The organism is Dactylosporangium thailandense (genome assembly GCF_059739745.1).
Genome location: NZ_AP029195.1, coordinates 684,204 through 740,197, shown reverse-complemented (window position 1 = coordinate 740,197; position 55,994 = coordinate 684,204). Strand labels below are relative to the sequence as shown.

Genomic DNA, 55,994 nt, shown 5'->3' with positions numbered 1-55,994 from the left:
GCGGCAACACCGACCCGATCCTCGACATGGCCACGAACTTCAACCCGAACCAGCTGACCACCTGGGGCCAGCGCATCTTCAACGGCGCGCACGGCATCAAGGCCACCGCCAAGCAGGCCTCGGTCTACGGCGGGACCACGAGCCCGTCGCCCAGCCGCTCGTCGGCCAGCCCGTCGGTGAGCCCGTCGGCGTCGCGCAGCGCCTCCACCAGCCCGTCGGCCTCGCGCAGCGCGTCGGCCAGCCCGTCGCAGTCGCAGGGCGGCACGAAGGCCTGCACCGCGGCGTACTCCGTCGTCGGCAGCTGGCCGGGCGGCTTCCAGGGCCAGGTGACGGTCACCGCGGGCGGCCAGTCCATCGCCGGCTGGACGGTCAAGTGGACGTACGCCAACGGTCAGGCCGTGACCAGCTTCTGGAGCGCGAACATCACCAGCAGCGGCGCGAACGTGACCGCGACGAACGTCGACTACAACGGCACCGTGGGCGCCGGGCAGAGCACGTCGTTCGGGTTCCTCGGTTCGTACGCGGGCACCAACTCGGTGCCGACGCTGACCTGCACCGCACGGTAAGACACGGATGATGGGGGCCGAAAACATTTCGGTCCCCATCACAATTTGTCACAACATTGACCTGCATGAGTTCGACAGGCGACCATCTCCGAAAGGGTTTTCGGTTACCACCCGAGGACGTGAGAGATGAGTCGATTCGCCCGTCCGCCACGGGCCGCCGCGGCCTTGCTCGCCGCCGTGCTGCTGCCCCTCGCCGCGCTCGAGGCCTCCCCGGCGTCCGCCGCGCCGGTGACGTTCACCAGCACCATCACGCTGCAGGCCGGCGGCGCCTGCGCCGAGGTGCCCGGCGGCGCCTCGACCGCCGCGCTGCAGCTGCAGGACGCGGCCTGCAACGGCTCGACGCGCCAGAACTACACGTTCACGCCGGTGGCGGGGACGACGGACCAGTACACCGTCGCCACGCTGACCGCCGGCTCGTGCGTCGACATCACCGGGCAGTCCACCGCGGACAACGCGGCCGTGATCCAGTACCCCTGCAACGGCCAGAACAACCAGCGCTTCCGGCTGCAGGCGGTCACGATCTCGGGCGCCACCAACACGTTCAACCTCGTCGGCGTGCAGTCCGGCAAGTGCGTCGCGCCGAGCGCCGACAGCAGCACGGCGGGCGCGAAGCTGGTGCAGCTGCCGTGCACGAGCGCCACCACGCGGGTGTGGCGCCTGGCGGGCTTCACTTCGGGCGGCACCACGACAAAAACCTTCGTGAACCCCCTGGATCCTCAGGGGCCGGACCCGTGGCTGCAGTACTACAACGGCTACTACTACCTCGCGGCGACGACCTGGAACCGCACCATCACCATGCGCAAGTCGGCGACGCTGGGCGGCCTGGCCACCGCGCCCGAGACCGTCATCTTCAACCTGACGCGCTCCAACGGCGCGGGCACCATGTGGGCGCCCGAGTTCCATCTGCTCAACGGCCCCAACGGGCAGCGGTGGTACCTGTACTACGTGGCCGGCGTCGAGCCCTACAACCTCGGCACGCAGCGCATCCACGTGCTGGAGAGCGCCGGGCTGGACCCGATGGGCCCGTACACGTTCAAGGCCGACATGCTCGACCCGACCCAGGACAACACCTGGGAGCTGGACCCGACGATCCTGCAGCTCAACGGCCAGCTGTACCTGCTGGGCACGTACTACAACGGCTCGCAGCCCATGTTCATCCGCCCGCTGTCGAACCCCTGGACCGCCAGCGGCACCCGGCGGCTGCTCTCCACGCCGACGTACAGCTGGGAGACGGTCGGCGGCGCGGTGAACGAGGCCCCGGAGGTCATCCAGCACGGCGGCAAGACCTACATCGTCTTCTCCGCCAGCCACTGCTCCACGCCCGACTACAAGCTGGGGATGCTCACCTGGAACGGCGGTGACCCGCTCAGCTCCTCGTCGTGGGTGAAGACCTCCACGCCGGTGTTCCAGCGCTCCAACGCGGGCGGCGTCTACGGACCCGGGCACAACGGGTTCTTCAAGTCGCCCGACGGCACCGAGGACTGGATGGTGTACCACGCCAACACCTCCGCCTCCGGCGGCTGCGACATGAACCGCAGCACCCGGGCGCAGAAGATCACCTGGAACAGCGACGGTACCCCGAACCTGGGCGTCCCGGCCGCGCTGAGCACGCCGCTGGCCGTGCCCGCCGGCGAATAGTCGTCACTCCCGTACCCCCGGAAACCGGCCCGGCATCCCCTCCCTTCCCTGGGGGTGCCGGGCCGGCCCGTCACGCGGGAACGGGGACCTGCACGCCGCTCGACTCGATGACGCCCGCGTGCACGAGCACGAAGGCCGGGAAGCCCTGCACGGCGAAGGCGCTCGCGACCGGGCCCTCCGGGTCCTCGACGACCACGGGGGTGTCCCCGAGCCCGGCCAGCATCGGCTCGACCGCGCCACCGTCGCGGACCACGACCGCGAAGGCCGCGCCGGCGTGGCGGGCGGCGGCGGCGCGGAAGTCGCCGAGGCGCTCGTGGCAGGCCGGGCAGGTGGTCGAGAAGAACCCGACCAGCGCCCGGCTCCCGAGGCCCCCGCGGGACACCTCGCGACCATCCACTGTGGACGACGTGAAGTCGCCGACGCGCGTGCCCGCGGACGCCGTGAGCATGGGCGGCCCGGCATCCGGACGGCCCTCGAAGGCGCGCAGACGGCGGATCACGCCCAGCACGAGCACGAGGTTGAACACGGTGAGCAGGGCGAGCAGCAGGACGGCGACGAGCAGGACGGTGGTCATGGCGGGCAGCCTGATCGATGCGTGTCGCGGCGTCAACATCCGCGAAATCCGCCGATAACGGGGCCGCCGTACCCTCGCCGCGGGAGGTGAGCCATGCCCGGTCCCCGCAGGCGCTCGGTCCTGGTCGCGCGGCTCGCCGGGCGGCCCGCCGGGCACGCACCCGGCGCGGTCCTCGAGGACCTGCGCAGCTGCATTCTCGACGGCGACGTCCCGCCCGGCTCGGCGATCCCGGTCGACGCGGTGGCGGCCGCGTTCGGGGTGTCGCGCATCCCGGTGCGGGAGGCCCTGATGACGCTCATCGGCGAGGGGCTGGTCGACCATCGGCCGAATCTCGGGTACCGGGTCGCGAAACTTACCGCCGCGGAATTCGCCGAGATCTATCTTGTCCGCGAGGCCCTCGAGACCGCGGCGCTGCGCGTGGCGGTGGCCTTCGCGCGCGGGGAGGACGACGAGCGGGCGGCCGCGGCGCACACGGCCCTCGGGGCGGCCGTGCGGGCCGGGGACGGGCGGGCGTACCACCGCGAGAGCCGCGGCTTCCACCTCGCCCTGATCCGCCCGTGCCGGATGCGGCGGCTGCTGCACATGCTGGGCACGGCCTGGAACATGACCGAGCCGCTGCAGCCCATGACGCACCTCGGCCCGGCCGACCGCGAGCTGCTGCACCGCGACCACGCCGCGATGCTGGCCGCGTTCACCGCCCGCGACGCCGACGCGCTCATCGCGGCCTGCGCCGGGCACCACGGGCGGCTGCAGTCCTACATCGCGCGGCTGCCCCGCGACACGGGGCTCTTCGCCGACCCGCTCTGAATGGTCATCCCGAAGCCGGCCAGCGCGCCGGTGTAGGGCTTGGGCAGTGGCGGGGCGTACTCGTTGCGAGCCGAGGTGCGCAGGCCCAGGGTCACCAGCGACTGCACGAGCAGCGTGGCGGCGCCGACCCCGTCCACGACCGGCACGCCCAGCCGCGCCGAGACGGCCTCGCACAGCCCGGCCATCCCCGCGCAGCCGAGCACGATCACGTCGGAGCCGTCCTCCTCCAGCGCCAGGCCGGCCAGCGCGGCGACCCGGTCGGCCAGGTGCGGGTCGGCGTCGAGCTCCAGCACCGGGATGTCGCACGCGTGCACCCCGCGGCAGGCGCCGGGGGCGGTGTACCGGTGGGCCAGCTCCCACGCCCGGCCCCGCGTGCGCTCCAGCGTGGTGACGACGCTGAAGCCGCGGCCGAGCAGGGCCGCGGCGTGCATGGCGGCCTCGGCGATCCCGACGACCGGGCCGCGGGCCAGCTCGCGGGCGGCGTCCAGGCCCGGGTCGCCGAAGCAGGCCACGACGTAACCGTCCACATCGGACGCCTCGCCGTCGGCGACCGCGGCGAGCAGGCCGGGCACGCTCAGCGCCTCGTCGTAGTGGCTCTCGATGGAGGCCGGGCCCGTCGCGGAGGTGACGGCCTCGACGAGCACGCCCGGGCCCGCCACGGCCCGGGCGCTCGCCCCGATCAGCGCGGTCATCGCCGCGGTGGTGTTCGGGTTGACCACCCGGATGCGCATCGCTACGCGGCCTTCCTCGCGAGTCCCAGGTAGACCAGCAGGCCCAGCGCCATGCCGATGAACCAGCTGTACTGCGCCGTCGTGTGCATCCCCGGCCCGCCCGACCACAGCACGGGCACGACCGCGACCACGGCCCCGGCCGCGGTGGCGATGAGCGCGGGCGGGTTGTAGCCCTTGCGGTACCAGTACTTCCCGTCCGGGCTCATGGTGAACATCGCGTCGACGTCCACCTTCTGCCGGCGCACGAGGTAGTAGTCGGCGATGAGGACCCCGAACAGCGGCCCGATCGCCGCGCCCAGGATCTCCAGCGTGTAGTGGATGACGTCCGGGTTGTTGTAGAGGTTCCACGGCGTGATGAGCACCGAGCCGACCGCGGCGATCATCCCGCCGGCGCGCCAGCTGATGCGCTGCGGGCTGACGTTGGAGAAGTCGAACGCGGGCGAGATGAAGTTCGCGACGATGTTGATGCCAATGGTGGCGATCGTGAACGTGAGCGCGCCGAGGACGATCGCGAACGTCGAGTCGATCCGCGCGACCGTCTGCACGGGGTCGGTGATGAGCTCGCCGAAGATGGGGATCGTCAGCGACGAGGTGACGACGACGAGGATCGAGAAGGCGAGGAAGTTGACCGGCAGTCCGAGCAGGTTGCCGGTCCGGACCGAGCCGAACGACTTGCCGTAGCGCGAGAAGTCGCCGAAGTTCAGCATGGGGCCGGAGAAGTACGACACCACGAGCGCGATCGCGCCGAGCATCACGGGCACCGCGTCGAGGCCGTGGTACTTCACCTCGCCGAGGCTCAGGTCGATGGCGCCCCAGCCGGCCTTGTAGATGAGGTAGCCCGCGAGCACCGCCATGACCACGTACACGGCCGGGCCGCAGAAGTCGATGAACCGGCGGATCGTCTCCATGCCGGTCCAGAACACCGCGGCCTGCAGCACCCACAGCAGCGCGTAGGAGCACCAGCCGAGCAGCGGCAGGCCGAACAGGCCCCACGTGTCGACGTCCGCGTACGGGGCCAGGCCCGGCCAGAGCTTGAGCACGACCACGTCGAGCGCGGCGGAGGCCAGGTAGGTCTGGATGCCGTACCACGCCACGGCGATCGAGCCGCGGATGATCGCGGGCACGTTGGCGCCGAGCACGCCGAACGCCACGCGGTTGATCACGGGGTACGGCACCCCGGTGGCCTGGCTCGGCTTGGCGACGAGGTTGCAGAAGAAGTACACGATCCCGATGCCGACCACGAGGGCCACCAGCACCTGCCAGCTGGACAGGCCCAGGGCGAAGAGGGAGCCCGCGGTGACGTAGCCGCCGACGCTGTGCACGTCGGACATCCAGAACGCGAAGATGTTGTACGCGCCCCACGTCTGCCTGCGCAGGGGCGCGAGGTCCTCGTTGGTGAGCCGCGGGTCGTACCCGGGCTTGATGTCGCCGCTGCCGACGGGCATGCCCGCGGCCTCGACGAGATCCTGATGCTGCGGGGTTTCCAGCGTGTCGGCCATGCACTCACGCTAGGAACGGCCTGTTTCCGCGACGTGTTCGCAGATATATATTGTTGTCGCTCCAGCGCCGGGCCCGCGGCGGGCCACTTGCGTCACCTTGCGGGCCGGGCTCGCACGGCGAACGATCGGGAACCATGTCGATCGTAGGTATGGACGCCGAGATCCCGGCCGGCAGGGTCACCGTCGTCATCGATGTCATTCGCGCCTTCACGACGGCCGGCGTCTGATCCAGGCGACGTCCAACGGCACGCTCGGCCTCGCCCGGTGCCCGGCCCCGGCGGCGCTGCTCGCGGTATCGGCGCTGAACGTCGGTGCCACCGCCAGATGGATCGCGCGCCACCACGCCGGCACTGCGTGGACGCTCCTCTGCACCGGGCAGACCGCCGAGGACCGGGCCTGTGCGAGGTACCTGGCCGGCCTGCTCGACGGGTCGGCGCCGGCACGGGCGGACCTGGTCGCGGGCATCATGGACGGCGCCGCGGAGCATGCCCGGGCCTACGCGCGGCTGCCCGCGTCCGAACGCGTGGACCTCTCCCGGGACCTTCGTTTCTGCCGCGACGTCGACCGGTCCGCCTTCGCCATGGTCGGCGAGGTCCGCGAGGACCACGTCGTCCTGGCCAAGGTGCCGTGCTGAGCCGGCGAGCCTATCGCTTCAGCGCCTGACGCACGGCGGTCACGACCTGCTCGGGGTCCCTCGTGTCGCGCAGGACGATCACCATCGACCCGTCGCCGGAGTCGCCGGCGAAGAGCTGGACCACCCGGGCCATCGCCGCCTCGAGCTCGGCCGCGGGATCGGCCGCCTCCCGCCGCAGCCAGCGGCGCAGCACGTGGTTGTGGGCGGAGACGACGGCGGCCGCCATGAGCTCGGCGCGCAGCGCGTCGGCCGGCGCCGGGCCCATCCAGCCCGCGATGAACTCGCGGAAGAGCCGCTGGTACCGCGCCACGCTCGCGATCTCCCGGTCGCGCAGGGCGGCCACGCGGCTCGTGATCGCATACCGCCGCCGCGCCCGGTCCGCCTCCTCGACGTAGCTGAGCAGCACCAGCCGCACCGCCTCGGTCACCGCGAGGATCGCCGTGTCGGCGCTGGACGTGGCCAGCCGCTCCCGCACGGCGGCGATGAGCCGGTCGTGGTCCGGGAAGATCACGTCCTCCTTGGACCGGTAGTGCCGGAACAGCGTCGTGCGCCCGACGCCCGCCCGGTCGGCGATGTCGTCCGCGGTCGTCTGCTCGTAGCCGCGCTCGTCGAACAGGTCGAGGGCCGCGTCCACGAGCCGCTGCTTCACGGGAGCTGCAGTTCCGGTCACCATGCCATCCTCGCGTATCTCCAGATCAGCCTGTTGCCCAGCCATGGTGGCATGCCGTACCGTCAGAACGGTACTCGGTACCGCCACCCGGGGAGGACGACATGAGCATCACGCTGACCGCGCCAAGTCCGCTTGCCACCGCACTGTTCGAGTCCCTCGACCCGGTGGCCGCCGAGGACCTGGTCGCCGAGTTCGAGACGGTGACCGCGGGCCGGCGCACGGTGCTGTTCCGCGAGTCCGAGAACGGCGACAGCCTGTACGTGCTGCTGTCGGGCAAGGTGAAGCTCTCCCGCCGCTCCTGCGACGGCCGCGAGGGCCTGCTCGCCCTGATCGGCCCCGGCCAGCCCTTCGGCGAGGTCGAGCTGCTGGACGGCGGCCCGCGCACGACGACCGCGACCGTGGTGGCCGACGCCCGGCTGGCGCGGCTGTCGAAGACGGCGCTGTACCGCTGGATGGCCCAGCACCCCGAGGTCGCCGAACAGCTCCTGCGCGTGGTCGCGCGGCGCATCCGCGGCAACCGGGCGACGGTCCACGACCGCCTCTTCAGCGACGTGCCGGGCCGCGTGGCGGGCCAGCTGATTCAGCTCGCGCACCAGTTCGGGGTCGCGGAGGGCGGCGCGACGCGGGTCGTGCACGATCTCACCCAGACGGAGCTGGCGCAGTTCGTGGGGGCGTCGCGGGAGTCGGTGAACAAGGTGCTGGCGCAGTACGCCTCGCGCGGCTGGGTCCGCCTGGAGAACAAGTGCATCGTGATCCTGGAGGACGCTCCGCTCGCCCTGCGGGCCCAGCACAAGCGCCGCCGCTGAGCCGGGCTCACGGCAGCCGCCACACCGCCAGCGCCCCGTCGACCAGGCACGCGATCATGCCGCGGTCCCACTGACACTCGGGCCGGCCGTCCCAGCTCGCCGACCGGCCGAACACGGTGACCCGCCCGCCGCGCGGGTCGGCCAGGCCGAGCACCGCCGCGTGGTCGCCGCTGGACTTCCACATCACGAGCCCGCCCCCGGGCGCGATCCCGGCGATCTGCCACCCCGGCAGGTCCCGGGCGGCCCGGCCGGTGCTGGCGTCGAGCGCCACGACGGGCGCCGCGGCGTCACCCGGCCGCCCCGGCCTGACGAGCAGGACGGCGCCGTCCCCGCCCAGCACTTCGTCGTAGCCGTCGGCGTGCCAGCGCCGTGCGCCGGTCCGCGCGTCGACGCCCGTGAGCCCGGAGTCGTCGCCGAGGCAGTAGAGGCCCGGGGCGCAGGCGAAGAGATCCCCTCCCCAGGGGCTCGGGCGCTCGGCCTGCCAGTGCCACAGCAGCCGGCCCGTGCCGAGGTCGTAGACGTCCGTGCCCCGCGCGCCGGCCTTGGCGATCTGCACCTGCCCGGGCACGGCCGGGCCGCCCGTCCGGAACCACGAGATCGCCCCGGAGAAGTCCAGCCGGTGCTCCGCGACGACCCCGCCGGTGCCGAGGTCGCGGATCTGCAGCACGCCCGCCGGGCTCAGCTGCGACATGTACGCCGGGCCGGCATGGCCACCGCCGGTCAGCCGGAAGTCGGCGATGGAGCCCGCCGGCACGCGGACCTCCCACACCGTTGCGCCCGTCCACTCGTCCAGCGCGAGGTAGCGCCGGCCGCGCTGCTCCGGCTCGGGGTTCGCCGGGTCCTCGCCGGCGGGACGGACCTCGACCGCCCCGGTCTCCCCGGCCACGCCGGCCACGTCCTCGGCGAGGATCCGCCCGCCGGCCTGCCCGAAATAGGCGATCTGCCCGCGCTGCCACAGCTGCGCGCCGGTGGCCGCGTCCAGCACGATGAGCGCGTCGGCCGAGCCGGAGCGCCCATCGGTCTGCAGCGCCATGACGTCGTCGGTGAGGAACGTCAGGTGCTGGTCGACGTCCAGCGTCCTCGACCAGAGCCGGGCGCCGTCGCGCAGGCTCCGGACCTCGACCTGGGTGCCCGCGCCGACGGGCTGGAACCGCCCGACGACGAGCCGGCCACCGCCGGTCTGGGCGTTGAGCACCCGGAAGCCGTCGATGGTGAAGAGGGGCTCGATGCCGGCGCGCGGCACCGCGGCCACGAGCATCCCCGCGGCGAGCAGCACGACCGCGGCGAACGCGGCCCACCGCCGCCGGGCCCGCACCGACGGCGGGGGCGGGGCCTCCGGAGGCTCCCACGGGATGCCCGGATCGAGCTCGATCACCGCGTCCGGCACGGAACTCTTCCCTCACAATCGGGCGGCAGCGGCCGAGGGCAGCGGGTCAGACGCGGGCTCGGCGGGCCAGGCGCTCCGGGTCGGCGATGACGACGCTCTTGCCCTCCAGGCGGATCCAGCCGCGGGAGCTGAAGTCCGCCAGGGCCTTGTTGACCGTCTCGCGGGAGGCGCCGACCAGCTGGGCCAGCTCCTCCTGGGTGAGGTCGTGGGTGACCCGCAGGACGCCGCCGTCGCGGACGCCGAAGGGGCCCGCCAGCTGCAGCAGCTTCTTCGCCACCCGGCCCGGCACGTCGGTGAAGATGAGGTCGGCGAGCGCGTCGTTGGTGCGGCGCAGGCGGCGGGCCAGCACGCGCAGCAGCTGCTCGGCGATCTCCGGGCGGCGGACCAGCCACGAGCGCAGGGAGGCCTTGGTCAGGCGGGAGGCGCGCGAGTCGACGACGGCCGTGGCGGTCGCGGTGCGCGGGCCGGGGTCGAACAGCGCCAGCTCGCCGACCATGTCGCCGGGGCCCATGATCGCGAGCAGGTTCTGCCGTCCGTCGTGGGCCCGGCGGCCGAGCTTGATCTTGCCCTGCAGCACGATGTACAGGCTGTCGCCGGGCTCACCCTCGTTGAACAGGACGTCGCCGCGGCGCACGTCGACGTGGTCGAGGCCGCGCGCCAGCTCCTCCGCGGCGTCCGCGTCGATGCCCTGCATGATCCCGCTGCGGGCGAGTGCCTCGTCCATCGACCGTCCTCCCCCACCGGCAATGCGCCCATTCTGGCACGCTTCACCACTCGCGACTTCCCTCGACGCGGCAGAATCCTCGGCAGGAAAGGAGCACTCATGATCTTCATCACCGCGAAGTTCCGCGTCCTGCCGGAGCACGCCGCGAGCTGGCCCGAGATCGCCGGGCCGTTCACGGCGGCGACCCGGGCCGAGCCGGGCTGCCTCTGGTTCGACTGGTCCCGCAGCCTCGACGACCCGAACGAGTACGTGCTGGTCGAGGCGTTCCGCGACGGCGAGGCCGGCGGCGCGCACGTGAGCTCGGAGCACTTCAAGGAGGCGCAGCGGACGCTGCCGCAGTACCTCCAGGAGACCCCGCGCATCGTGAGCACCACGGTCGACCAGGACGACTGGTCCGAGCTGGGCGAGCTCGCCGTGCGGCGCTGAGCGCGCCTCAGCCCGGCTGCGCGATGGACCGGTCGATGAGCTCGATGAGCTCGGCCCAGTCCTCGAGCAGCCGGGCCCGGTCGACGCGGGCCAGCTTGCGCCGGGCGGCCCGGGCCGTCGGCTCGTCGCGGTGCCGGCGCAGGATGTCGTCGACCTGGTCGATGGTGGTGTGCTCGCCGACGAGGTCGTCCACGTCCGGCAGGTCGAGGAAGATCCCCAGCTGGGCGGCCAGGTCGCGGCAGCGGCACACGTAGGCGGGCAGCCAGCCCTCCGGCGGCCCGCTGAGGTGCTCGGGCAGCAGGTCGAGGTCGAAGCTCAGCTCGTCGGCGCCGTCGTTGCGCACGCGCGAGCCGGGAGTGGCCAGCAGCGCGTCCTCGCCGGCATGCGTGACGGCGTACCGGGCCAGGGCGTTGCCGTCGGAGAACACCAGCAGCCGGCCGTCGGCGTCGGCCGGGAAGACGTGCTCCATGACCCCGTAGTCGGCGTGGAGCTGACCCCGCAGCGTGACGCCGGTGTACGAGGGCGTGCTGAGCGTGATCAGCTCCACGATCGTGATGACGGCGCCCGGCATCGGCGCGGGGGCGGGATAGGCCGGCCGGGTCCAGGCGGGTGGCGGCGGGGGTGAGACCGCCGACCAGGCAGGCATGGCCCTCGGTGCCGGGGCGCCGATGAGCAGCGGGTCGATGCTCCCCGCCGCCACCACGAGCTCGGGCTGGTCGGTGATCGTCGGCGGGACCCGCAGCGCCCGGTGCAGCATCGTCGCCACCAGCGGCATCCGGCTCGCGCCGCCGACCAGGACCACGCCGGCCAGCGGGCGCAGCGGGACCGGGCATTCGGCCAGGGTCGCGGTGATCGCGTTCAGGGTGCGCTGGACGAGCGGCGCCGCGAGCGCCTCGACCTCCGCGCGGGTGAGGATCTGGTCGGTCTCCACCAGGGGCAGGAACAGCGTCGTCGCCGCGACCCGCGACAGCATCTCCTTCGCGGTGCGCACGTCGTCCCAGAGCTGCCGCCGCGCGGCCCGGTCGGCGACGGAGACCGGGTTGTCCAGCCGCGCCCACAGCTGCGGCGTCCCGCACCGCGAGCGCAGCAGCTCCACGATCGCGGCGTCGACGTCCTGGCCGCCGGTGTCGTCGAGGCCGCCGGCGCAGAGGACCTCCAGGGGCGCGCCGGGGGCGTACCGCACCACGGCCACGTCGAACGTGCCCGCGCCGAGGTCGTAGACGAGCAGGTCGGCCGGGCCGGTCGCGTGCCGCCGGAGATGGAAGGCGGCCGCGGCGACCGGCTCGGGCACCAGCCGCACCGGCGACAGCCCGGTCGTGGCCGCGGCCCGCTGCAGCACCGCCCGGCGGTTGGGGCCCCACGACGCCGGGTGGCACACGGTCAGCCCCGCGAGCGGCGCCCCGGCGATCCGGTGCGCCTCGGCCGCCGCCCGCCGCAGCAGCGCGCCGAGCAGCGCCTCGACCGGCACCTCGGCGCCGAGGAAGACCGCCCCCTCGTCGATGCGGCGCTTCGGGTTGCCCTCGAAGCGCTCGGGCCGCGCGCGGGCGGAGTGGATCGCGTCGCGCCCGACGAGCAGCGATCCGGCCTCGTCGGCGAAGACCGCGGACGGCAGCAGCGGCGCCCCGTCGAAGAGCACCGGCTCCGTCGCGCCGTCGTCCCGCCGCAGGAACGCCACCGTGCTCGACGTTCCGAGATCGACCCCGAGCTCCATCGCGTCCCCCTCGCCCTGGCTGTCTGCTCATCGAAGTTATCGGTCTCGGGCAAGAGTGCATTGATACAGCGAAATACTTCATTCGGAATGGCACCGGCCGTTTTCCGGACGCACCCGCCGATCCGGTTTCCGGGCGACCTGAACGGCGAATGCGGGCCGCCTGGCCCCTGGCCTACGGTGAAACGAGCCCGGTGATCGCGCATGCGTTTGCCGGGCACCATCGTCGTCGCGGTTGCCGCACCCTCGCCGGAGGCCAACGTGGGCGGGACCGAGCCGGGTCGGAACTTTTCCGGGGCTGTCCTCGATTCGATCGTACTGCTCGCCCTCGAGCGATCGCTCGGCGCCTATTGTGCCGAGGCCCGCAACCACCGGGACGCGCACACCCTGCTCATCCGGGCCGTGGTCGTCACCATGCGGCCGCCCGCCGAGCCGGGCCTGTTGCAGAGACTGGCCGGGCGGATCGTGCGCGAGAACCTGCCCGGCGCCCGGGTCCGGGTGCACATCGACCGCCAGGACAACGTGGCCGCGCCCGGCTACCGCATCACGCTGCACCCGCCGCTGCCCGAGCCGGGCACCGGCCCGCCCGGCACCGCGACGATGCCCGAGTCGAGCGGCCCGGACACGGCCCCCTGCCGACCGCAGCCGGCGCCGGTCGTGACCGCGGCGGCCGCGCTCACCCTCGTGTACGGCGACTGGCGCTGGCGGTACCTGCTGCCCGAAACCGACCAGTGGCTGCCGTTCGGCCGGGGACTGGGTGTCACCACGGGCACGATCGTGCGCATTCCCGACTTCGCCGCGGTGGTGCCGCGCGGACGCCTGCTCCTGATCCGCCACCACGCGGGCGTCACCCGGTTGCATCGCTGCAACGAGCGGCGCAACTACCTGGTGCGTGTCGACGGTCGCGCCCTGCCGCCCGGGCACTCCCTGCCGTTCGGCGCCAGCGGCCGGATCACCTACGGCCTGCCGGCCGCCCGCACCGGAGCCGGGCAGAGCGAAGTCGGCTACAAGCTGTCCACCACGGAGGTTCGATGACGTCGCAGGAGCCGGATCTCGTCGTCAGGCTCAAGGGCTCCGGCTGGCACGCCGAACTGGTGGTGGACCCGCCGGTCTCCGCCGAGTCGCGCACGGTGCAGTTCAACGTGCCCGACCCCGGCTCGCCGGACGGGGTGCGCCTGATCAGCACCGGGGTGCGCTACACGGAGGCGCACAGCCGCCAGGCCTCGCACTGGCAGCGCTGGCACGTCAAGATCTACCGCTGCGCCGACCGCACCGACACCGAGGCGCTGCGCTACTACCTGCGCCAGCAGGCCTCGGACGTGCAGGGTGCCAACGCCGACCTGCCGGGCGAGGAGGACCGCGCCCCGATCGAGCCGCCGTGGGCGGTCGTGCCCGTGCACATCGTCAACACCGACGGCAGCACGGAGATCCTCGACGGGACGGTCCAGACCGAGCTGGAGCTGGCGCCCGAGGACCTCCTGCGGCAGGTGCGGGGGGTGTACCCGAGCTGGTTCGGCGACGACGTGCCGAGCCCGGACCTGTACCTGCTCGCCGTGTCCCCGTGGATGAAGCAGCTGAACTGGGCGCCGTTCCTGGCGCGGCCGGCCGTCCAGCAGCTCAGCGACTTCATCGGCATGGGCTCCGGCCTCGACGCGCTGCACCGGCGCGGGATGGTGCACTGCGACATCAAGCCGGACAACGTGTGCCGGTACAGCACCGCGAACTCCTCCGGGTTCGTGCTCATCGACATCGACGCGGCCACCCGGCTGAACCCGCCGCCGGCCCAGCTGCGGCTCACCCCGGTCTGGGCGTACGGCCGCGTGCGACACGGCCAGCGCAGCGCCCAGGTGCTGCGTGCCCACGACCGGTTCGGCTTCGCCCTGGTGGTGCTGTGCACGCTGGCCGGCCGCGAATGGGTCGAGAAGACGCTGCTCACCGATCTCGGCGGTGGCCGGCGGGCGGCCGACGACCGCGACGAGGTCCGCTCGGCGCTGCGCCGCCGCTGGCAGAACAACGCCGAGCTGCGCTGGGACCCGCTCATCGAGGCGGCGGTGGAGCCCTTCGGCCGCGAGATCGAGCATCCGGACTGGTCGGCGTTGCAGTGGGTGAACCGGCTCATCGACGCCGAGCGCGCCTGCGTCGTGCGCAGGACCGGGCCGCCCGAGCAGCCGAGGACGCAGCGCTCGGAGGCGATGCGGCGGGAGCTGGACGGCATCCGCCACAGCGCGCTGGCGCTGCCCGGCCCGCTGCCCGCCCGGGTCCGCCACGGCTACGAGACCGTGCGCAGACGGGCCTGGGAGCTGGCGGTGCTCAGGGCGCTGCTGGCCGCCGTGGCCTGCGGGGCCGCGGTCTTCGGCGTCGTGCTGGTGTTGGTCGTGATCGTATTCGGAATGGGCGGCTGATGGAGCTGGCAGGATTGCGTTTCCCGGGACGAGAGCACCTGCGTCGCCGGGTCGAGCAGGCGGTCGGACCGGATTCGGAGCTGACGAGCCTCGGCCACAAGTTCGGCGACTGGCTGCACGCCGGCCCCGCCGCGCCGCCGGCCACGGTGGAGGCCGTCGAGGCGCGTCTCGCCGGCTACCTGGAGGCGGCCGCGACGGCCGGCCGGGAATGGGGCACCCGGGCCGGCCTGCTGGCCGGGCTGGCCCTGCTCGGCCTGTTCTTCGTGCTGGCGCTGCTGTCCTGGGCGGTGTTCGGATGATCGCCCGCCTGCAGGACCTGTACGCGCGCGTGTGGCCGCCACGGCCGCGCCGGCCCGTGCCGCCCTCGAACGGCGGCTCGGGCTCCGGCTCGGGCGGCAACGGCGCCGGGACCGGTCGCGGCGGTGGCGGCGACCATCAGCTGCTGCGCCGCTTCGGCCGCACCTGCCCGGCGTGCGGGGCGGCGCTCGGCGCGGCCCCGGTCATGACCGACAACGGCCGGTTCGCGTTCCCGCCCTGCTTCCGGCTCGAGGTCGGACCCATGGCCACCCAGTCGCGGCGCTTCCCCTGGCGGCTGTCGGTCGTCGGCCACGACTTCCCGATGCCCTGCTCCACCGATCCGCGCTTCAACGACCTGGACATCGACTACGTGTACCTGCTGTGCGGTGGCGGGCACATCTTCCCCGACTCGGCGCCGGTGCTCGACCGGCCGGGCGTGAACGCCACGGAGCACCACGTCGACGAGTACAACATGATCGCCGCGATCGGGGCGCCCGCCAGCGGCAAGACCTACCTGCTCCTGCGCACGATGCACCAGAACCTCGACAACCCGCACAACTTCCTGCCGGCCCAGGACGACGGGCGCATCCGCGAGTACCAGCTCAGCCCGCTGGAGCAGATCCCGATGCGCAGCCGCTCCTCGATGTACGCCCAGACCCTGGCCGTCGGCGACGCCATCGAGCCGACGATGATGGACCGCTGGGGCCGGCCCGAGGGCATCCTCAAGGAGCAGCTGCCGGAGGTGCTCGACGCCATCCAGGACGTGATCCGCCGGACCGTCGTGGACGGTCAGCGGCGGGCCGCCGAGTGGGGCAAGGGCTTCCGCCAGCCGCTGGTCATGCGCACCCAGTGCCGCACCCGGCGCACCTGGACCGGCCTGGCCGACCTGCCCGGCGAGATGTTCGACCCGGACGACGGCTCGCCCCGGGAGCGGGTGAAGCTGCGCGACTACGACGCGCTGGTCTGGGTGATCGACCCGCTCGTCTCGGCCTCCATGGACCGTTTCGCGGAGGACAGCCTGGCCGAGGAGAGCGCGTACACCGACGTCCTCGACGGCAGCCTGCGCCCCGGCACCACGCACGCCGTGGGGCAGGCGGTGGTCAGGAGCCGCCGCGACCACGTGCAGACCGAGATCGGCCGCCGCCTCACCCTGCTCGACGGAGAGGTCGTCGCCGACCCCGGCGCCGGCGTCCAGCTGCTCGTCGCCATCACGAAGAGCGACCTGCTGCACGCGGTCCTGCGCAAGAAGGACCTCGACCACCTCGGCCAGCCCGGCGAGGTGCTGCGCGGCGTCGCCGGCTACCTCGCCGTGCTGACCCGCTCCCATCTCGACGGGGCCGTGCACGTCGACCAGGCGGCCGGGTCGCTGTTGCAGTACCTGCAGGCCGGGGTCGCCGTCGACGAACGGGTCCGCGAGGCCCGCTGCCGGCAGGTCGCCGAGGGCCTGATCCGCTACTACTCCGAGCCCGGCAACTTCTGGAACCTCGCCCACGAGGGCCGCGAGGACCACATCGACATCCCCGACGGCGACGACCCGGCCTGCAACCCGTACACCATCCTCGTCCCCTCCATCGGCGGGCATCTCGACCGCGCCCAGCGCCGCGACGCCATCGGCCACATCCAGCTGCGCGACGTCGTCATGTCGGCCCTCGGCTGCGGCATCACCTACGGCCTCGGCCACGAGTGGACCTTCTACAAACTCCTCCGCGAGCCCTGGCTGCGCCTCCGGTTCTTCCTCTGCTCACCCCTCGGCACCGTTCCCCGCGCCTTCGACGACGCCGGCAACCCCCGCCTGCGCCCACTCGAGTCCACCGCCACCTTCCCCCGGCTCCAGGACCGCTCGGCGGCGCTGAGCCAGCTGTTGCTGGCCACCCTCGGAAAGGCACAGGCATGACAGCGAACCTCATCGCGTGGGCCGACGTCGAGGGCCGGGGCTTCGCCCCGATACGGGCCTCGGACACGGCCTCGTCCGCGGCCCCGGAGTTCTGGGCGGTCGCCGGGCGACTGATCGACGACGCGGTCGTCCAGCCGGCGGTCCGTTCCACGCTGGAGCATCCGGTGTACAGCCTCCGGGCCGTCACCGTCCCCCGCCACGGGCGGTACTGGTGCTTCGCCGAGCAGGGCCGCGGCGGCCACTTCGGGGTGGCCGGCACCTGCCGGTTCAAGTTCGAGCCGTTCGCCGTCGGCGCGCAGCAGGCATGGTCGGAGGGCATCGCCGCGGTCGGCGGCAAGGAGCCGCTCGCGGCCGGGCATGCCGACGAGCCGGGCGTCCGCCACGCGCTGAACGGCCTGCTCTTCGGCCAGCCGCTGCTGCGCCTCCCCGGCACCCCGGCCGAGGCCGCGATCACGATCTACGCGGTCCTGGGCGTCCTGCCCAGGGCGGTCGCGGCCGAGTACACCTGGTCGACCTGCCCGCTGCAGGAGCCGCGCCCGAACCTGGTCACGGCGGACCTGCCCGCCGACTTCCGGACCGGATCACCGCTGGACCGGGTCATCGACCGGACTCGCTGGTCGGTCCCGCCCGGCGCCGACGCCGTCGCGCGCCGGCTCGGCACGCAGGCCCATCGCTCGGCGTTCGAGCTGCTCGTGAGCCGGGCGGTCCGCCTGCACCACGACCCCGACCTACTCGAGGCCCCGGCGGAGACCGTCGAGGAGCTGGTCGAGCACACCGTCACCAACATCGCCTTCCCGACCCCCGAGACCGTGCCGGACCTGCTGCGCGACCGCGAGGGTCGCCGGCGCCTGGCCGACTTCCCGCACGAGGTCACCAAGTGGGCCGAGGGCAGCCCGGAGGCGGCTCGCCGCGCCCTGGTCAAGCTCGAGGAGCCCGGCCTGCGCCAGGCGATCCTGCTGCCGCTCTTCGACGCGCTGCTCGAGCGGCCCGGGGACGCCGGCGCCGCGAGCCTGGTCCACGAGGCCGAGCCCGACCCCGAGCACCTGGCCGACACCATCCGGGAGCGCAAGCGCACCGGGCTGTGGACGGCACCGGACTCCTGGCTGGACACGCTGGGTGTCTCGCCCTGGAAGCACCACGACCTCTTCACCGATCCCTCGCCGCACCTCGTGGCCGAGCTCACCGGCCCGGGTTTCACCCCGCGGGCCCGGGAGGTGCTCCTGGCCCGCGGCCCGGGGTTCGCCCGGCACGTGCTCACGCAGATGCCGAAGGTCGGCCCGGCCGCCGCCGCCGGCCTGGTCGCCGCGGCCGCCGAACGACCGGCCGAGGGCGCCGCGCTCGACCCCGGCGACCTGTTACGGCTCGGATCCGTGCTCATCGCCCGCGCCGACAGCAAGCCGGCGGAGCGGTGGCTGCTGGACTTCGACGCCGCCCTCGGCGCCCACCAGCCGCCGCGACCGGCCGTCCGGCAGGTGCTCTACGGCGCGGTCAACGACATGCTGAAGCGTGGCGGGCTGCGCGACCCGCACCTGGCGGAACTGATCCACCGATCCGCGATGCAATCCGCCCACAACAACGAACCGATGCCCGTGATGGTGAAACGGCTGCTCGAGCCGCCGCGGACGACGGTTCCCGCGCACCGGGAGCCCGACCCGCAGACCGGCGCGGGGAACCCGGAAACGGGCCCTCGGCGCGGGGGTCGCGTGGCGCTGGATCGGCGTGAGAAGGTCCGGTGGGGCATCACGGCCGGCGTGGCGGCGGTCCTGGCCGGCGTGGCGATCTGGGCGGGCACGCAGAGCGGCGAGCAGCCGGGCGGGCAGTCCGCGACCGGGGCGCCGGTCGTGACCGGCACGAGCCCGTCGAACCGTTTCAGGCCCGGCGAGCCCGCGGCCGCCGACACGATCAAGGTCTCGTGGGACGGCACGCAGAAGGCCACCGACAAGGTGCTCGGCGAGCTGCACACGCTGCTGGAGAAGCTGCCGCAGCGGCGGGTCGTCTACGTGATGCTCGGCCCCGCCGGACCCGACCCGCAGGCCGCCGCCCAGAGCGCCCTCGCGCTGCAGGCCGTGCTGCAGCAGGCCCAGCTGGCGGAGTTCGCCGACGCGCGGTACGTCGTCGCCGCGCCCACCACGGCGGCCGACCAGAAGAGCTCGATCGAGCTGACGCTCATCACCGAGGCGCAGTGAGCGCAGGGCACGAAAGATCGGCCCCCGTCCGGCAGGGCGGGGGCCGATCTCGTCCGGGGGCGGGTCAGCGGGGCTGGTACGCCCAGCCGCGCGTCGTGCCGTCGTCGCCCGTGGTGTCGGGGTCGTCGTCGCCGTCGGGGTCGGTGAAGCCGTGCTCCGGGGCCGGCCACGGCGACGTGGAGACCGGCGCGGTGCGCTGGCGGACCCGGCCGTTGCGCGACGGTTTGCCGTCCGCGCCGACGTGCATGGTGTCGTGCAGGGTCGTGCGCAGGTGCTCCCGCGCCTCGCGGGCCGCCTCGCGCCGGAGTCTTCGCTCGTCGGCGGCGCCGCGGATGCTGTCGGTGACGATCTCCGAGGCGACCTCCCCGTAGGCGTCCTCCGCCTTCTGGACCGTCTCGACACGGCGCTTGTGCCGCACGCGCGACATCAGCTCCTGCTCGCGCGACTGGCGCGCCTCGGCGCGCTCGTAGGCGTTGCCGTGCGAGACCAGCTTCAGCCCGATCGCCGCGCAGTCCAGCGCGATGAGCAGCAGCGCGGTGCCGAGGTAGAACACGCCGACGCCGAGGAAGTCCGAGACGATGAGGTGCCACATCGCGGCCGTGCGCGCGCCGAAGCCCGAGTTGGCCTTGATCACCTGCAGGTTCTCGTCCTGGGCCTTGGCGATCAAGCCGTCCAGCTCGCGCTTGCGAGCGGCCCGGGAGTCGCGGCCGGCCTGCTGTTGCTGGCGCAGCGCGGCCGCCTCGTCGTCGAGCTGCTTGGCCTCGTCGCGCAGCTGGTTGGAACGCTTCACGAGCGAGTCGCAGTACCCGCCCGCCGGGCAGCCGCTCTTGTGGGTGACGCCGTCGCCCTCGGAGTCGGCCAGGGCCTGCTTGTAGATGTCGGCCGCCTCGGAGCGCTTGTCCGTGGCCGACTTCGTCAGCTTGTTCACCGCGTCGTCGTCGGCGGTGTTCTGCGTGTCGATCCGGGCCTTCTCGTCCTCGTAGCCCTTGATCGCGCCCGCCGAGCGGGCCTGCTCCGCGGCGACGTTCTGCTTGTCGTTGAGGTAGTTGTCGATCTCGCCCTTGTACCGGTCCAGCATGAGCGGCTCGGTGATGACGACCGCGACGAGCAGCGCCAGCACGAACCGGCCCAGGTAGAGGCCGACCGTGCGCCGCTTGACCAGCCGGCTGGGATCCTCGTTCTCCAGATCGTCGAAGTTCGTGGCGACCCGGCCCACCACCGCGCGGTCGTAGGCGATGACGGCGAGCGCGATCATCGGCCCGACGAGCCACCGCCACCACGGGTGGGTGTAGTTCGCGCTGGTGTCGATGAATACCGCGCCGCCCACCGTGGCATACGCGAAATAGAGGAGAATGAACACGCCGATCGCGGAGTACAGCACCCGGTCGGAGTGCGACCGGACATTGTCCGGATTCACATTCGCAACACGTAAGAGAAATCGGCCACGGGGGCGCGCAACGGCATCGTCGGGCACGGCTGGACACCGGATTTCCAAGAGGCGATGGGAATGCCTCGATGGTACGGGCGGCCGGCGTTTCGGCGCGTTCTGCGAACGGTCGGCTCTGGCCGTCCGTTTCACCGTGCCCGTCACACGATCCAGCACCCGGCAATGACCGCAGGTATGGGTCGTTCCGGCAATCGCGGTCGGCTAGGTCCCCGTGGCACCCTCCTGGGCCGGGGTCCGGGACGCCGCAAGCCGGCCGGGCGCTGGGCCCGACCGGCTTGCGAATCCGGGTGCTGCCTAGGCGATCGCCTTCCAGGGGCCGTTCGGGTCGCCCGGGGCCTGGTTGCGGGTCCACCAGGCGGCACGGTACCGCTTGCCCTGGTACACCACCACATCCCCCGAGTTGAAGATGCGCGTGGCGGTCCAGAGCGCCGCCCCGTCCTCGGTCATCGCGAGCTCCTGCCAGGGCCCGTTGGGGTCGCCCGGCTTCTGGTTCTGGGTCCACCAGGAGGCCGTGAAGACGCGGCCGTCGTACGAGATCCGGTCGCCGCTCACGTAGACCTTGCCCGCCGCCCAGGCCGCCGGCGCGTTCACGGTGACCGTGACGGTGGCCTGCGCGGCGTCGAAGGCGTCGGTGGCCGAGAGGGTGGCCAGCAGCGTGTGCGGGCCGGGCGCGAGCCCCGGCGGCAGCTTGAAGGTCACCGCGTTGCCGCTCAGCGCCGCGCTCCCCCGGACCTTGTCACCCTCGCGGAGCTCGACGGTGCCGGCGACCGGCAGGCCCTCCGCGTCCGCCTTGACCGTGACGGTCGCGGCCGTGCCCCAGTCCACCGCGGCCGTGGTCGCGGACAGGTTCACGTGCCCGCGGGCGGTGCGGAACACGGCGGGCTGGGCCACCGCCACGCCGCCGTCGGCGCTGCTCGCGGAGACCAGCCAGGCGTACGACGTCGCCGGGGCCAGACCGGTCCAGCTCGCCGTGGCCGTGCCGCCCGCCGTCACCCGGTCGGTGCCGATCGTGCCCGCGGGCACGTAGGCGGCGAGCGAGTCCGTGCTGAAGGAGGTCTTGCGGCTCGTGAGGTCGACCGGCAGGGTCAGGTTGTCCTCCGCACCGTTGTAGCGGGGCTTCGTCTGGCTGCCGTCCTGGCGGATGTCGTACTCGGTCGCCCCGTAGTTGTTCAGGAACGGGGAGTACGTGTCGATGTGCATCTCCGCCCGCTTGACGTCGAACTGCAGCAGACGCAGGAAGCTCGCGCCGAACTGCAGCCGGTCGCTCGCCTTGTGGTCGGGCACCCCGTCGCCGTTGACGTCGATGTTGCCGGCCGCGTCGACGAGCGACGGCCACAGCTCGCCGGCCGGAACCGTGTAGAACTGGTAGTCCGCGAGCAGCTCGACGACGTCGTGGGCGACGGTGACCCCGACGCCGGTCTTGAGGTTGGTGCCGACGCCGTGCTCGTGGCCGGCGAGGACCAGGAAGACGTTCGGGTTCGCCTCGACGACCTGCTTGTACAGCGGCGAGCCGTCCGGCGCCGAGAAGTCCGCGCCGCGCCCGTCCGGGTTGCTCGACGGCTTCAGGTAGTCGTGCGAGAGCAGGATGCCGTTGCGGTCCTTGTACCGCTTGAAGATCGAGTCGGCCCACTTGGCCTCCTGCGGCGTGACCCCGTAGGACAGCCCGACGGCGACGAAGTCGAGCCCGCCCGCCGAGAACAGCACGTAGTTGTTCTGGTTGTCCTTGCCGGGCGCGCCGTTCTGCTCGTCCCAGGCGTGGTACTCGGTCCCGGCCGGCCAGGACTTCGCCACCTGGTAGTAGCGGGAGGCGCTGAACGTCCGGCTGAACCGGGAGTCGGGGCCGGTCTCGGCGCCGAGCTGGTCGTCGTGGTTGCCGGCGATGACCTGGTTGACCACGCCGTGGTCGTCGAGGATGCCCTGGTAGCCGGAGGCGAGGGCCAGCTCCTTGTCGACCTGCTCGTCGAGGCCGGGCCGCAGCAGCGAGCCGTCGGCCTTCTTCGCGAGCGGGTCGTAGTAGTCGTTCTCGATGACGTCGCCGGTGTGCGCGGTGTAGGCGATCTTGCGCCCGGCCGCGTTGTCGGCGATCCACTGGGTCGTGTCGCGGTAGGCGGCGGCCCAGATCGCCTGCTCCTCGGCGGTCTCGACGTCGGAGGCCTCGGCCTTGCCGTTCCAGTTGTCGTAGGTGCCGCCGGCGGCGCCCTCGGTCAGGTACTGGGTGTCGGTGAAGTGCGCGAGGGCGAAGTCGTAGCTGCCGGGGTCCTCGAAGTGGTCCTTGTCCCGCTGGGCGGTGGCGTCGCGGGGCGAAAGGTCGTCGGCGAAGGGGTCCTCGCCGGTGACCATCACGTGCACGGTCCCGCCGTCGCGGTACCCGTCGCCGAGCTGCGCCGTCAGCACGGTGCTGTGCTCGGTCTGCCCGCGGGCGCTCGTGAGCACGACCCACCGCTTCGCGGCCGGGTCCCACACCCGCAGCGCCACGACCCGCTCGGGGTCGATCGTGCCCTCCCAGCGCAGCGTCGGATCGGCGGCCGAGCCGATGCCGATGTCGTACCGCTGGAAGACCACGTCCCGCGACGAGGGCGTGGCGAGCGAGCGCCCGTCGAGCGGCCGCAGCGAGCCCACGTCGACGGACGTGTCGTGGGCGACGTCGAGCGCGGCCGGCACGGCGGTCGCGGTGCCCTGGTAGCCGCCGGTCGGCAGCACCATGTCGGCCTTCGTGAACGTGGCGGTCAGCGCCACCCCGGCCGCGCCCGGCACCTTCGCCGACAGGTTCGCGCTCGGGTGGTTGGTGCCGGTGACGCTCGCGGTGAGCTCGGTGGGCACGTCGGGGATGTTGGCGCTGGTGAAGTGGATCTCGCGGGTGGCGGCGTTGCCGAGCGTGTCGGCGGCCGTGACCGCGATGGTGTGCGCGCCCGCGGCCAGGCCCCGGCCGATCGGGTCGCCCTGGTTGACCGCCTTGCCGTCGAGCGTGATGACCGGCTTGCCCGCGACGCCGGTCGCGTCGGTGACGCCGACCTCGAGCGCGACCGTGGACGTGAGCCGCTGGCCCTCGGCCGGGACGCTCTGGGAGATCTGCGGGGCCGTGTTGTCGACGGTGAAGCCGCGCGTCGAGGTCTTGTCGGCGACGACGGCGGTGATGGTGTGCCGGCCGTCGTCGACCTTCGTGGTGTCGAGGTCGGCGCGGCGGCCCGCGGCCGGGGCCCCGGCGATGTCGAACAGGATCGTCTTGTCCAGGGTGGCGTTGAACGAGCTGCCGCAGGTGCCGTCGCCGACGTACACGGTGACCGGCCGGCCCGCGGCGTAGCTGGCGGAGCCGATGGTCACGGTGTTCCCGGCGATCATCTTCGTCAGCTGCGTGGCGGTGCCGGTCGCCGGGGCGAGGGCGAAGTCGCGCAGCGTGAAGTCGTCGTAGTTGTCGCAGCCGCCCGGCTTCGCGCTGCCGTGGTCGCTGCCGGCGACGAACTCGACGACGTTGACCCCGGGCACCAGCCACTCGTTCGGGAAGGCGAGGTCGGCGATCTCCTTCTCCCAGATGCCGAGGTCGAGCGGGATGCCGTTGATGAGCACCTTGTTGTCGAAGCCGCTGTCGGCGCCGTTGCCGCCGACGAAGACCCGCAGGTGCGCGTCGCCCGCGGCGGCCAGGGTGTCGAGGGTCCGCGTGGTGGGCGCGCCCGAGACGCCGAAGTGGAACTCGGCCTCCTTGTTGACGCCGCAGGTCCCGTCGCCCAGGGCGAGGGAGGCGTCGGTCGTCACGGCGCTGGTGTCGCCCGTCCACAGGTACGTCGGGCCGTTCGTCACCGCGCCGGCGGTGCCGAGGGCCAGCAGCGCCGAGGTGCGCGTGATCCGGAAGTCGTCGTGGTTGGCGCAGGTGGCCCCGTTCGCGGTGCCGTTGTAGTCGCCGGTCTTGACCCGGATCACGTTGTCGCCGTTGCGCAGGAAGCGGTTCGGGAACTTCAGCGCCACCGTCTCCTGGCCGGCGACGCCGTAGTCCCCGCCGAGGTCGACGCGGTTGCCGTTGACGAGCAGGTAGTTGTGGTACTTGGCCTCGACCGAGTTGCCGGCCTCGACGGTCAGCCCGAGGGTGGCGGTGCCGGCGGCCAGGGTCTCGGCGTTCTCGGCGGCGTTGCCGTCGACGGCGAGGGAGCTCACGGTGCCGGAGCCGCCCGCGGGCAGCGCGGCGATCACCGGGCGGGTGCCACGCACGAGCGCGCCGTCGCCCGGGGTGATCTTCGGCGCGCCGGCCGGGGCGTTGTTCACCGCGACCGCGACCCGGGTGGTGGCGCCGGACTTCGTGGTGGCGGCGACGGTGTGCTCGCCGTTGGCGAGGGAGCGGGTGTCGAGGTCGGCGCCGAGGCCGGCGGTCCCGCCCGGGGTGCCGGACACGACGAACGTCAGGTCCTGGGTGAGCAGGTGGGGGCTGCTGCCGCAGGTACCGTCGCCGAAACTGTAGCTGAAGGAGTTCTGCTCGCCGTCGGCCACGACGCCGATGAGGCTGAGGCTGAGGCTGCTCAGCGGGAAGTCGTCGTAGTTGGGGCAGCGCAGGCCCTCGCCGTCCGGCAGCGTCTGGACCCCGACGGCGGCGGCGTTGGTGGTGTCGACCCAGTTCGCGCCGGCGTGCACGGTGATGGTGTTCGCGCCCGGGTGCAGCCAGGCGCCGGGGAAGTCGAGGGAGCCGTTGCGCCCGCCCGGGATGTCCGGGAAGTAGACCCGGTCGGCCTCGGCGGTGTGCTCGTTCACCGTGATGTAGTTGTGGTACCTGGCCTCGGTACCGTTGCCGCCCATGTCGAAGGCGAAGTGCGCGGTGCCGGCCGTCGGCTGCGCGGCCACCGGGGATCCGTCGACCGTCAGCGCCGCGACCGAGTCGTTCTCGATCGTTGGCTCCGCCTCGACCCGGACGGTGCCCTCGAGCGTCTGCCCGTCACGCAGGTTCAGCAGCGGCGCGCCCGTCGAGGGGGCGGTCTCGGCCTCGGCCGCGGCCGGTCCGATCGCGACGATCGCCCCGCCGACCAGGGCGACGGCGAGCAGCCGCCGCAAGTGGTGCCTCATCTTGCTCCTTTGCGGATGTTGCGGATGACGCGGATGACGAGGGCGGCGGCCAGCAGCGCGCCGACGACGAGACCGATCTGCAGCGCGGCGCTGCGGCCAAGGTGCTGCTCCGGCGCCGGCCCGAGCGGCCAGTCGTGGGAGTCCGCGCCCTGGCGGTAGACGGTGCGCTCGCCGGCCGGGCCGGTGGCCAGCGTCTGGTACGCCGGGTTGAGGTCGGTGAGGGTGCGCACCGCGACCGTGGCGGTGCCGACCGGGCCGGGGCAGGTGAAGTCGATCGCCACGCCGCCGCGCGCCAGGTCGGCGGGCGGCTGCACGGTGCCCGGGCACGCCTTCCCGCCGCCGGTCACGGTGATCTGCCGGAGCAGGTAGGCGGAGAACCGGTCGGAGGGGCCGATCGCGGCGGCGTCGCTGTCGCGGTAGAACACCGCGCCGTCGAGCATCACGCGGTCCTTGGGCAGCAGGCCGAGGGAGACGCCGAGGAGCACCAGGTCGTCGAGGCCGCCGGCCTTCCAGCGCACGTGGACGACCTCGGGCCGGGCCGGGTCGGCGTCGATCGCGACCGTCTGCGGGTCGCCGAAGGGGTGCGCGGCGGCCGGCCCGGGCAGGCAGAGCAGGGCGAACAGGGCCGCGGCGAGACCAGCCGTCACGGCCCCGACGAGACGGCGTCCGTGCGGCACACCCCGGGATCTTGCCGGTCCCGCGCTAGCAGCAGTCGACGCCGACATGAACGGTGATGATCAGGAATGCGGATGATCAGGAATGCGGTGGCAGCGGGTACTCCTCCCGCAGGCTGATGCGGCTGTACTCCACGTGCCGCACGAGCGGGTCGGCCGCCCGTGCCGCGTCGGTGAGCGGCAGCGTCGCGTGGGTCTCGTTGTAGAGCCGGTAGAAGCCCTCGGCGAAGTTGACGCCCGCGGCCCGCCCGGCCTCGCCGTTGGCCGACTCGATGAGCTTGCGGGCGAACAGGCCCGAGTACCCCTGGCTGTCGAAGCAGTCCATCGCCGCGACCTTCCGCCCGACGACGGGCGTGATGTCCACGAACACGTCGTTGCGCACCCCGAACAGGCTCAGCCCGTCGATCGGGAACACCGGCAGGGAGGTGAGGAAGACCTGCTTGACGTGGTACTCGGGCCGCCCGTCGAGGTTGCGCAGGTAGGCTCCGGCGCGCCCGAGCGCGGCCAGGACCGTCGTGGTGGCCACGGTGTGCGTGTTGGCCGCCATGACCGGGTTCTGCGGGTAGTCGCAGATGATGACGTCGGGGCCCTCGGCCGCGATGTGCTCCGCGACCGTCTCGACGAGCGACTCGTGCAGGCCGGCCTCGCGGTCGTCGCGGTCGAGGGTGACGAGCCGCGAGATGCCGACGATCTCGGCCGCCCGCTCCAGCTCGCCCTTCTTGAACGCGACGATCTCGTCCAGGCCGGCGCCGGCGATGGCCGCGTCGGGGTCGTCCTTGCGCCACTCCTGCGCGTACCGGTTGGCGTGGATGCGCCCGCCGTGGGTGAGGATGAGCGCGACGATCTCGTCGCCGGCGTCGGCGTGGCGGGCCAGCGTCCCGCCGCAGTTGGTGATGGTGTCCGCGGGGTGCGCGTAGATGGTCATGACCTTCATGGCGACAGCCCATGTGAAATGCCGTTCCATGTCAAGCGGGGCCCGCGATGCTCGGCCCGCCCGGATAGGGTGGGCGATCATGAGTGACCTCGTTGCGGCATCCGAACAGCTCGACGCCGGCGACCTGAGCGGCGCGATCCGCACGTTGCTGACCGCCGCGGCCGACGCGCCGGCCGTCGAGCTGGCGGCGCTGCTGGCCCGCGCCGGGCGCCTGGCCGGCTTCGACGACCTGGCCGAGGCGGCCGACGCGGTGCTCAGCGATCCCCGCGACGCCGGGCGGCTGTTCCAGCTGGGCTGGGCCTGCGTCGAGCGCGGCATCTCCCGGATCGCCATCCCCGTGCTGGAGGCGTCCCTCGACGCGGCACCGGGCGACCGCCGGATCGTGACCGAGCTGACCGCCGCCTACGAGGACGCCTACCGCTACGGCGACGCCGTCGCCGTCCTCGAGGCGAACGACGCCGGCCTGGAGGACTGGCCGGAGCGCTACCTGCTCGCCTTCTACAGCATCATGTCCGGCGACCTGGACCGGGCAAGCCGGACCGCCGCGCGCCTCGCCCCGCCGCCCCCGGACTGGGTGCACGCCCGCGGGCGCCTGTCCGGCATGCTCGAGCGCGCCGCGGCCGTGCCGGGCCCGCTCGACCGGCAGGCGCTGCGGCCCTGGCACTACGTCCTCAACGGCGGCGTCCTGCTGCACCTGTCCCCGTACGGCTTCGACGAGCCGATGCGCGGCCGCTACGCGTACCTGCACGACAGCCCGGCCGCGCTGCGCCGCACGATCGAGCGCCTCCGTGTCGTGCTCGAGGCCGCCGGCCCGTCCGCGTCGAGCGTCAGCCTGCTGCCCGGCCGGGGCAGCTCGATCTTCGGCCTGGCGCTGGCCTCCGCCCTGGGGCTGCCCGCCCAGCCGTACGCTCCCGGCCGCGGCGACACGATCATCGCCGCCTACGACCTCGCCGACCCCGCCGCGCCCCTGCGGACGCTGGCCGAACGCGCGCCGGGCGCGCTGCTCGTGGAACACGCGACGTCGTGGACGGACCCGGGCCCGGTCGCGCCGGACGCGAGCGGGCTGCTGTACCAGTCGCTGGTGCCCCCGTGGAGCGAGCACACGCGCTTCTCGCCCGGCGGCGAGCCGGAGCCGGTCCCGGCGGACGACCGCCCCGCCGAGGCGCTGGCCGCCGAGGTCCTGGAGACGGCGCCCGACGAGGACGAGGTGGCCCCGGGCGACACCCCGGCGGAGCTCGCGGCCTTCGCCGCCGCGCTCACGGCGGGGTGGCCGCTCACCGGCCGCCGCGACCGCCTGTGGTCCCCGGGCCCGGTGCCGAGCGCCCGCTTCCTCTGAACCCGTGCGGCGCCTCTACCATCGGGCCACGCCGGACACGCCCGCGCAAGCCCGTCTCCTCCTGGGAGCCGCGGCCGCGGGCCTCGTCCATGCCGGGTTCAGCCTCTACTGGGCGCTCGGCGGCCGCCGCCTGCTGCCGACGGTCGGCCAGTGGGCGGTGACCGCCGCGCGGGAGGCGCCGGTCACCGCCGGCCTGGTGCTGGTCGCCGTCGCCGCGGTGAAGTGCGTGGTCGTGGCCGTTCCCCTGGTGGCCGCCGGCCGGCCGCTCCCCCGCCCGGGCGTGTGGCGGGCGTTCGCGTGGCTGGCCGCCGTCGTGCTCACCGGATACGGGGCGTTGAACTCCGTCGTGGCCTGGCTCGTGCTGGGTGGTGCGCTGCGACCGGAGGGCGGCTTCGACCGGCAGGCGATGATCGGCCACGCCTACCTGTGGGATCCGCTGTTTCTCGTGTGGGGTCTGCTCCTCGGAGCCGGCCTGCTCGCCGGTGGCCGCGGCCGGCGGGGGCGGGCGGGGGTCTAGTACCGGGCGGAGATCTCCCAGCGGGCCTCGACGGTGTCGCCGCGGACCGCGTACAGGTGGCTCCACATGTTCGTGGTGCCGCAGGCGTGGTTCGGCACGATCCGCACCAGGTCGCCGACCGCGAGGCGCCCGCCGGGGTCGAGCAGGAAGCCGTGCTCCTCGTTGGCGTCGGCGAACGTGACGTCCGGGGTGCCGACCAGGCCGACCGAGCCGGCCGCGGCGATCGTGTCGGAGCTCATCGCCTTGATGCCGGCGTCGATGATCGGGCGGCCCGCGCGCTGGACCGACACCACGCGGGCGAGCACCGTCAGCGCGCAGTCCTCGAGGGTGCAGGAGCCGAGGCGGATCTGGTTGGCGTCGTAGTACACGTAGGTGCCGGGCCGGCCCTCGGTCACGCCGGGCGCGAACGGGGCCGAGGTGGCGCCGGGGGTGCTGCCGACCGAGACCACGTCGATCGCGTGCCCGCCGGCCCGCAGCCCGTCGGCGAGCCGGGCCAGCAGCGCGCCCGCGGTGCGCCCCGCGGCCTCCAGCGACGGCCGGTCCGGCATGGCGGCGAGGTGCCCCTCGTGGGTGAGCAGCCCGCGCAGCCGCAACCCCGGCAGGGCCGCGAGCGAGGCGGCGGTGGCCGGGACGTGCTCGGGGTCGACGCCGAGGCGGGCGTGGCCGGTGTTCACCTCCAGCACGAACGGCACCTCGACGCCGGCGGCGGCCGCGGCGGCCGACAGCGGCGCGGCGGCCTCCAGCGAGTCCAGCGCGACGGTGAGCCCGCCCCGGCGCGCCGCCTCGACGACGAAGGCGACCTTGGGCGGGCCGACCGGGGCGTGCGCCCACAGCAGGTCGGGCACGCCCGCGGCCTGCAGCCACGCCACCTCGGCCGGGGTCGAGCACGTCATGCCCAGGGCGCCCGCGCCGAGCTGGCGGCGGACGACCTCGAAACACTTGGAGGTCTTGGCGTGCGGGCGCAGCCCCACCCCGGCCCCGGAGAACGCGGCCGCCATCCGGGCGATGTTGCGCTCCAGCCGGTCGAGGTCGACGAGCAGCGCCGGCGTCGGCAGCTGCGCGATGCCGGTCATCCGGCCAGCCCCAGGGCCGCGCGCGGGTCGCCGTCGATGAGCCACTCGACCGTCGCCGGCTCGATGGGCGGCAGGCCGCCCGGGCGCATCCGCGCCAGCCGGTGCAGCCCGTCCTTGGCCTCGGACGGTGTCCACATCGGATAGTCGGAGCCGAACAGCAGCTTCGGTACGACCCCCCACTCCTGCGCCCGCACCAGCGCCATGAACCCGTCCAGCGGCCGGGCCCACGAGGCCGAGACGTCCCCGAACACGTTGCGGTTCTTGCGCAGCACGACGATCGTCTCGCGCTGCCACGGGTGCCCGAGGTGCGCGATGATCTGGACCAGCGAGGGGTGCCGGCGGGCGACGTCGTCGACGAGCAGCGGGTCGGACAGCTCCAGGCGCCCCTCGGGGCTGGGCGTGGTGCCCATGTGCCACAGCACGATGAGCCCGGCCTCGGTCGCGGCCCGGAAGAACGGGTCGTGGGCCTCGTCGCGGGCGTCGAAGTGGGCCAGCACCGGATAGAGCTTGACCCCGCGCAGGCCGCGGGCGATGCCGTCGGCGAGCTGGTCCATGACGTCCGGGTCGGACAGGTCCAGGGCCATGAAGCCGATGGTGTTCGTGCTCGTCCGGGCGACGAAGTCCTGGACGAACTCGTTCGGGGTGAGCACCCCGGCGCGGGTGGCCCGCATGCCGAAGACGAACGCGAGGTCGACGCCGGCCGCGGCCATCGCCTCGTCGTACTGCTCGGGCGTGCGGTCGGCGTACTCGTGGCCGTAGACGGGCTGCCAGTTGCGGTGCCACTCGCAGCCCCAGTGCTCGGAGAGGTGGCAGTGGGTGTGGACGTCGATCATCGCGTGGTTCCTCTCGTGCGGTACAGGACCCGCCCGGCCCGCCGGCCCGTGTGCGTGCCGCGCTCGACGGTCGGCCCGCCGCCCACGAGCACCAGGTCGATGCCGGTGGCCAGCTGGTGCGGCGCGGTGAAGGTGGCGGTGTCGGCGATGGTGCGCGGGTCGAAGACGACGACGTCGGCGGGGGCGCCGGGGCGCAGCACGCCGAGGTCGGGCAGGCCGATGCGGCGGGCCGGTTCGGAGGTGCAGCGGCGCACCGCGTCGGGCAGGTCGGTGGCGTAGCGGCTGAGGTACCGCGGAAAACACCCGTAGCTGCGCGGGTGCGGGACCCCGGCACCGGTGACGCCGCCCGGGTCCAGGGCCAGCCCGTCGGACGCGACCACGGCCGCGGGGTGCGACAGGACCGTGCGCAGGTCGTCCTCGCTGCGCCCGCCGGCGGTCATCATGGCGCCCGCGCCGAGCTCGGCGAGCAGGTCGAGGGTCGCGTCGGCGCCGCCGAGGTCGGCCAGGGTGCGCCCGAGCGCCGGGTCGGCGTCGCCGCGGCTGGTCCAGCTGACGGTCAGCTCGTCCCAGCCGGTGGGCCGGTCGGCCCAGGCCTCCTTGATCCGGGCCCGCACCCCGGGATCGCGCAGGCGGGGCGCCCAGGCGGCGGCCCCGCCCTCGAGCGCCCAGGCCGGCAGCAGCTGGGACAGGGGCGCGTTGCCGTGCACGTACGGGTAGATGTCGACGCCGACCTCGCAGCCGTCGGCGTTGGCGGCGTCGACGAGGTCGAGGGCGCCGCGGACCGCGCCCCAGTTGCGGCGCCCCACCGCGGCCAGGTGCGAGATCTGGGTGCGGGCCCCGGTGGCCCGGGCGACCCGCACCGCCTGGGCCACGGAGTCCAGGAGCCCGTCGTCGTAGCTGCGCACGTGCCAGGTGAAGACGGCACCGGCCCCGGCGACGACCCGGGCGAGGGCGACGAGCTCCTCCTCGCGGGCGTAGGTCAGCGGCGGGTACACCAGCCCGGTCGACAGCCCCAGGGCGCCCTCGCCGAGCGCGTCGGCGAGCAGCCCGCACATGCGGTCCAGCTCGGCCGGGGTGGCGGGGCGGTCGTCGAAGCCGCACACGGAGGCGTGCAGCGGGACGTGCCCGACGAGCGCGGCCACGTTCACCGACGGGCGGGCGGCGCGCACGGCGGCGAGGTACCCGGTCAGGTCCCGCCACGGCCAGCCGATCGCCGGGTCGAGGTCGAGGTAGCTGACCGCCTGCCGGATGCCCTCGAGGTCGGCGCCGGGCGGCAGCGGGGCCACCCCGAGCCCGCAGTTGCCGACGACCTCGGTGGTGACGCCCTGGTGCACCTTGCTGCGCGCCTCCGGGCCGGACAGCAGCGTCAGGTCGGAGTGGGTGTGCAGGTCCACGAAGCCCGGGCAGACGATCCGCCCGGTGGCGTCGAAGACCCGTCCGTCCGCGACCAGCCCCGGCTCGATGGCCGCGATCACGCCGTCGCGGATCAGGACATCAGCGGCGATCCCGGGCGCGCCGGTGCCGTCCAGCACCGTGCCACCCTGGAGCAGCAACGTGGAATGTGATTCCATATTTTCATGATCGAGCGCTTCCATCCCGACTCCTTCGCCCCCGCCGCCGTTCCGCTGTCACACGCCACGAAGGCGGGCGACTTCGTGTTCGTCTCCGGCCAGGTCGCCACGACCGCCGACGGCTCCATCTACCTCGGCGACTTCGAGACCGAGGTGAACCAGACCCTCGACAACGTCGAGACGGTGCTCGCCGCGGCCGGCGCCCGGGTCGACCAGATCGTCAAGGTCGGCGCGTTCCTGTCCAACGCGACCCTGTTCGGCCCGTTCAACGAGATCTACGCCCGCCGCTTCGGCGCCGCCCCGCCCGCCCGCAGCACGGTGGTCGTCGCGTTCGGCCGCGGCGACGTACGTGTCGAGGTGGAGTGCATCGCGTACGTCGGCCACTAGGGTTTCCCGGCCGGGCGGAGTGAGCGGTGCACGATGCGCAGGGCCGCGGTGAAGTCGGGGTCGTCGGCCATCGCCTTGGCGACCTCGTCCAGCGCGGCGACGTACTCCTGCTGCTTCGGCGCCGTGAACTCCCCCGCCGGGCCCGAGACGCTGACCGCGGCCAGCAGGTCCTGCCCGACGCGCACGCCGACCGCCACACACCGCAGGCCGGCGCTGCGCTCGTTGTCGTCGAGGGCGTAGCCGCGCCGGGCGATCCGCTTGAGGTCCTTGCGCAGCTCGGCGTGGGTGGTGACGGTGTTCTCGGCGAACGCGGGGAAGGGCTCGGCGGGCAGCAGCGCGGTGACGTCGGCCTCCGGCAGCTCCGACAGCAGCATCTTGCCCAGGCCGGTGCAGTACGTGTGGTCGCGGGCGCCCAGGGCGCTGGTGAACCGCAGCGGGCGGTCCGGCTCGGCGACGCAGATGTGCAGCACCTGGTCGCCGTCGAGCACCCCGAGGTTCGCGGTCTGCCCGGTGCGCAGCGCCACCGGGCGCAGGTAGGCCTCGGCGACCACGGTCAGGTCGAGCGAGGAGACGTACGCGCTGGCGAGCCGCTGCACCTTGTGCCCGAGGCGGTACGAGGGCCGCTCGTCGACCCTGACCACGTACTCCATCTCCGCCAGGACCGCCAGGAGCCGCACGAGCGTGCTCTTGGGCAGGGCGGTGCTCTCGCTGAGGTCGTTGACGGTCAGCGGCTCCGGCTCGGCGGCGAGCATCTCCAGCAGCGCGAGGCCGCGGGCCAGCGCGTTGGCGTGGTAGTTCGCCGACGCCGGCTTGGTGTCGTCGACGGGCACCGGGCGGGCGGTGCGAGAGGTTCGGGCCATGACGGCCTCCTTGCAGCGGCTACGAAGTGGTGGGCAGTTCGGGGAAGTGGCAGGCGCTCGGATGGCCGGCCCCGATGCGATCGATCAGGGTGGGTGTCTCCCGCGCACAGACATCCTGGGCCTTCCAGCAGCGGGTGCGAAATCGGCAACCCGACGGCGGGTCGGCCGGGCTGGGCACGTCCCCGGTGAGCGTGATGCGGTCCCGCTCGTCCCGCCCCACCGGCGAGGGCACCGGGATCGCGGACAGCAGCGCCTGCGTGTACGGGTGGGTGGGGCGGGTGAAGATGTCCGCCCGGGTGCCCGTCTCCACGATGCCGCCCAGGTACATCACCGCGACCCGGTGCGAGATGTGCCGGACGACGGACAGGTTGTGGGAGATGAACAGGTACGCCAGGCCGAGCCGGTCCTGCAGGTCCCGCAGCTGGTTGATGACCTGCGCCTGCACCGAGACGTCCAGCGCGCTCACCGGCTCGTCGAGCACGAGCAGCCTCGGGTTGAGCGCGAGCGCCCGGGCCAGCCCGACGCGCTGGCGCTGGCCGCCGGAGAACTCGTGGGCGTAGCGGCGGGCGTGCTCGGGACGCAGGCCGACGAGCCGGAGCAGCTCGGCGACCCGCTCGGCGCCGCCCTCGGCGTAGCGGCCCTGCACCCGCAGCGGCTCGGCGACGATCTCGTGCACGGTCATGCGGGGGGACAGGGAGGCGTACGGGTCCTGGAACATGATCTGGATGTCGCGCCGCTTCGCCCGCAGCTGCGACTGGGGCAGCCGGGCCAGGTCGGCGCCCTCGAACAGGATCCGCCCGGCGGTCGGCTCGAGCAGGCGCACCAGCAGCCGGCCCGTGGTGGACTTGCCGCAGCCGGACTCGCCGACCAGCGACAGCGTCTCCCCCGCGGCCAGCTCGAGGTCGACGCCGTCGACGGCCCGGACCGCCCCGGCCTGGCGGCGCAGCACGCCCTTGCGGATCGGGAAGTGCTTCGCGAGTCCTTCCACCTTCAGCAGTGGCTGCGTCATGCGAGCTCCTCGTGGAAGTGGCAGGCGCTGCGCCGGCCGTCGCCGAGGTCCAGCAGCGCCGGGCGCTCGGTGCGGCAGATGTCCCGAGCCAGGGGGCAGCGCGGATGGAACGGGCAGCCGGGCGGGGGCGAGGCCATGTTCGGCGGGTTGCCCGGGATCGGGTCGAGCCGGTCCGTCTCCGTGTCCATGCGCGGGAGGCTGGCCAGCAGGCCCAGGGTGTACGGGTGCCGGGGCTTGCCGAAAAGCGCGTGCACCTCGGCGGTCTCGACGACCCGGCCGGCGTACATGACGACCACCCGGTCCGCGAGCTCGGCCACCACGCCGAGGTCGTGGGTGATGAGGATGGTCGCGGCGCCGGTCTCCCGCTGGGCCTTGCGCAGCAGCTGCAGCACCTGGGCCTGGATGGTCACGTCGAGGGCCGTGGTCGGCTCGTCGGCGATGATGAGGTCGGGGTCGTTGGCGATGGCCATCGCGATCATCGCGCGCTGGCGCATGCCGCCGGAGAACTCGTGCGGGTACTGCCGCGCGCGATGGGCCGCGTCCGGGACGCCGACGAGCGCGAGCAGCTCCACCGCGCGGGCCCGGGCCGCCTTCCTGTCCCGCCGGTCCTGGTGCAGCAGCACGGTCTCGGCGATCTGGTCGCCGATGCTGAGCACCGGGTTCAGCGCGGTCATCGGGTCCTGGAAGATCATGCCGACCGGCCCGCCGCGGATCGCCCGCAGCTGCCGCGGCGACAGCCCGCGCAGGTCCTGGCCGCGGAAGGCGAGCGTGCCCGCGCTGACCCGGGCCGGCGGCTCGCGCAGCAGGCGCAGCACCGACATCGCGGTCACCGTCTTGCCGGAGCCGGACTCGCCGACCACCGCGACGATCTCGCCCTCGTGCACCTCGAGGTCGACCCCGTCGACGGCGTGCACGACCCCGTCGTCGGTGTGGAAGTCGACGCTGAGGTTCTCGATCCGCAGCAGCACGCTCATGACTGCCTCGGATCCACGGCGTCGCGCAGGCCGTCGCCGATGAAGTTGACGGCGAGCACGGTCAGCGCGACCGCGACGCCCGGGGAGAGCCACAGCCACGGCTCGGTGCGGATGACGGTGAGGCTCTGCGCGTCGGTGAGCATGTTGCCCCAGCTGGCCGACGGCGGCTGCACGCCCAGGCCGAGGAAGGACAGCGTCGCCTCCAGCGCGATCGCCTGGGCGACGGCGAGGGTCGCGGCCACGCTGACCGGGGGCAGCGCGGCGGGGATGATGTGCCGGCGCAGCAGCCACATCGGGCCGGCGCCGGTGGCCCGGGAGGCGAGGACGTATTCCTGCTCGCGCAGCGACAGTGTCACCCCGCGCACGATCCGGCCGCAGACCGGCCACTGGAACAGGCCGATCGCGATGACCATGGTGACCACGCTCGGGCCGAGGATGCCGGCGACGACCACGATGACGACCAGCGACGGGAACGACATGAACACGTCGGCGAGGCGCATGACGAGCCCGTCGACCCAGCCGCCGAGCAGCCCGGCGATGCCGCCGAGCACGGTGCCGACGACCACGGCGAGGGCGGCCGAGGCGATGCCCACGCCGAGCGAGACGCGCCCGGCGAAGACCAGCCGGCTGAACACGTCGCGGCCGGTGGAGTCGGTGCCGAGCCAGTGCTCGCCCGACGGAGCCGCCCGCGCGGCGAGCAGGTCGATCTGGTTGGGGTCGTGCCCGGACAGCGGCCGGGCGAAGATCGCCGCCAGCACCACGAGGAACAGGAACACGAGGCTGGCCAGGGCCACCGGGTGCCGGCGAAAGCGCCGCAGCGCGCCACGGCGCGGGAGCGCCTCGTCGAGGACCTCCACCTGGATCGTCATCGCAGCCTCACCCTCGGGTCGACGAGCGTGTAGAGGACGTCGGCGAGCAGGTTGGACAGCAGCACGAGGATGGCGATCAGCAGGGCGAAGCCGATGATGACCGAGTAGTCGTGCTGGTTGACCGAGCTCACCGCGAGCTGGCCCATGCCGGGCCAGGCGAAGACCTGCTCGATGACGACCGCGCCCGCGAGCAGCTGGGGCACGTTGGACGCCACGACGGTCAGCAGCGGGATGAGCGAGTTGCGGAAGGCGTGGCGCAGGACCACGCGGCGCGGGGGTGCGCCCTTGGCCTCCGCGGTGCGCACGTAGTCCGCCTGCAGCTCGGTGATCATGGAGCTGCGGACGTACCGCATGAAGGGCCCCGAGTTCCCGAAGCCCAGGATGAGCGCGGGGAGCACGAGGTGGCGGATCGTGTCCAGCAGGCTCGGCGCGGTCGGGTCGGAGATGCCCGACGACGGCAGCCACTGCAGCTTCAGCGTGAAGAGGTAGATGGCGATCAGCGCGACGAAGAACACCGGGATCGACACGGAGCCGAGGCTGACCACGGTCGCGGAGTAGTCGACGACCGAGTTGCGCCGGCGGGCGGCGGCGATGCCGAGCGGGATGGCGACCAGCAGCGAGATGACGAGCGCGACGCCCATCAGCTCGATCGTGGGGCCGATGCGCTCGCCGAGCACCTCGGTGACGGCCCGCCCGTTGAGCAGCGAGTAGCCCAGGTCGCCGTGCAGCGCATTGACGAGCCAGTGCCAGTACTGCACGACCACCGACTGGTCCAGGCCGAGCTCGTGGCGCTTCTGCGCGATGAAGTCGGCGCTGCCGGAGTTGAGCTGGTCCGCGGGGACCTGCATGGCGATCGGGTCGCCGGGGGTCTTGTGCACCAGGCCGAAGATCGCGACGGTGATCAGGAAGAAGACCAGCACGTTCACCAGCAGCCGGCGGACGAGGTATGCGCCCAAACTCGCTCACACTCCCTTACTCGTGAGGTGGCCGGGCGGGCGCGCGTGCCCCCGCCCGGCCACGGCCGTCAGCCGGTGATGCTCCAGCTCGCCGGGTCCCAGAAGTTCGCGTCCTGCGAACCGGGGGCCCGGAAGCCCTGGACCTTCTTGCTCACGCCCCACAGGCCATAGGGGTTGTACAGCCACATGAGGTCGGCCTGCGCGTTCTCCTCGCTCGCGGCCTGGTCGTAGAGGGCCTTGCGCGCGCCGGCGTCCACGGTCTGGTTCGCCTGCGTCATCAGCCCGTCGAGCTTCTGGTCGCAGAAGAAGTTGATGTTGCCGCCGGCAGGATACTGCTGCGCGCACGCGGTGATGACGTTGATCGACGAGGAGTCCACGGCGTAGTTGCCGCCGCCGTAGAGCGTCATGTCGTAGGACTTGTCCTTGTAGGTGCCGGCGATCTGGGCCGCCTGGATGTTCACCAGGTTCACCTTGACCCCGACCGCCGCCAGCTCGCTCTGCACGATGGTCGCGGTGGCGTCGCGGTCGCGCTGGCCGTGCACCCACTGCAGGTTCACCGTGCGGTTCGGGTCCCAGCCGGCCTCGGCGAGCAGCTGCTTGGCCTTCTCGACGTTCTTGGCGTAGTCGTTGAGGCCGGACGGCTCGTTGGCCTTGGCGAAGTTGGACAGCCGCACCTCGCCCTTGCCCATGAGGACCGTCTTGACGATCTGCTGGCGGTCCACGGCGTAGAGGAACGCCTGGCGGACGCGGGCGTCCTGGAAGTAGGGCTTGGACTGGTTGAGCGCGATGCGCACGAAGCCGGCGCCGGGCTTCTCCTGCGTGGTGACCCCGCCGAAGCCGGCGACGGTGGCCGCGTCGGTCGGCGAGAAGGAGGCGATGTCGATGCCGCCGTTGCCGAGCTGCGCGGTGGCGACGTCGGACGTCATCGGCTTGAGGTAGACGTCCTTGATCTTCGCCGGGTTGCGGTAGTTCGGGTTCGCGGTGACGTGGACGTACTGGTTCGTCTTGTACTCGACGAAGGTGTAGGGGCCCATGCCGACCGTCGGCTTGCGGAAGAACTCGTTCTTGGCCACGGCGTCGGGGGCGTCCTTGCCGAGGATGTGCTCGGGCAGGATCCACGGGTTGCCGATGACGGCCATCAGCCCGAAGTTGGCCGCGGCGGCCTTGATGACGAACGTGTTGTCGTCGGGCGCCGAGAAGCCGGAGATCGTCGGGCTCTTGCCGGAGGTGAAGTCGGCGACGCCGGCGACGCCGCTGTAGCTGCCCGCGGTGGCGCTGGTCGACTTCGGGTTGGCCAGCAGGTTGTAGGTGAAGAGCACGTCCTTGGAGGTGAAGGGCTGCCCGTCGCTCCACTTGAGGCCCTTGCGCAGGTGGAACGTGAAGGTGGTCGCGTCGGGCGACACGTCGTAGCTCTCGGCCAGGCGCGGCTGGAGCTTGTAGTCCGGGTCGACGGCGAGCAGGCCCTCGTAGACGAAGGACATCACCTGTGAGTCGGCGCCGTTGAGCGGGGCCAGGGGGCTGAAGACGCCGGCCGGCTCCTGGTAGAGGTACACGTTGAGCGACGACTTGCCCGGTGTGGAGGTCGTGTCCGGCTTCGGGCCGGTGCAGGCGGCGACGGCGAGCAACGCCACCGCGGCGGCACCGGCAAGGAACACCCGTTTCATGGGCACCTCTTTGTATCGGGGGGTTGGCACGTGCGAGGGTTGGGCGCGGCCTCAGGCCACCGTGTTGCGCAGTGTTCCCAGCGGGCCGAGGTCGACGGTCATCTCGTCGCCGGCCGTGAGGTATTCACCGGTGGCGGCCCCGACGCCGGAGGGGGTGCCGGTGAGGATGACGTCACCGGGTTCCAGGGTCATCAGCCGCGACGCATGGGCGATCAGCTCGGCCACCGTGAAGATCATGTCCTTGGTCGAGCCGTGCTGCTTCGTGACGCCGTTGACGTCGAGGCGCACCGGGATCGCCTGGGGGTCGCCGGTCGCGTCGGCGCTGAGCAGCCACGGGCCGAGCGGGGCGAAGCCGTCGCACCACTTGCCGGCCAGCCAGTCGAAGAACCAGACGGCCTTGTCGTCGGTGTCGCGCTCGAAGCCGTAGTCCATGCTGCGCGCGGACACGTCGTTGGAGGCCATGTAGCCGGCCACGTAGTCGAGGGCCCGGCCGGCCGGCACGTTGCGCGCGGTCCGGCCGATCACCACCGCCAGCTCGGCCTCCCAGTCGATCTCGTGGCTCACGTCCGGCAGCGGGATGACCGCGCCGGGGCCGACGATCGAGGTGGGGGGCTTGAGGAACAGCCGCGGCGACAGCCGGCTCTTGTCCAGGGGCTCGCCGCCGGTCTCGGTGACGTGGTCCTGGTAGTTGGCCGCGGCGGCCAGGAGCTTCCCGGGGCGCTGCAGCGGCGCCAGGAGCCGGACGTCGCGCAGCGCGACGCTCGAACCGTCCACTGTGGACATTCCGTCGGCGATGAACGCCAGCAGGTCGCCGTCGCCGAGCTCGGCGATCGTCTCGTCGTCCACCAGGCGGCCGTGGCGGACCGCTCCGTCGCGCTCGTAGCTAACGAATCGCATCGAGTTGCACTCCCCGGCCCTCGTTGATGGACTGTTGCGCCGCCTCGACGATCCGCTGCGCGCGGACCGCGTCGCGCGGGCCCAGCTCGGCCCGGCCCGTGCGGATGCCCGCCGCGAGCACGTCGAGCAGCGTGTCGACGGTGCCGGGCCCGATCCACGCCCGGGTCGCTTCCCGAGCGGTGCGAACCTCCAGGGCCGGGCGCGTGGCGTCGATGACGAGCACGCCGTGGGAGCCGCTGACGCGGTAGCGATGCAGGAGCAGGCCCGCGGGGGCGATGCCGTGCACCTGCGGCACCCGGCCCACCACGATGGTGCTGGTCACGCCGTGCTCATGGTCGAGCTGGAGGGTATCGAGCTGGAGGGTGCCGAGCGGGCCGCCCGTCGCGCGGACCTTCGTCACCGCGAGGCCGAGCAGGTCGCAGACGATGTCGATCGGGTACAGCCCGAGGTTGAGCAGCTCCCCGCCCGCCCCCGAGTCGCCGGCGAAGTCGCCGCCGGCCACGATGAAGTCGCACTGCACGTTCCACGGCAGCCCGACCCGGCCGGCCCGGATCGCGGCCTTCGCCGAGCGCAGGGCGCCGCCCAGCCGTTGATGATGGGCCGGCACGACGACCACGCCGTGCTCCTCGGCCAGCGTGGCCAGCCGCTCGCACTCGGCGGCCGTGGCGGCCAGGGGCTTGTCGGCCAGCACGTGGCGGCCGGCCCGGATCTCGCGCTCGATGGCCGCGGCCCGCTCCGGCAGCGGCAGCGCCACACTGACGGCGTCGGCCTCCTCGTCGTCGCCGACGACGGTGAACCCGGGGTGGCGCTCGAACGCGGGACGGTACATGTCGCGCTGGTGGTTCTGGGTCCCGATCCCGGCCTCGCCGAGCAGCCGCACGCGGATCATGCGAGCACCTCGTCGAGGGTCACGCGCTCGCCGGTGGCGATGGACCGCTCCGCGGCGACGCCCATGGCGACCGCGAGCACCGCGTCCTCCACGGGCATGAGCGGCGCCGCGCCCCCGATGCTGTCGAGCCAGGCCCGCAGCTGCAGCGCGAATCCATTGCCCCCGGCGGCCGGCACGAGGGCCGGGCCCTGCTCCGCGTAGAGCACCGCGGCCTCGCCGTCCCAGTCCTGCCGGACGGCACCCCCCGTGCCCGCGACGAACAGCTCCCGCTGGTTGAACGAGCCCGGCCGGTGCGCCCGGCTCATCTCGCACACCGCGGTGGCCCCGTTCGCGTAGTCCACCACCATCTCCAGGTAGTCGTAGATGCCCAGGTCCGCGGCGGTCTGCTTGTGGCCGCGGGCGCTCACGGCGACCGGCCGGGCGTCCAGCCACCAGGTCGCCAGGTCGAGCAGGTGCACGCCGTTGTGCAGGGCGTGCCCGCCGGACCGGGCCGGGTCGGCGACCCAGGCGCTCCAGTCGGGCCAGATCCAGCCGCCGAGGATGGCCAGGCGCACCAGGAACGGCTCGCCGATCCCGGCCACCGCCGCCTTGACCGCGCGGCCGTAGTCGTAGGCGCGGTGCGTGTGGGCGGCCGCGAGGACCAGGCCTTTTCCGGCGAACGCGGCCTGCAGGGCCCGCGCGTCTGCCACCGTGGTGGTCAGGGGCTTCTCGATGAGCAGGTGTTTGCCGGCGCCGGCGACCGCGGCACCGATCTCGGCGTGCGTGAAGTTGGGCGTGCACACGATCGCCGCGTCGACGTCCGGCCAGGCCAGCGCCTGGGCCAGGTCGCTCGCGTGCGGGATGCCGCCCTGCGAGCGGGCGAACGCGGCGGCGCGGCCCGGGTCGACGTCGACGATCCCGGCGATGCGGGCGCCCGGCGTCACCGCCACGGCGGCACTGTGCGCGTCGGCGATGAACCCGGCGCCGACCAGCAGGATGCCGATCCCGTCACTCGCCACCTGGCCTCCCCCCGGTGCGTCCGACGACGCATTTGGAACGTGGTTTCATATCGCACCATCGTGGGTCGGCCGCGAAGTGCTGTCAAGGTCCACTCGTCAAACATGGAACGTCTTGCCATGTTGTCGCGCGGTGCTCTAGCGTCCCCGGCATGCCCTCTGCACAACGACGGGACTCCCCACTCGGACAAGCGATCGCGGAGCGGGCGGCCCGAGTCATCCCCGGCGGCGTGAACTCCTCGACCCGCTACATCGGCGAGCCGTACTCCTTCGCCGCCGCCGACGGCGCCCACGTGACCGACGCCGACGGCCGGCGCTACCTCGACTACCACGCCGCCTTCGGCGCGATCCTCCTCGGCCACAACCACCCGGTCGTCAACGACGCCGTCCGGGCCGCCCTCGGCGGCGTCGACCTCACCGGGCTCGGCGTGACCGAGGGCGAGGTCGAGCTCGCGGAGCGGATCGTCGACATCATCCCGTCCGCCGAGTCGATGATCGCGACGATGAGCGGCTCGGAGGCGACCGCCCAGGCGATCCGCCTGGCCCGGGCGGTCACCGAGCGCGACCTCATCATCAAGTTCCAGGGCGGCTTCCACGGCTGGACCGACGCCGTCGCCCGCAACGTCATCTCGGCCCCGGACAAGGCCTACGGCCGCGACCCGCTCTCCCGCGGCATCCTGGACCAGAACATCGACGCCACGCTCATCGCCGAGTTCAACGACCTCGACTCCGTCGCCGGGCTCTTCGACGCCCACCCCGGGCGCATCGCCGCGGTCATCCTCGAGCCGATCCCGCACAACGTCGGCGCGCTGCTGCCCACCCAGCAGTTCGTCGAGGGCCTGCGCGCGCTGACCCGCGACCGGGGCGCCCTGCTCATCTTCGACGAGGTGATCACCGGCTTCCGGCACGCGCTCGGCGGCTACCAACAGGTCGTCGGGGTCACCCCGGACGTGACGACGTTCGGCAAGGGCATGGCCAACGGCTTCCCGATCGGCGGCGTCGCCGGCCGCCGGGACCTCATGGAGCGCTTCAACGGCCGCGGCGGCGACGTGCTCATGGCGGGCACGTTCAACGGCAACCCGGCCGCCTGCGCCGCCGCCCTGGCCACCATCGGCTACCTGCGCGACAACCCGGACTTCTACACCCGCACCCACGCGCTGGGCGCCCGGATGCGCGACGGTCTCGCCGCCATCGTCGCCGAGCTCGGCATCGAGGCCACGGTGGCGGGCTTCGGCGGGGTGTTCGCGCTGTACTTCGCCAAGGCCCCGATCCTGGGGTACCGCGACCTCATGCGCAACAACGACGCCGCCTACGTCGCCTTCCACCGCGGCATGACCGAGCGCGGGTTCCTCATGCTGCCGATGGCCCTCAAGCGCAACCACGTGAGCGGTTCCCACACGGCGCGGGAGATCGACCTGACCCTCGAGGCCGCGCGCGAGGTCCTCGCCTCCCTGCGCCCGCTGCTGGAGGCCTGATGATCCTCAAGGGCCCCTCCGGTCTTGCGAAGCAGGCGCCGGACGTCGCCGAGACCGTCGCCACGGTCATCGCCGACGTGCGGGCGCGCGGCGACGAGGCCGTGCGGGAGTACTCCGAGCGGTTCGACCACTGGTCCCCGCCCAGCTTCCGGCTCGCCCCGGAGGAGATCGAGCGGATCGTGGCCGGCGTCGACGCGCAGGTGCTCGACGACATCCGCACCGTGCAGCGCAACGTCGGCGACTTCGCCCGCCGGCAGCTCGAGTCGCTGCGGGACTTCGAGGTCGAGACCATGCCCGGGGTGTACCTCGGGCAGCGCTCCATCCCCGTGTCCGCGGCGGGCGCCTACGTCCCCGGCGGCCGCTACCCGCTCGTCGCCTCCGCGCACATGACGGTCGTGACGGCCAAGGTGGCGGGCGTGCCCCGGGTGGCCGCGTGCACCCCGCCGATCCGCGGCGAGATCCCGGCGGCGACGGTCGCCGCGATGCACCTGGCCGGCGCCGACGAGATCTACCTGCTCGGCGGCGTGCAGGCGGTCGCGGCGCTGGCCGTGGGCACGCCGTCGATCGGGAAGGTCGACCTGCTGGCCGGGCCGGGCAACGCCTATGTCGCCGAGGCCAAGCGGCAGCTCTTCGGCCGGGTCGGCATCGACCTCTTCGCCGGCCCGACCGAGATCCTCATCGTCGCCGACGACACCGCCGACCCGTTCATCGTCGCCGTCGACCTGCTCAGCCAGGCCGAGCACGGGCCCGACTCCCCCGCGATCCTGGTCTGCTCGTCGGAGCGGGTCGCCCGCGAGGCCCTGGCCCACGTCGAGGCGCTGCTGCCGGGCCTGCCGACGAACGACTACGCCGGCCCCGCGTGGCGCGACCACGGGCAGGTCATCGTGACCGGCACGACCGAGGAGGCCTTCGCGGTGGCCGACGGGTTCGCGGCCGAGCACGTGCAGGTCCTCACCGCCGAGCCGCGCCGCGCCCTGACGCTCATGCACGACTACGGCGCGCTCTTCCTCGGCGAGGCCACCTGCGTCTCCTACGGCGACAAGGTCATCGGCACCAACCACACCCTGCCGACGCGGGGCGCGGCGCGGTACACCGGCGGCCTGTGGGTCGGCAAATACCTCAAGACGGTGACGTACCAGGAGGTGCTTTCACCGGACTCGAGCGCCGAGCTGGGCCGTCTGTGCGGCCGCGCGGCCCGCGTCGAGCTGTTCGAAGGCCACGCGCGCTCGGGCGACGTGCGCGCGGCGAAGTACGCCGGCGATCCCCTGCCCTGGGCCCCGCCCGGTATCTTCTCCGCATGATCTTCGACGACGGCCAGCGGGTCCTGTTCATCGGCGACAGCATCACCGACTGCGGGCGGACCGGCCCGCTGGCCCCCTACGGCGACGGCTACGTGAACCTGCTCCGCGCCCTGGTCACCGCCCGCCACCCCGGGACCGGCCTGACCTGGCTGAACCGCGGCGTCTCGGGCGACACCGTCCGGCATCTGCGGGCCCGCTGGGCGCGCGACGCGGTGGCCGAGCGCCCGGACTGGCTGTCCGTGATGATCGGCATCAACGACGTGTGGCGCGCCTTCGGCGACCGCCCGCACGAGGCCGTGCCGATCGACGAGTACGAGTCGACCCTGCGCGGCCTGCTCTCGGAGCTGGACTGCCGGCTCATCGTCGGCACGCCCTACTTCATCGAGCCGGACCCGACCGACGCGCAGCGCGCCCAGAGCGACCGCTACGCGGCCGTGGCCCGGCGCATCGCCGCCGACTTCGGCGCGCTGCTGGTGGACACGCAGGCCATGTTCGACGGGCTGCTCGAGCACCGCGGCGCCGAGGCGTGGGCCCCGGACCGGGTGCACCCGGGCCTGGAGGGTCACACGGCCCTGGCCCTGGCCTTCCTCGACGTCATCGAGTCGAAGTAGGGTCGACGAGCAGCTTCGGGCCCGGGCCGGCCGTCGCGGGACGACGGCCGGCCAGGGCCCCGGCCACCGCGCCGAGGGCGATGGTCGCGCCGACGAGCGGGCGCGGGTCGACCGAGCCGTCCGCGAAGGCGGCGATCGCTCCCGGCAGCCCGGCCGAGGCGCCCAGGATGCCGACGACCGTCACGTCCTTGAGCGCGATCTCCCGCGTGTCCACGGTGCTCGGCACGCCCGACAGTCCGATGTAGACGATCCGGCGGCCCGGCTCGACCAGGTCCAGGGCGAGGCTCGGGGCGCCTGGGTCGTTCGTGGCGTCGATGACCGCGTCCCACGTCCGGTCGGTCGTCCGGTGGCTGTCGAAGCCGAGGGATCGGGCCAGGGCGAGCTGGTGGGGCTCGCGGCCCAGCAGGTGGACCTCGACGCCCCGGGCGCGCGCGAACAACGCCGCCAGCAGGCCGATCGTGCCGGTGCCGAGGACCAGCAGGCGCTCGCCGGGCCGCAGCCGCGCCGCTTCGACGCTGCGCAGGGCATTGCCGCCCGGCTCGACCAGGGCGCCGAGGGTGGCGTCCAGCGACCCGGGCAGCCGGTGCAGGGTGTGCGCCGGGACGGTCAGGCGCTCGGCCAGGGCCCCGGGGACGGCGCCGCGGATGCCGACCTCGTCGCGGTCCGCGCACACGTGGTGGCGGCCCGAGCGGCAGCGCCTGCACCTTCCGCAGCCGATCATCGTGTCGCCCGTGACGCGGGCGCCCAGCCATCCCGGGTCGGCGCCGGGGCCGAGCGCCGTCACGGTGCCGCACCACTCGTGGCCGGGGCGCACCGGGTACGTCGTGATCCCGGTCTGCAGATAGCTCAGCTCGCCGGTGAAGAGCTCGACGTCGGTGCCGCAGATCCCGGCCCGCTCCACGTCGACGAGCACCTGGCCGGGGCCGGGCACCGGGTCGGGGACCGTGCGGACCTCGGCCGCGCGCGGGCCGGTGAGGACTAGCGCGCGCACGCCGGCGGCACCCACATCGGCGTCGGCAGGCCCCGCGCGCCCACGGACGCGGTGAACAGGCGGCCCGCGTCCGGGAACTCCGCCCGGCGCTCCCGCGGCATGCCCCGCGCCGCGGTGGTGATCACGAGGACGTCGCCCGCGAAGGCGACGCTCGACGCGTTCGGCGCGGGGACCGCCACCACGGCGAGCAGCGCGCCCGCCGGGGAGCGGCACTCGACCCGGGCGCCGCCCCAGACCGCGATCCACAGGTTGCCGTCCGCGTCCACGCACATGCCGTCGGGGTGCCCGCCGGCGATCGTGAGCAGGTCGCGGCGCTCCCCCACGGCGCCGGTGGCCACGTCGTAGTCGCGCACGTGCACGACCCCGGGCAGCGTGTCGACGCTGTAGAACAGCTCGCCCGACGGGCTCCAGGCCAGCCCGTTGGACAGGTCGAGATCGGCGTCGAGCACCGTCACGCCCGTGTCGTCGAGCCGCACCAGGACCTCCTCGCCGCGGCGGTCGTCCTGGGCCAGGCTGCCGACGAGGAAGCGGCCCGCCGGGTCCACGGCGCCGTCGTTCAGCCGGCTGTCGCGCTCCTCGGGCAGCACCCGGGCGACCGTCGAGCGGGTGCCGTCCAGGGCGACGGCGGTCAGGGTGTGCCGCTCGGCGACGAGCAGCGAGCCGTCCCCGGCCACGGCGACCGCCCCGACGGTGTCGTCGAAGGTCCAGGAGCGCCCGGTCCGCACGCCGTCCTCGAGGAAGCCCTCGTGCACGGTGTTGGCCAGGATGTCGACCCACAGCAGCCGGGAGCGGGCCGCGTCCCACACGGGCCCCTCGCCGAGCGCATAGGAATCCGCCGAAGCCGGGGTGGCGCTGAACTCCATCTCCGGATAGTAGCCTCGGAAGATGCCCGCACGACGCAGCGCGCAGTGGTACGCCGGCGACGACCGCAACGCCTACATCCATCGCGCCTGGATGCGCCGCGGCCTGCCCGGCGACGCGTTCGACGGCCGCCCGCACATCGCGATCGCCAACACCGCCAGCGACCTGACCCCCTGCAACGCGCACCTGGACGAGGTCGCCCGCAGCGTGGCCAACGGCGTCTACGAGGCCGGCGGCATCCCGCTCGACCTGCCCGTGATGTCCCTCGGCGAGACGCAGGTCCGGCCGACGGCGATGCTGTGGCGGAACCTGGCCGCGATGGCGACCGAGGAGATGCTGCGGGCCAACCCGATCGACGGCGTGGTGCTGCTCGGCGGCTGCGACAAGACCATCCCGGCGCTGCTCATGGCCGCGTGCTCGGTCGACCTGCCGGCGGTGGTGGTGCCGGGCGGGCCGATGCTCACGGGCACGTTCCGCGGGGTACCGCTGGGCTGCGGCACCGACGTGTGGAAGCTGTCGGAGGAGGTGCGGGCCGGCACGCTGTCCGAGCGCGCGTTCCTGGACTCCGAGTCGTCGATGATCCGCAGCCGGGGCCACTGCAACACGATGGGCACGGCCTCGACGATGGGGCTGCTCGCCGAGGTCCTCGGCATGACGCTGCCCGGCATCGCCGGCATCCCGGCCGCCGACAGCCGCCTGCTCGCCGCCGCCCACGCGACCGGCGTCCTCGCCGTCGAGCTGGTGGACCGGGAGCGCCGGCCGAGCACCGTGCTGACCAAGGCGTCCTTCGAGAACGCGATCGTCGCCCTGGCCGCCCTGGGCGGGTCCACCAACGCCGTCGTGCACCTGCTCGCCATCGCCGGCCGCGCGGGCGTCGAGCTCACCCTGGACGACTTCGACCGGGTCGGCGCGGCGGTACCGCTGCTGGTGGACCTGCAACCGGCGGGCCGTTTCCTCATGGAGGACCTGCACCGGGCGGGCGGCCTGCACGCCGTGCTCGCCGAGGTGTCCGACCTGCTCGACCCGGCGGCGCTGACGGTGACCGGCCGGCCCCTGCTCGCGGCGCTGGCCGAGGCGGCGATCTGGGACCGTGAGGTGATCCGCCCGCGCGCGCAGCCGCTGCGCCCGGCCGCCGGCATCGCCGTCCTGCGGGGCAACCTCGCCCCCGGCGGCGCCGTGATCAAGCCGGCCGCCGCCTCCCCGCACCTGCTGCGCCACCGCGGCCCGGCGGTCGTGTTCGACTCGGTCGAGGACCTGCACGCCCGCCTCGACGACCCGGGCCTGGACGTCACCGCCGACTCGGTGATCGTGCTGCGCGGCTGCGGGCCGAAGGGCTACCCGGGCATGCCGGAGGTCTCGAACACCCCGATCCCGGCGAAGCTGCTGGCCCTGGGCGTGCGGGACATGGTGCGGGTGTGCGACGGGCGGATGAGCGGCACGGCGTACGGCACCGTCGTGCTGCACGTCGCCCCCGAGGCGGCCGCGGGCGGTCCCCTGGCCCGGGTCCGCACCGGCGACATGATCGTCCTGGACGTCGAGGCGCGCACGCTGCACTGCGAGGCCGACCTCGACGAGCGGGAGCCGTCACCGCGGTTCCTGGCCGCCCTGGCCCAGCCGCGGCGGGGCTGGGAGCGCCTGTACGTCGACACCGTGCTCCAGGCCGACACCGGCGCGGACCTGGACTTCCTGGCCGGCGCGAGCGGCGACCGGGTCGCCCGCGAGTCCCACTGACCCCGCGGCGCGGCCCGGCGCCGGCTACCGCATGTGGCCCGTCAGCCCCGTGGCGTGCATCTCGTACGCGCTCTCGGCGTGCGTCACCAGGTCCAGCCCCGCGTGCTCGTCCTCGGCCGCGACCCGGAATCCGACCAGCCGGTCGACGCCCTTGGCCACGAGCCACGTCACGCCGAACGCGTACACGGCCACGACGAGCACCGCGAGCGCCTGGCGCCACAGCAGGTCCACCCCGCCGCCGTAGAACAGCCCGTTCGGGCCGCCGGTGACCGCCGCGGTCGCCAGCAGCCCGATGAGCAGCGTGCCGATGAGCCCGCCGACGCCGTGCACGCCGGCCACGTCGAGGGAGTCGTCGTAGCCGAGGCGGTACTTGAGCCCGACCGCGTAGGCGCAGGCGACCCCGGCGACCGCGCCGATGGCGAGCGCCCCGAACGGGTTCACCGACCCGCACGACGGGGTGATCGCGACGAGCCCGGCCACCGCGCCCGAGGCCGCGCCGAGCGTGGTCGGGTGCCCGTCGCGGAACCGCTCGACGAGCAGCCAGCCGCAGACCGCGGCCGCCCCGGCGACCTGGGTGTTGAGAAACGCCATGGAGGCCGCCCCGCCCGCGGTCAGCGCGGAGCCGGCGTTGAAGCCGAACCAGCCGAACCACAGCAGCCCGGCGCCGAGCACCACGAGGGGCAGGCTGTGCGGGCGCATCGGGTCGGACCGGAAGCCCAGCCGCGGGCCGAGCACCAGGGCGAGCGCGAGCCCGGAGGCGCCCGAGTTCACCTCGACCACCGTGCCGCCGGCCAGGTCGAGGATGTGCAGGTGGGTGGCGATCCAGCCGCCGCCGAAGACCCAGTGCGCGATGGGCACGTAGACGACGAGCACCCACACGGCCACGAAACCGATCCAGGCGCCGAAGCGGGCCCGGTCGGCGATGGCGCCGGAGAGCAGCGCCGCGGTGATGACGGCGAACATGAGCTGGAAGGAGGCGAAGGCGGGGGTCGGTACCGTGCCCGTGAGGTCGTGCATCCCGACGCCCGCCATCCCGGCGTGGCGCAGCGAGCCGATCAGCCCGCCGACGTCGGGGCCGAACGCGAGGGAGTAGCCGGCCAGCACCCACACGACGGTGACCACGGCCAGGCAGGCGAAGGACATCATGAGCATGTTCAGCGCGCTCTTCACCCGCACCATCCCGCCGTAGAACAGCGCCAGGCCCGGCACCATGAGCAGCACCAGGGCGGCGCTGACCAGCAGCCAGGCGGTGTCACCCGCGCTGAACCCCTCCGGCATGTGTCCCCCTCGATCTTCGACGGCCGCGTCAGCGTGCCCGGCGACCGTTTCGCTGGGAACTCGCACAAGTTTCCGAGGTGTTACCTATGTCGCAGATCAGTTACGTGCTCGTCACGCGGGAAGGGGGAGAGATGGCCACCGATAGACGCTCCGCACTTGCGTAAGCACGGAGCGTGATCCATGGGAGGTGCAAGGCAATGTGTGGAATCGTCGGCTGGGTCGCCCTGGGTGCCCCCGAAGGCCGAGATCTGCGCCGCGAGACGGCCGCCGTGCGGGCCATGACCGGCACGATGGCGCTGCGCGGCCCCGACGCCGAGGGCCTGTGGGTGCGCGAGCACATCGCGTTCGGCCACCGCCGGCTCGCCGTCATCGACCTCGTCAGCGGCGACCAGCCGATGACCGTCGAGCACGACGGCCGGGAGCTCGCCGCGATCACCTACAGCGGTGAGCTGTACAACTACCGCGAGCTGCGCGAGGAGCTGCGCGGGCGCGGCCACGCGTTCAAGACCGACAGCGACACCGAGGTGGTGCTGCGGGCGTACGTCGAGTGGGGCGAGGACTTCGTCGACCGCCTCAACGGCATGTACGCGTTCGGCATCTGGGACGCCCGCCGGGAGCACCTGCTGCTGGTGCGCGACCGGATGGGCGTCAAGCCGCTGTACTACTACACCGGCATCGCCGGCTCCGTGCTCTTCGCGTCCGAGCCCAAGGCCGTCTTCGCGCACCCGCAGGCCGAGGCGGTCGTGGACATCGAGGGCCTGCGCGAGCTGCTGGCGTTCATCAAGACCCCCGGCCACGCGATCTACCGCGACCTGCACGAGGTCGTGCCCGGCGAGATCCTGCGGGTCGACGCGGACGGGCTGCACCGCCGGCAGTACTGGCGGCCGTCCTACGCCGAGCACACCGACTCGCTCGACACCACCATCCGCACCGTGCGGGGCCTGCTCGACGACATCGTGGCCCGCCAGACGATCGCCGACGTGCCGCTGTGCGCACTGCTGTCCGGCGGGCTGGACTCCTCGGCGACCACCGCGCTCGCGCAGGGGGCGCTCACGGCGCGGGGCGAGGGCCCGCTGCGCTCGTTCGCCGTCGACTTCGTCGGGCAGACCGAGCACTTCAAGCCCGACCCGATGCGGGCGACCCCGGACGCGCCGTTCGTGCACGACGTGGTCAAGCACGTGAACGTCGACCACGAGGACATCGTGCTCGACGCGGCCACGCTCATGGACCCGCTCAGCCGCAACGCCGTCGTCGCCGCGATGGACCAGCCGACCTTCGGCGGGGACATCTACACGTCGCTGTACCTGCTGTTCCGGGCCGTGCGCGAACACTCCACGGTGGCGCTGTCGGGCGAGGCGGCCGACGAGGTGTTCGGCGGCTACGCCTGGTTCCACCAGCCGGCCGTGATCCAGTCCGAGACCTTCCCGTGGCTGGCGGTCTTCAGCCTGGCCAACCCGGGCGCGGACGCGTCCAGCGGCGCCCTCGACCAGGGCCTGCACGAGGCGCTGCGGCTGCCCGAGTATCGCGAGGCCGCCTACCGCACCGCGCTCGCCGAGGTCGACCACGGCGACGACCCCGACCCGCACAACCGGCGCATGCGCGAGATCTCCTACCTGCACCTGACCCGGTTCGTGCAGATCCTGCTGGACCGCAAGGACCGCATGAGCATGGCGCACGGGCTCGAGGTGCGGGTGCCGTTCTGCGACCACCGGCTGGTGCAGTACGTCTACAACACCCCGTGGTCGATGAAGACCTTCGACGGCCGCGAGAAGAGCCTGCTGCGCGCCGCGACCGCGGACGTGCTCCCGGCGTCGGTCGTGGCCCGGGTCAAGAGCCCGTACCCGTCCACCCAGGACGAGCGCTACGAGCGGGCCCTGCGCGAGGCGGCCACCGTGGTCGCCGCCGACTCACCCGCGTCCGCCCTGCTCGACCAGGCCCGGGTCGGCGAGCTGGTCGCGTCGCCCTACGAGCACGACGGATTCGGCCTGGCCCGGCGCCAGATCGAGCAGATCCTGGCCCTCGACACCTGGCTGCGGCACAGCCCGGCGCGCCTGGAGCTCTAGCGGATCCGGAGCTCTAGCGGATCCGGCCGAACAGCGGGTGCGGGCTCACCTTCACGCGGGGTGAGCCCGGCCCGAACCAGGGCGCCTCGCGGATCTCGCGCATCGCGTCGCGGCGCCGCCCGGCGTCCATCCGGTCGATGAACAGCACCCCGTCCAGGTGGTCGGTCTCGTGCTGCAGGCAGCGGGCCAGCTCGCCGGCGCCGACCACCTGGACGGGGTCGCCCCGGTCCGACCAGCCCTTGGCCACGACGTGCTGCCGGCGCACGGTGTCGAAGTAGAGCCCGGGCATCGACAGGCAGCCCTCGGGCCCGTCCTGCTCCTGCTCGTCAGGGAAGTCGAGCACCGGGTTCACCAGGTGCCCGCGCACCCCGTCGACGTGGAACACGAACGCCCGCAGCGCGACGCCGATCTGGTTGGCGGCCAGGCCCGAGCCGCGCTCGGACTCCAGGGTGTCGAAGAGGTCGCGGACCAGCCGGCGCAGCTCCGCGTCGAACGTCGTGACCCGCTCGGTCGCGGTGGTCAGCACCGGGTCGCCGAAGATCCGCACCGGAACCACGCTCATGCTCGACTCCTTTGCATTGTGCTTTGCAAACGAGGATACTGTGCAACGTGATCGACCGACAGGCCCATCCGGTGCGCACCGCCCTGGTCACCCTGCTGCGCGAGCGCGGGACGCTCACGTCCACCGAGGCCGCGCGGGAGCTGGGCGGCAGCTCCGGGCTCTACTCGTTTCACCTGCGGCAGCTGGCCCGCTACGGCGTGGTCGAGGAGGTGCCCGCCGAGGGCCGCGCGAAGCCCTGGCGGCTCGTCGGCGAGGCCCCTCCTTTGCAAAGTGCGCTCAACCGCGGTCTCGAGGACGAGAGCTACCAGCACTGGCTCGCCGTGCGCGACCGGGCGCCCGCGCACTGGCGCCGCGACCAGGCGTTCAGCGAGGTCGTGTACCTGACGCCGGAGGAGCTGACCGAGCTCGGCAACGCGGTGCGGGCGCTCATCGCGGGGTACAGCGGCCGCCCGGCGCACAACCGCGGACCCGTCGCGGCCGTCGCGCGGTTCTTCCCCCTCGTGGAGCCCGCGGACTGAACTCAGGCCACCACGCGGCGGGTCCACTGCTGGTTGGTGCCGCCGTTGCACGTCCACTGCAGGCCGGCCGCCCCGTCGGCGGTCGAGCCGTCGGCGATGTCGAGGCACTTGCCGCTGTGCCGCGCGACGAGCCGCACGAAGCCGGTGCCGAGATCCTGCACCGTGAAGCGCTGGTTCAGCCCGGATCCGCAGGTGTACTGCAACGTGCGCGCGCCGTCCGCGGCCGAGCCCGAGCTCACGTCGAGACACTTGCCGCTGTGCCGCGCGACGAGCTGCTCCGCGGGCCCGGCCGTCGCGGCCACGGTTCCGGCGGCCGCGTCGATGCTCAGCTGCGGCGCCCACGCGAGACCGAGGCCGGTGCTGCTCGGGAACGACAGCGGCAGCCAGACGTACTGCGAGTCGTTCACCGCCCCGCCCCACGCGCCCGCCCACCGGTCGCCGAGGTAGAGGTACGCGCTGCCGACCTGCAGCACATAGGCCGTCTGCGAGCCGAAGGCGGTGTTGTCGCCGACGGTGTGCAGGGCACTCCAGGTGCCGGTGACGCTCGTGGCGGTGCCGTACTGCTGCTGGTTCGGGGCCCAGCCGGTGGCGGCCGACGTCAGCAGGAAGTACACCCCGTTGCGCTTGAACATCGCCGGCGCCTCGCGCGACGAGCCCGGCCACAGGCGCTGGACCCGGGCGCTGACCCCGAGGTAGTCGCTCGTGAGGCGGTAGACGTGCAGGTCGGCGTTCTCGTTCGCGGCCGAGATCATGTAGGCGGTGCCGTCGTCGTCGCGGAAGAGCGTGATGTCGCGGCTCATGTAGTCCAGCGGGCGGAAGCTGCCGCGGTACGTGTACGCCCCGTCCACCGTGGACGACGTGGCGACCGCGGCGCGGGCCTCGCCGTAGTCGGTGCCGTTCTCCTTGTGCATCCACATGACGAACTGGCCGGTCGAGCTGTTGTAGATCACCTTGGGCCGCTCGATCTTCGCCGACCCCAGCTCGGCGGCGGAGGACTGGGTCAGCGCGTGGTTGCGGAACTCCCAGGTGCGCAGGTCGGTGGAGCGGTAGACGTCGACGGAGCGGAAGGTGTCGTCGGCGTTGCGGTCCTCGCCGAACCAGTAGTAGTACGAGCCGGCCTTGACGACCCCTCCCCCGTGCGCGTGCAGGAGATTGCCCGCGGTGTCGCGCAGCTGCACTCCACTTTGGACGGTGACGGCCGCGGCGTGGGCCGGCGCGGCGGCGGCGAGAACGGCGGCGGCGGCGACCAGCAGCGCGAGCAGTCCTCGTGACATGGCGGTGTCCTTCATGCACCCATGGCAGCGTCCGCCGCGACGGGCACACCAGGAACCGAACAGAACCGTTCAGACTCGAACCGTTCCGATCGCCGGCCCGCCGCGATCAGCGGGTGCCGGCGGGGTCACGACTCCGACGGGAGCAGCTCGGGCGACGGGGAGACCGCGCGCGCGAGCATCAGCCGCCACAGGGCGAGCTGCACGACCGACAGCCCGAGCGCGTACGGCATCAGCGTCCAGATCCCGACATGCTGGGCGAGCCAGCCGGTCAGCCACGGCAGGGCGGCCCCGCCGAGCAGCGACACCCCGTTCATGACGCCGATCGCGGTCGCCATCAGCCGCGGCGGCACCAGCTGCGGCGTGACCGCCATGGCGGTCGGGAACAGGGGGCCGAGGAAGAACCCGAGCAGCACGAGGCCGGCGGTGGCCAGCGATGCCGTCGGCAGCGCCCACAGCGCCGCGGACACGGCCGTCACGCCCGCGAGGCAGGCGGTGGCCATCCCGGCCGCGCTCATCCCGGCCCGGGTCGCGATCGGGCTGATCAGGAACCGGCCGAGGGTGAGGCCGAGCCAGTAGCCGCTGACGGTGTACCCGGCGATCACCCCGGACTCGCCGTGCACGCGCATCAGGAAGCTGTACGCCCACGTGCCGACGCCGATCTCCAGCCCGACGTACACGGCCAGGAACGCCGACCCGAGCACCACCGCGGGGCTGCGCAGCGTGTCGCGCAGCACGCCGGTGGGGCGGGGCGCGGCGGCGCGCTCCGCGGCCGGGGCCCGGCGGGGGTACGCCACCAGGAACCCCGCCGCCAGCGGCACGCACAGCAGGCCGAGCACCAGCCACACGGCGGTCCAGGACAGGTACTGCAGCAACCAGGCGGCCAGCAGGGGCCCCAGGAACGCGCCCACCCCGAAGAACGCGTGCAGCCGGTTGAGCAGCGTGGTCGAGTTCGGCAGCTCGGCGAGGAAGACGTTGAGGATCGACTCGAGGACCCCGGTGCCGTAGCCGACGAGCAGCTGGACGGCGACGAGGACCGCGAACGGGGGCCGCACGGCGGTCGCGACCGCCCCGAGGGCGTAGACGGCGATGCCCGCGGCCAGGGCCATCCGCACGTGGAGCCGGTGCAGCAGCGCCCCCGCGGTCGCCCCGGCCGCCATGTACCCCGCCGAGCTGGTGAAGAACGTGAGGCCGATCGTGGCCTCGTCGACGCCGTAGTCGCGCATCTGGGACACGATGAGCACCCCGCCGACGCCGGCGTTGAGGCCGACGAGCACGAACGTGGCGTACGAGAGCAGGACCGGCGCCCAGCCCGGGCGGCGCATGAGGTTCACCGCCGCATGGTACGGGCGCCGGCCGACGACGCTACTGCGATGTGCCCTCGACCACGGGGCCGACGTGGGCCAGGCCGACGCCGTCGGCCGAGCACACGGTCTGCGGGGCGGGCACGAAGTC

Annotated in this window: 50 protein-coding genes (2 of these 50 cut by a window edge); 20 read left to right on the top strand and 30 right to left on the bottom strand. The window is 73.2% G+C overall.

Features of this window, described 5'->3' with window-relative positions; translation table 11 throughout:
• Together AC6JBM_RS03180 and AC6JBM_RS03175 are read left to right on the top strand one after the other, a co-directional pair.
• On the top strand, positions 1-566 hold the final stretch of the coding sequence (locus AC6JBM_RS03180; protein ID WP_497982104.1) for a cellulase family glycosylhydrolase. The gene continues 841 nt to the left of window position 1, outside the view; 566 of the gene's 1,407 nt are visible here — the last part of the coding sequence; its start codon lies beyond the left edge, outside the window; the stop codon is at positions 564-566.
• 126 nt (positions 567-692) lie between these two features.
• Complete coding sequence (locus AC6JBM_RS03175) at positions 693-2,204, top strand: family 43 glycosylhydrolase (RefSeq protein ID WP_497982103.1); 1,512 nt, start codon at positions 693-695, stop codon at positions 2,202-2,204.
• Between the two features lie 70 nt (positions 2,205-2,274).
• On the opposite strand, the gene AC6JBM_RS03170 is transcribed toward AC6JBM_RS03175, so the two are convergent.
• Complete coding sequence (locus AC6JBM_RS03170) at positions 2,275-2,778, bottom strand: TlpA family protein disulfide reductase (protein ID WP_497982102.1); 504 nt, start codon at positions 2,776-2,778, stop codon at positions 2,275-2,277.
• 93 nt (positions 2,779-2,871) lie between these two features.
• Between AC6JBM_RS03170 and AC6JBM_RS03165 the strand changes: the two genes are divergently transcribed.
• Positions 2,872-3,585, top strand: a complete 714-nt coding sequence (locus AC6JBM_RS03165) for a GntR family transcriptional regulator (RefSeq protein WP_497982101.1) — start codon at positions 2,872-2,874, stop codon at positions 3,583-3,585.
• Here the strand turns inward: AC6JBM_RS03165 and AC6JBM_RS03160 are convergent.
• Together AC6JBM_RS03160 and AC6JBM_RS03155 are read right to left on the bottom strand one after the other, a co-directional pair.
• Positions 3,534-4,316 (bottom strand): aspartate/glutamate racemase family protein, encoded by a 783-nt coding sequence (locus tag AC6JBM_RS03160; protein WP_497982100.1) that lies wholly within the window; start codon positions 4,314-4,316, stop codon positions 3,534-3,536. The two genes, AC6JBM_RS03165 and AC6JBM_RS03160, sit on opposite strands and share 52 nt — an antisense overlap.
• 2 nt (positions 4,317-4,318) lie before the next feature.
• Positions 4,319-5,815, bottom strand: coding sequence for an NCS1 family nucleobase:cation symporter-1 (locus tag AC6JBM_RS03155; protein ID WP_497982099.1), 1,497 nt, complete (start codon positions 5,813-5,815; stop codon positions 4,319-4,321).
• 223 nt (positions 5,816-6,038) lie between these two features.
• Between AC6JBM_RS03155 and AC6JBM_RS03150 the strand changes: the two genes are divergently transcribed.
• Positions 6,039-6,449 carry a 2-phosphosulfolactate phosphatase gene (locus AC6JBM_RS03150; RefSeq protein WP_497986406.1) on the top strand — a complete coding sequence of 137 codons (411 nt, stop codon included), beginning with the start codon at positions 6,039-6,041 and terminating at the stop codon, positions 6,447-6,449.
• A gap of 10 nt (positions 6,450-6,459) precedes the next feature.
• Here the strand turns inward: AC6JBM_RS03150 and AC6JBM_RS03145 are convergent, their stop codons facing one another.
• Positions 6,460-7,098 (bottom strand): TetR/AcrR family transcriptional regulator, encoded by a 639-nt coding sequence (locus tag AC6JBM_RS03145; RefSeq protein ID WP_350614272.1) that lies wholly within the window; start codon positions 7,096-7,098, stop codon positions 6,460-6,462.
• Between the two features lie 122 nt (positions 7,099-7,220).
• Between AC6JBM_RS03145 and AC6JBM_RS03140 the strand changes: the two genes are divergently transcribed.
• On the top strand, positions 7,221-7,925 hold the full coding sequence (locus AC6JBM_RS03140; protein ID WP_497982098.1) for a Crp/Fnr family transcriptional regulator: 705 nt from the start codon (positions 7,221-7,223) through the stop codon (positions 7,923-7,925).
• Between the two features lie 7 nt (positions 7,926-7,932).
• On the opposite strand, the gene AC6JBM_RS03135 is transcribed toward AC6JBM_RS03140, so the two are convergent.
• Positions 7,933-9,312, bottom strand: a complete 1,380-nt coding sequence (locus AC6JBM_RS03135; RefSeq protein ID WP_497982097.1) for an outer membrane protein assembly factor BamB family protein — start codon at positions 9,310-9,312, stop codon at positions 7,933-7,935.
• A gap of 46 nt (positions 9,313-9,358) precedes the next feature.
• Entirely contained in the window at positions 9,359-10,036 is a 678-nt protein-coding gene (locus AC6JBM_RS03130) for a Crp/Fnr family transcriptional regulator (RefSeq protein ID WP_350614277.1), read from the bottom strand.
• A gap of 99 nt (positions 10,037-10,135) precedes the next feature.
• Here AC6JBM_RS03130 and AC6JBM_RS03125 point away from each other — a divergent pair, with 99 nt between their 5' ends.
• A complete protein-coding gene (locus AC6JBM_RS03125; RefSeq protein WP_497982096.1) occupies positions 10,136-10,462 on the top strand; it encodes a putative quinol monooxygenase in 327 nt (108 codons plus the stop codon).
• 7 nt (positions 10,463-10,469) lie between these two features.
• On the opposite strand, the gene AC6JBM_RS03120 is transcribed toward AC6JBM_RS03125, so the two are convergent.
• Positions 10,470-12,173: an Hsp70 family protein gene (locus tag AC6JBM_RS03120; protein ID WP_497982095.1), complete on the bottom strand. Its 1,704-nt coding sequence runs from the start codon at positions 12,171-12,173 to the stop codon at positions 10,470-10,472.
• Positions 12,174-12,374: 201 nt separating this feature from the next.
• Here AC6JBM_RS03120 and AC6JBM_RS03115 point away from each other — a divergent pair, with 201 nt between their 5' ends.
• The 5 genes from AC6JBM_RS03115 to AC6JBM_RS03095 are packed head-to-tail and all read left to right on the top strand — an operon-like array spanning position 12,375 to position 18,949.
• Entirely contained in the window at positions 12,375-13,205 is an 831-nt protein-coding gene (locus AC6JBM_RS03115) for a hypothetical protein (protein WP_497982094.1), read from the top strand.
• Positions 13,202-14,572, top strand: a complete 1,371-nt coding sequence (locus AC6JBM_RS03110) for a hypothetical protein (protein ID WP_497982093.1) — start codon at positions 13,202-13,204, stop codon at positions 14,570-14,572. Before AC6JBM_RS03115 ends, AC6JBM_RS03110 begins: the two co-directional genes overlap by 4 nt.
• Entirely contained in the window at positions 14,572-14,871 is a 300-nt protein-coding gene (locus AC6JBM_RS03105; protein ID WP_497982092.1) for a hypothetical protein, read from the top strand. Before AC6JBM_RS03110 ends, AC6JBM_RS03105 begins: the two co-directional genes overlap by 1 nt.
• Positions 14,868-16,763: a hypothetical protein gene (locus AC6JBM_RS03100; protein ID WP_497982091.1), complete on the top strand. Its 1,896-nt coding sequence runs from the start codon at positions 14,868-14,870 to the stop codon at positions 16,761-16,763. The genes AC6JBM_RS03105 and AC6JBM_RS03100 overlap by 4 nt, the downstream gene beginning before the upstream one ends.
• Positions 16,760-18,949, top strand: a complete 2,190-nt coding sequence (locus AC6JBM_RS03095) for a hypothetical protein (RefSeq protein ID WP_497982090.1) — start codon at positions 16,760-16,762, stop codon at positions 18,947-18,949. Before AC6JBM_RS03100 ends, AC6JBM_RS03095 begins: the two co-directional genes overlap by 4 nt.
• A gap of 64 nt (positions 18,950-19,013) precedes the next feature.
• On the opposite strand, the gene AC6JBM_RS03090 is transcribed toward AC6JBM_RS03095, so the two are convergent.
• From AC6JBM_RS03090 to AC6JBM_RS03075, 4 genes are all read right to left on the bottom strand, one after another.
• Positions 19,014-20,366: a DUF4407 domain-containing protein gene (locus AC6JBM_RS03090; RefSeq protein ID WP_497982089.1), complete on the bottom strand. Its 1,353-nt coding sequence runs from the start codon at positions 20,364-20,366 to the stop codon at positions 19,014-19,016.
• Positions 20,367-20,690: 324 nt separating this feature from the next.
• Entirely contained in the window at positions 20,691-25,439 is a 4,749-nt protein-coding gene (locus AC6JBM_RS03085) for a carbohydrate-binding protein (protein ID WP_497982088.1), read from the bottom strand.
• A complete protein-coding gene (locus tag AC6JBM_RS03080; protein ID WP_497982087.1) occupies positions 25,436-26,086 on the bottom strand; it encodes a hypothetical protein in 651 nt (216 codons plus the stop codon). The genes AC6JBM_RS03085 and AC6JBM_RS03080 overlap by 4 nt, the downstream gene beginning before the upstream one ends.
• 106 nt (positions 26,087-26,192) lie before the next feature.
• Positions 26,193-27,047 (bottom strand): PIG-L deacetylase family protein, encoded by an 855-nt coding sequence (locus AC6JBM_RS03075; protein WP_497982086.1) that lies wholly within the window; start codon positions 27,045-27,047, stop codon positions 26,193-26,195.
• 79 nt (positions 27,048-27,126) lie between these two features.
• Between AC6JBM_RS03075 and AC6JBM_RS03070 the strand changes: the two genes are divergently transcribed.
• Together AC6JBM_RS03070 and AC6JBM_RS03065 are read left to right on the top strand one after the other, a co-directional pair.
• Complete coding sequence (locus tag AC6JBM_RS03070) at positions 27,127-28,383, top strand: tetratricopeptide repeat protein (RefSeq protein WP_497982085.1); 1,257 nt, start codon at positions 27,127-27,129, stop codon at positions 28,381-28,383.
• Positions 28,384-28,387: 4 nt separating this feature from the next.
• On the top strand, positions 28,388-28,900 hold the full coding sequence (locus tag AC6JBM_RS03065; RefSeq protein WP_497982084.1) for a DUF3995 domain-containing protein: 513 nt from the start codon (positions 28,388-28,390) through the stop codon (positions 28,898-28,900).
• On the opposite strand, the gene AC6JBM_RS03060 is transcribed toward AC6JBM_RS03065, so the two are convergent.
• Genes AC6JBM_RS03060 through AC6JBM_RS03050 form a run of 3 tightly spaced genes read right to left on the bottom strand, consistent with a single transcriptional unit; the run spans position 28,897 to position 32,377 of the window.
• The gene (locus tag AC6JBM_RS03060) at positions 28,897-29,973 is read right to left on the bottom strand and encodes an alanine racemase (protein ID WP_497982083.1); all 1,077 of its coding nucleotides are present in this window, start codon (positions 29,971-29,973) and stop codon (positions 28,897-28,899) included. The two genes, AC6JBM_RS03065 and AC6JBM_RS03060, sit on opposite strands and share 4 nt — an antisense overlap.
• Complete coding sequence (locus tag AC6JBM_RS03055; RefSeq protein WP_350614303.1) at positions 29,970-30,806, bottom strand: amidohydrolase family protein; 837 nt, start codon at positions 30,804-30,806, stop codon at positions 29,970-29,972. The genes AC6JBM_RS03060 and AC6JBM_RS03055 overlap by 4 nt, the downstream gene beginning before the upstream one ends.
• A complete protein-coding gene (locus AC6JBM_RS03050; protein ID WP_497982082.1) occupies positions 30,803-32,377 on the bottom strand; it encodes an N-acyl-D-amino-acid deacylase family protein in 1,575 nt (524 codons plus the stop codon). The genes AC6JBM_RS03055 and AC6JBM_RS03050 overlap by 4 nt, the downstream gene beginning before the upstream one ends.
• Positions 32,378-32,383: 6 nt before the next feature.
• Here AC6JBM_RS03050 and AC6JBM_RS03045 point away from each other — a divergent pair, with 6 nt between their 5' ends.
• Positions 32,384-32,764: a RidA family protein gene (locus AC6JBM_RS03045; RefSeq protein WP_350614306.1), complete on the top strand. Its 381-nt coding sequence runs from the start codon at positions 32,384-32,386 to the stop codon at positions 32,762-32,764.
• Here AC6JBM_RS03045 and AC6JBM_RS03040 read toward each other — a convergent pair.
• The 9 genes from AC6JBM_RS03040 to AC6JBM_RS03000 all read right to left on the bottom strand — a co-directional run bounded on the left by AC6JBM_RS03040 (position 32,761) and on the right by AC6JBM_RS03000 (position 41,880).
• A complete protein-coding gene (locus AC6JBM_RS03040; protein WP_497982081.1) occupies positions 32,761-33,624 on the bottom strand; it encodes an IclR family transcriptional regulator in 864 nt (287 codons plus the stop codon). The two genes, AC6JBM_RS03045 and AC6JBM_RS03040, sit on opposite strands and share 4 nt — an antisense overlap.
• 19 nt (positions 33,625-33,643) lie before the next feature.
• Positions 33,644-34,633: an ABC transporter ATP-binding protein gene (locus tag AC6JBM_RS03035; RefSeq protein ID WP_497982080.1), complete on the bottom strand. Its 990-nt coding sequence runs from the start codon at positions 34,631-34,633 to the stop codon at positions 33,644-33,646.
• Complete coding sequence (locus AC6JBM_RS03030) at positions 34,630-35,607, bottom strand: ABC transporter ATP-binding protein (RefSeq protein ID WP_497982079.1); 978 nt, start codon at positions 35,605-35,607, stop codon at positions 34,630-34,632. The genes AC6JBM_RS03035 and AC6JBM_RS03030 overlap by 4 nt, the downstream gene beginning before the upstream one ends.
• On the bottom strand, positions 35,604-36,476 hold the full coding sequence (opp4C, locus tag AC6JBM_RS03025; protein ID WP_497982078.1) for an oligopeptide ABC transporter permease: 873 nt from the start codon (positions 36,474-36,476) through the stop codon (positions 35,604-35,606). Before opp4C ends, AC6JBM_RS03030 begins: the two co-directional genes overlap by 4 nt.
• Positions 36,473-37,432 (bottom strand): ABC transporter permease, encoded by a 960-nt coding sequence (locus AC6JBM_RS03020; RefSeq protein ID WP_497982077.1) that lies wholly within the window; start codon positions 37,430-37,432, stop codon positions 36,473-36,475. The genes opp4C and AC6JBM_RS03020 overlap by 4 nt, the downstream gene beginning before the upstream one ends.
• A 68-nt stretch (positions 37,433-37,500) precedes the next feature.
• Positions 37,501-39,096: an ABC transporter substrate-binding protein gene (locus AC6JBM_RS03015; RefSeq protein WP_497982076.1), complete on the bottom strand. Its 1,596-nt coding sequence runs from the start codon at positions 39,094-39,096 to the stop codon at positions 37,501-37,503.
• Positions 39,097-39,147: 51 nt separating this feature from the next.
• Positions 39,148-39,993, bottom strand: a complete 846-nt coding sequence (locus AC6JBM_RS03010; RefSeq protein ID WP_497982075.1) for a fumarylacetoacetate hydrolase family protein — start codon at positions 39,991-39,993, stop codon at positions 39,148-39,150.
• Entirely contained in the window at positions 39,980-40,882 is a 903-nt protein-coding gene (locus tag AC6JBM_RS03005; protein WP_497982074.1) for a Gfo/Idh/MocA family protein, read from the bottom strand. Before AC6JBM_RS03005 ends, AC6JBM_RS03010 begins: the two co-directional genes overlap by 14 nt.
• Positions 40,879-41,880: a Gfo/Idh/MocA family protein gene (locus tag AC6JBM_RS03000; RefSeq protein WP_497982073.1), complete on the bottom strand. Its 1,002-nt coding sequence runs from the start codon at positions 41,878-41,880 to the stop codon at positions 40,879-40,881. Before AC6JBM_RS03000 ends, AC6JBM_RS03005 begins: the two co-directional genes overlap by 4 nt.
• A 227-nt stretch (positions 41,881-42,107) precedes the next feature.
• Here AC6JBM_RS03000 and AC6JBM_RS02995 point away from each other — a divergent pair, with 227 nt between their 5' ends.
• From AC6JBM_RS02995 to AC6JBM_RS02985, 3 genes are read left to right on the top strand one after another with little or no spacing between them, the layout of a single operon-like run.
• Positions 42,108-43,352 carry an aspartate aminotransferase family protein gene (locus tag AC6JBM_RS02995; protein WP_497982072.1) on the top strand — a complete coding sequence of 415 codons (1,245 nt, stop codon included), beginning with the start codon at positions 42,108-42,110 and terminating at the stop codon, positions 43,350-43,352.
• Positions 43,352-44,653, top strand: coding sequence for a histidinol dehydrogenase (hisD, locus tag AC6JBM_RS02990; RefSeq protein WP_497982071.1), 1,302 nt, complete (start codon positions 43,352-43,354; stop codon positions 44,651-44,653). The genes AC6JBM_RS02995 and hisD overlap by 1 nt, the downstream gene beginning before the upstream one ends.
• Positions 44,650-45,264: an SGNH/GDSL hydrolase family protein gene (locus AC6JBM_RS02985; RefSeq protein WP_350614328.1), complete on the top strand. Its 615-nt coding sequence runs from the start codon at positions 44,650-44,652 to the stop codon at positions 45,262-45,264. The genes hisD and AC6JBM_RS02985 overlap by 4 nt, the downstream gene beginning before the upstream one ends.
• On the opposite strand, the gene AC6JBM_RS02980 is transcribed toward AC6JBM_RS02985, so the two are convergent.
• Both AC6JBM_RS02980 and AC6JBM_RS02975 read right to left on the bottom strand, forming a co-directional pair.
• On the bottom strand, positions 45,248-46,255 hold the full coding sequence (locus AC6JBM_RS02980; protein WP_497982070.1) for a zinc-dependent alcohol dehydrogenase: 1,008 nt from the start codon (positions 46,253-46,255) through the stop codon (positions 45,248-45,250). The genes AC6JBM_RS02985 and AC6JBM_RS02980 overlap by 17 nt on opposite strands.
• Entirely contained in the window at positions 46,243-47,118 is an 876-nt protein-coding gene (locus tag AC6JBM_RS02975) for an SMP-30/gluconolactonase/LRE family protein (protein WP_497982069.1), read from the bottom strand. The genes AC6JBM_RS02980 and AC6JBM_RS02975 overlap by 13 nt, the downstream gene beginning before the upstream one ends.
• Positions 47,119-47,140: 22 nt before the next feature.
• Between AC6JBM_RS02975 and AC6JBM_RS02970 the strand changes: the two genes are divergently transcribed.
• On the top strand, positions 47,141-48,847 hold the full coding sequence (locus tag AC6JBM_RS02970) for an IlvD/Edd family dehydratase (protein ID WP_497982068.1): 1,707 nt from the start codon (positions 47,141-47,143) through the stop codon (positions 48,845-48,847).
• Positions 48,848-48,871: 24 nt separating this feature from the next.
• Here the strand turns inward: AC6JBM_RS02970 and AC6JBM_RS02965 are convergent, their stop codons facing one another.
• Entirely contained in the window at positions 48,872-50,125 is a 1,254-nt protein-coding gene (locus tag AC6JBM_RS02965) for an ammonium transporter (protein ID WP_497982067.1), read from the bottom strand.
• A gap of 197 nt (positions 50,126-50,322) precedes the next feature.
• Here AC6JBM_RS02965 and asnB point away from each other — a divergent pair, with 197 nt between their 5' ends.
• Complete coding sequence (gene asnB / locus AC6JBM_RS02960; RefSeq protein ID WP_497982066.1) at positions 50,323-52,188, top strand: asparagine synthase (glutamine-hydrolyzing); 1,866 nt, start codon at positions 50,323-50,325, stop codon at positions 52,186-52,188.
• Between the two features lie 13 nt (positions 52,189-52,201).
• On the opposite strand, the gene def is transcribed toward asnB, so the two are convergent.
• Entirely contained in the window at positions 52,202-52,750 is a 549-nt protein-coding gene (def, locus tag AC6JBM_RS02955; protein WP_497982065.1) for a peptide deformylase, read from the bottom strand.
• A gap of 47 nt (positions 52,751-52,797) precedes the next feature.
• Between def and AC6JBM_RS02950 the strand changes: the two genes are divergently transcribed.
• Entirely contained in the window at positions 52,798-53,268 is a 471-nt protein-coding gene (locus AC6JBM_RS02950) for a winged helix-turn-helix domain-containing protein (RefSeq protein WP_497982064.1), read from the top strand.
• Between the two features lie 2 nt (positions 53,269-53,270).
• Here AC6JBM_RS02950 and AC6JBM_RS02945 read toward each other — a convergent pair whose 3' ends face one another.
• The 3 genes from AC6JBM_RS02945 to AC6JBM_RS02935 form a co-directional block, all read right to left on the bottom strand.
• On the bottom strand, positions 53,271-54,557 hold the full coding sequence (locus AC6JBM_RS02945; RefSeq protein WP_497982063.1) for an RICIN domain-containing protein: 1,287 nt from the start codon (positions 54,555-54,557) through the stop codon (positions 53,271-53,273).
• 110 nt (positions 54,558-54,667) lie between these two features.
• Complete coding sequence (locus tag AC6JBM_RS02940; protein ID WP_497986405.1) at positions 54,668-55,864, bottom strand: MFS transporter; 1,197 nt, start codon at positions 55,862-55,864, stop codon at positions 54,668-54,670.
• Positions 55,865-55,904: 40 nt separating this feature from the next.
• A protein-coding gene (locus AC6JBM_RS02935) for a DUF4232 domain-containing protein (protein WP_497982062.1) crosses the window boundary here: on the bottom strand, positions 55,905-55,994 show its 3' portion. Its footprint extends 558 nt past the window's final position; 90 of the gene's 648 nt are visible here — the last part of the coding sequence; its start codon lies beyond the right edge, outside the window; its stop codon occupies positions 55,905-55,907.

Bases quoted from the DNA above. Each gene is read 5' to 3' on its own strand.
- AC6JBM_RS03140 (WP_497982098.1), top strand. From the start codon at position 7,221: ATGAGCATCACGCTGACCGCGCCAAGTCCGCTTGCCACCGCACTGTTC.
- AC6JBM_RS03050 (WP_497982082.1), bottom strand. From the start codon at position 32,377: ATGGAATCACATTCCACGTTGCTGCTCCAGGGTGGCACGGTGCTGGAC.
- AC6JBM_RS03040 (WP_497982081.1), bottom strand. From the start codon at position 33,624: ATGGCCCGAACCTCTCGCACCGCCCGCCCGGTGCCCGTCGACGACACC.
- asnB (WP_497982066.1), top strand. From the start codon at position 50,323: ATGTGTGGAATCGTCGGCTGGGTCGCCCTGGGTGCCCCCGAAGGCCGA.
- AC6JBM_RS03045 (WP_350614306.1), top strand. From the start codon at position 32,384: ATGATCGAGCGCTTCCATCCCGACTCCTTCGCCCCCGCCGCCGTTCCG.
- AC6JBM_RS03160 (WP_497982100.1), bottom strand. From the start codon at position 4,316: ATGCGCATCCGGGTGGTCAACCCGAACACCACCGCGGCGATGACCGCG.
- AC6JBM_RS02985 (WP_350614328.1), top strand. From the start codon at position 44,650: ATGATCTTCGACGACGGCCAGCGGGTCCTGTTCATCGGCGACAGCATC.
- AC6JBM_RS02975 (WP_497982069.1), bottom strand. From the start codon at position 47,118: ATGGAGTTCAGCGCCACCCCGGCTTCGGCGGATTCCTATGCGCTCGGC.
- def (WP_497982065.1), bottom strand. From the start codon at position 52,750: ATGAGCGTGGTTCCGGTGCGGATCTTCGGCGACCCGGTGCTGACCACC.
- AC6JBM_RS03125 (WP_497982096.1), top strand. From the start codon at position 10,136: ATGATCTTCATCACCGCGAAGTTCCGCGTCCTGCCGGAGCACGCCGCG.
- AC6JBM_RS02970 (WP_497982068.1), top strand. From the start codon at position 47,141: ATGCCCGCACGACGCAGCGCGCAGTGGTACGCCGGCGACGACCGCAAC.
- AC6JBM_RS03070 (WP_497982085.1), top strand. From the start codon at position 27,127: ATGAGTGACCTCGTTGCGGCATCCGAACAGCTCGACGCCGGCGACCTG.
- AC6JBM_RS03130 (WP_350614277.1), bottom strand. From the start codon at position 10,036: ATGGACGAGGCACTCGCCCGCAGCGGGATCATGCAGGGCATCGACGCG.
- AC6JBM_RS03175 (WP_497982103.1), top strand. From the start codon at position 693: ATGAGTCGATTCGCCCGTCCGCCACGGGCCGCCGCGGCCTTGCTCGCC.
- AC6JBM_RS03170 (WP_497982102.1), bottom strand. From the start codon at position 2,778: ATGACCACCGTCCTGCTCGTCGCCGTCCTGCTGCTCGCCCTGCTCACC.
- AC6JBM_RS03100 (WP_497982091.1), top strand. From the start codon at position 14,868: ATGATCGCCCGCCTGCAGGACCTGTACGCGCGCGTGTGGCCGCCACGG.
- AC6JBM_RS03165 (WP_497982101.1), top strand. From the start codon at position 2,872: ATGCCCGGTCCCCGCAGGCGCTCGGTCCTGGTCGCGCGGCTCGCCGGG.
- AC6JBM_RS03060 (WP_497982083.1), bottom strand. From the start codon at position 29,973: ATGACCGGCATCGCGCAGCTGCCGACGCCGGCGCTGCTCGTCGACCTC.
- AC6JBM_RS03035 (WP_497982080.1), bottom strand. From the start codon at position 34,633: ATGACGCAGCCACTGCTGAAGGTGGAAGGACTCGCGAAGCACTTCCCG.
- AC6JBM_RS03085 (WP_497982088.1), bottom strand. From the start codon at position 25,439: ATGAGGCACCACTTGCGGCGGCTGCTCGCCGTCGCCCTGGTCGGCGGG.
- AC6JBM_RS03030 (WP_497982079.1), bottom strand. From the start codon at position 35,607: ATGAGCGTGCTGCTGCGGATCGAGAACCTCAGCGTCGACTTCCACACC.
- AC6JBM_RS03010 (WP_497982075.1), bottom strand. From the start codon at position 39,993: ATGCGATTCGTTAGCTACGAGCGCGACGGAGCGGTCCGCCACGGCCGC.
- AC6JBM_RS03115 (WP_497982094.1), top strand. From the start codon at position 12,375: ATGCGTTTGCCGGGCACCATCGTCGTCGCGGTTGCCGCACCCTCGCCG.
- AC6JBM_RS03015 (WP_497982076.1), bottom strand. From the start codon at position 39,096: ATGAAACGGGTGTTCCTTGCCGGTGCCGCCGCGGTGGCGTTGCTCGCC.
- AC6JBM_RS03055 (WP_350614303.1), bottom strand. From the start codon at position 30,806: ATGATCGACGTCCACACCCACTGCCACCTCTCCGAGCACTGGGGCTGC.
- AC6JBM_RS03110 (WP_497982093.1), top strand. From the start codon at position 13,202: ATGACGTCGCAGGAGCCGGATCTCGTCGTCAGGCTCAAGGGCTCCGGC.
- AC6JBM_RS03155 (WP_497982099.1), bottom strand. From the start codon at position 5,815: ATGGCCGACACGCTGGAAACCCCGCAGCATCAGGATCTCGTCGAGGCC.
- opp4C (WP_497982078.1), bottom strand. From the start codon at position 36,476: ATGACGATCCAGGTGGAGGTCCTCGACGAGGCGCTCCCGCGCCGTGGC.
- AC6JBM_RS02940 (WP_497986405.1), bottom strand. From the start codon at position 55,864: ATGCGCCGCCCGGGCTGGGCGCCGGTCCTGCTCTCGTACGCCACGTTC.
- AC6JBM_RS02965 (WP_497982067.1), bottom strand. From the start codon at position 50,125: ATGCCGGAGGGGTTCAGCGCGGGTGACACCGCCTGGCTGCTGGTCAGC.
- AC6JBM_RS03075 (WP_497982086.1), bottom strand. From the start codon at position 27,047: ATGAAGGTCATGACCATCTACGCGCACCCCGCGGACACCATCACCAAC.
- AC6JBM_RS02945 (WP_497982063.1), bottom strand. From the start codon at position 54,557: ATGAAGGACACCGCCATGTCACGAGGACTGCTCGCGCTGCTGGTCGCC.
- hisD (WP_497982071.1), top strand. From the start codon at position 43,352: ATGATCCTCAAGGGCCCCTCCGGTCTTGCGAAGCAGGCGCCGGACGTC.
- AC6JBM_RS03095 (WP_497982090.1), top strand. From the start codon at position 16,760: ATGACAGCGAACCTCATCGCGTGGGCCGACGTCGAGGGCCGGGGCTTC.
- AC6JBM_RS03120 (WP_497982095.1), bottom strand. From the start codon at position 12,173: ATGGAGCTCGGGGTCGATCTCGGAACGTCGAGCACGGTGGCGTTCCTG.
- AC6JBM_RS03005 (WP_497982074.1), bottom strand. From the start codon at position 40,882: ATGATCCGCGTGCGGCTGCTCGGCGAGGCCGGGATCGGGACCCAGAAC.
- AC6JBM_RS03105 (WP_497982092.1), top strand. From the start codon at position 14,572: ATGGAGCTGGCAGGATTGCGTTTCCCGGGACGAGAGCACCTGCGTCGC.